Below are 55705 nucleotides of genomic sequence, written 5' to 3'. Positions count from 1 at the left end.
GCGAGAAGAGGAGAAGGGCCAAGTTTGATTGAGATAAAAGTTTATAGGCTCAGAGGTCATTTTGAAGGGGATCCACAGCACTATAGACCCAAAGAGGACTTAGAGCTTGCCAGGCAAAAGGATCCACTCATGAACTTCGAAAAGCTCCTTCTAGAAAAGGGCATTGCAACTGAAGATGAACTTAACAAGATCAAGGAAGAGAACATCAGAGAAGTGCAGGAGGCTATTGACTTTGCGGTAAACAGCCCGTATCCAGAGCCTGAAGAAGCATTAAAGGGCGTTTTTGCAGGGGGTGAATGAGATGGCAAGAAAACTCCCCATGTATAAAGCAATCTCGGAAGCAATAGCTCAGGAAATGGAGAGAGATGAAAACGTGTTTGTCATGGGTGAGGATATTGGGGCATATGGAGGCATATTTGGCGCAACAACTGGACTTTTAGAGAAATTTGGGCCTGAGAGAGTTAGAGACACCCCAATAAGCGAAGCGGCGTTTATAGGGGCTGCTTTGGGGGCGGCATCAAAGGGAATGAGACCAATAGTCGAGCTTATGTTTGTGGACTTCTTTGGAGTTGCCATGGATCAGATTTACAACCACATAGCCAAAGCCCACTACATGTCCGGCGGACAAGTGAAAATGCCAGTAGTGATAATGACCGCCATGGGTGGAGGATACAGCGACGCTGCTCAGCATTCCCAATGTCTCTACGGGCTCTTTGCACACGTTCCGGGTTTGAAGATAGTAATTCCCTCGAACTCATATGATGCGAAAGGCTTGATGATCTCGGCGATTAGAGATGACAACCCGGTTATGTACTTCTTCCACAAAGGTCTCATGGGACTTGGATGGATGCCCTCGCCACCGGAAGCAACGGTTGAGGTTCCGGAGGAGCCTTACACAGTACCTATCGGAGAGGCAAAAGTAGTCAAAGAGGGGAGCGATGTTACCATTGTAGGAGTTGCTAAAATGGTATACGAGGCATTATGGGCTGCAGAAGAGCTTGAAAAAGAAGGCATTGGTGCGGAGGTAATCGACCTAAGAACCTTGGTTCCCGTGGACAAGAAGACCCTCTTGAATTCCGTAAAGAAGACTGGGCGTTTAGTTGTAGTGGATGAGGACTACAGAAGCTACGGGATGAGTGGAGAAGTCATTGCTACGGTTGTTGAGAATGGAATATCTTTGGAAGCACCTCCCGTAAGAGTTGCCTATCCTGATGTTCCCGTTCCCTACAGTAGGGTTCTGGAGAGATATGTTCTTCCAGATAAGGAGAAGATAATCAACGCCGTAAAGAGTATAATGTGACATGGCGGAGGAGAGAGAATGGAAGTAGAGGTGAAAGTGCCAATAGTTAGTCAAGAAGATAAAAAAGGTGTAATAAACCAGTGGTACAAAAGCGATGGGGATGAAGTAAAGGAAGGTGAGGAGATAGCAGAGGTTATGATAGAGAAAGTTACCATTATCGTAAAGGCGCCAGTAAGTGGAAAGCTTAGAATACTCGTTCCTGAAAATGAAGAAATATCACAAGGACAGGTAATAGCAGTTGTAGAAACTGAATAGCTTTCAAAACCTTTAATTATTTTTCTTTCCAAATTTTTACATGCCATTGAGGGTTCTATTTCATGAGTACCGGGATCCTTATCTCAACATTGCCTTCGAAGAAAGCCTTGCAAGGAGCAGGAGTGTTGATCTTGTTGGAGATACCTTTAGGATATGGAGAAACGAAAATTCTCTGGTTTTGGGTCGTTTTAGAAAAGTTGGGGAGGATGTCAATTTAAGCAATGCTAGTAGATTTGGATTCCCAATAGTGAGGCGCTTCACCGGAGGAGGGACAGTGTACCATGACAGTGGATGCCTGAATTATTCTATTGCAATCAAGAAAAATGTAAAGTACCCACTGGACTATATGTATAGAGTCCTCCTAAAAGGCACTCTTCTTGCGCTGAAAAAACTTGGAGCACGGGCATACCTAAAGAATACCAACGATGTCGTGGTTAATGAGAGAAAAGTTTCGGGAACTGCTGCGGCTATGAGGTGGGGAGTTCTTTTTCTTCATGGTTCGATTTTAATAAACTCAAATCTGCAAATGCTCTATCTCCTTTTAAGAATTCCAAAGGTCCACAACTTTGATCCGGTTAAGTATCGGGTGGCAAACCTCTCTGCGTTTGTAGAGACTTCCACAGAAGAAGTTGCTGATGCCCTAATTTGGGGTTATTCAAGAGTGTTGTCTACCTCTCCTACTTTTGAAGAGCCTTTAAAAGAGGAACTAAAGGTGGCCAATCTTTTATATAAAGAGAAATATTCTAGGGAGGAATGGAACTTTAAAGGCCTTGTTGACAATGAGGGAGAACTTAATAAAAAGGTAAAAGACATCCTCAGCTAATCGTCAAAGAAGCCTCTCTCAGCAGCTATTTTCAGTGTCTTTCTATAGTCAATAACTCTCGGCCCATTCCGCGTTATTTTTGCAGTTATCTCCCCCCTCATTTCAGTCTCTCTTTCTCCATCAAGAGCCAAAAGTGAGGGAGATGTTTTCAGTTCGATTTCCTCGTTCAGATTCAAGATTTTTGTTTCTTTGACTTTTATTCTTCTAAATATTCCAGGAGCTATGGGCGCTTTTATGCCTTTTTCTCCTCCAAGCTCCACATATATTCCCAAGTCGTCTCTTTCAGTTATCTCCCTCAAAATTCCGGGAATTGAACTCAGCCCAATGTTGGATGGGGAAGAGATACTGGCTACAACCTCTTTCAAGTATTCAGGTTTCCAAACTGCTTTGGAGCCTTTAAAGGAATGGAGCGTTGCAACAGCATCTACGAGAGCAATATCTTTGAGTCTGCCATCTTCATAAAGTTCAATTCTTTTTGTTTTGTAAGTTCCTTCGGTGGGTTTAACAATGCCAGTGGCTATTGCTGAAACAGCAGCCCCGGCTATTGTGGCCTCTATCATGTATGGAAAGACGTTGTTGGTGCCTGTGGAGATGGGCATTATGGGGATTTCTCCAGAGGCTTTTGCGACAAGTCTGTTTGTCCCATCCCCTCCTATGACAATTATTGCCTTAACTTTGTCCTTCATGAGCTCAGTTGCCTTTAATGTGTCCCTCCAATCTCCAAAAACTTTCATTGGAAGCATTTCAACCTCCATAGATATATGCTCCCCCACGGCATGAAGTGCAGCGGGAACTATTCCAAAGGTTTCCGGCATTGCTAAAACTTTTTCAACTCCTAACTCCTGCATTATTAGAAGAAGTCTTTTTACGATGTTAACTTTCTCCATGTTGTCAAAAACACTTGCATGGGCAATTAAACGCCTTATATCTCTGCCAGATTCAGGGTTTGCTATTATCCCTACAGTTACTTTTCCCATAACTTTCATCTCCTTACATAGAGGGTAATAAACGCTATTGCCACCAATATTTCGTTTGTTTTATCTCCAAATTCTTTAAGAGCTATTCCAGGGCCTTTTAGACCGCCTTCGACAATTTTAACAACTTTTTCACACGGTAGGGGGATTACTTCTTTGACTTTCTCTATATTGACTCTTTGAGAATAGGGCACCCCTATGAGGATCTCTGCTTTTATATCTCTCTCAAGATCAAGCTCAAAGAGCTCCAAGAGTCCAACAGTGCAAACCCTTGTTATTGCATCTTTTATGGCCTTTATTGCAGCTTTAGTGGGATCTTGACCATGCTGGTCTATTCCCATTCCTATCTCGATGACATATCTTCTCCATTCACTCACTTTCAAAGACCTCCTCTGGGTGCTCCAGGTAATATTTAACTCTCTCCAAGAACCTCGCGGCTGGAGCTCCGTCTATTGCTCTGTGGTCAAATGTCAAAGAAAGCGTCATCACGCTGGCAATTTTTATCTCTCCATTTTCCACTATCGGCTTTTGGACTATTCTGTTCAAACCTAAAATCGCGATCTGGGGCGGATTAATTATTGGGGTGAAGGAATCAACTCCAAACATTCCAAGGTTCGTTACTGTGAATGTTCCCCCAACAAAGTCCTTCTCCTTAAGTCTGCCGCTTTTTGCTCTCTCAACTATGTCCGCATAGTCCTTTAGAAGTTCCCCAAGGGATTTTTTGTCAACGTCCCTAATTACTGGCGTAATAAGGCCTATTGGACTGTCAACAGCCACGTTTATGTTTATGCTGTCATAGATCACTATCTTTTCCTCTTCCATTGACGCATTGATCTCTATGAAGTCCCTTATGGCTTTTGCAATGCATTTTAACATGAGAACTGTGTAAGAGGGCTTTTCTCCAAGCTTTTCAGTGAGCTTCTTCCTCATTTCAATAAGGTTATCCATCTTTGTTTCCATATTAAGGGTTACGTGCACAGCTTCCCTGTAGCTCTTTGAAAGCCTCTCTGCTATAACCTTCCTGATCCCAAACACTTTTCTCTCTTCTCTCACCTTTGGAAAGAAGTGTTCTCGTATATATTTTTCGAGGTCTTCAAGCGTAACTTCGCCATTGGGACCAGAGCCTTCTATTTTTGAAAGATCGATATCGTATTGCTCGGCTATCGTTCTTATCTCTTCACTCACCAATTTAGCTCCCCTCAGTTTCTATTATTGCTATTGGCTCCCCTACGGGGACTTCATCTCCAACATCGTGGAGTTTCTCCACTAGAACTCCTGATGCTGGAGCTTTGACCTCTCCAGTTAGTTTCTCGGACTCGACTATAGCAATTACTTCATCTTTCTCCACCATCTCTCCAACATTTTTCTTCCACTCTACGATAGTGCCCTTTTTCATTGTCATACCTAATTTTGGCATAATGACATTTATTCTTGACATAATATCACCATATTGTTATTTTCATTTGATCTTAATAAACTTTTGGAGCGAGAAATGGAAAAGTATATATACCTCTTTAATGTGAAACCTTAAATGTTTAATCTGTGGTATACCTTTAATCATTGACATTTGCAAAATAACCTCTTTTTTAAATCTAAACCCAGCAGAGGCGAAAAATATGGCGGAGATACCTAAGGAAAAGTTGTTGTGGATGTACGAAACCATGGTTAAGATAAGAGAGCATGAAGAAAGGGTTGCAGAGCTTTTTGCCCAAGGAAAAATCCCGGGCTTTGTTCATCTCTACATTGGAGAAGAAGCTGTCGCAACAGGGGTAATGGCCCACCTAAGGAAAGAGGACTTCATAACGAGTACTCACAGGGGACATGGTCACTTTATTGCAAAAGGCGGTAACATCAAGGCATCAATGGCCGAACTCTTTGGTAAGGCTACAGGGATATGTAAAGGAAAAGGTGGCTCAATGCACATAGCCGATTTGGATGTAGGAGAATTGGGAGCAAACGGTATAGTGGGTGGAGGTATTCCCCACGCAGTCGGAGCCGCATTGGGCATAAAGCTAAATGGCTTGGATAACGTTGCAGTGGCTTTCTTTGGAGATGGTGCCTCTAATCAACAAAACTTCCATGAGGCAATAAATCTTGCCGCAATATGGAAGCTTCCAGTAGTTTTTGTATGTGAAAACAACCTCTACCAGATATCCCTTCCCTATTCAAAACAGCAAGCCATAAAGAGTGTCGCTGAGAGGGCTGCTGCTTACGGAATTCCGGGAGTTAGTGTAGACGGCCAAGATGTCTTTGCGGTTTATGAAGTCGCTAAAGAAGCGATAGAGAGGGCTAGGAATGGAGAGGGACCAACACTAATAGAAGCAAAGACCTATAGGTTCAGAGGACACTTTGAAGGCGATCCCCAAATATATAGGTCAAAGGAGGAAGTGGAATGGTGGAAGAAGAACAAGGATCCAATAGTTCTCTTTGAGAAAACAGTCCTTGAGAAAGGTCTTCTAACTGAAGAAGAGCTTGATACTATTAGGGAAAGAGTAAAGAGAGAGATAGAAGAATCTATCAAGTTTGCAGAGGAAAGCCCATGGCCCAAGCCGGAGGAAGTTCTTGAAGACGTGTTCTCGACCCCAACCAAGGGGGTGTTAGTATGGCAGTGGTGAGGGAGATTACTTTTGCAGAGGCGCTCAATGAGGCTTTGGACTACGAAATGTCAAAAGATCCAAAAGTTGTCGTGATGGGCGAAGATGTTGGAAGATATGGGGGAATTTTTGGTGTCACAAAAGGACTCATAGAAAAGTACGGAGAAGAAAGAGTAAGGGATACCCCAATAGCAGAGAGCGGTTTCATTGGAACTGGGGTAGGAGCTGCTGCATCAGGCTTGTTGAGACCTGTTGTAGAGTTAATGTTCATAGACTTCCTTGGCGTAGCTTATGACCAAATCTACAACCAAGCAGCGAAGATGAGATACATGTTTGGTGGAAAGGCCAAGATTCCAATAGTTATCAGAACGGTCTCTGGAGCGGGTGCAAGCGCCGCTGCCCAACACTCACAATCCCTACACGCTCTCTTTATCCACGTTCCAGGATTGAAGGTAGTGTACCCCTCCACGCCCTACGATGCCAAAGGGCTTTTGATATCTTCAATTGAAGACGATGATCCAGTTATTTTCATTGAACATAAGATGCTTTATGGAATTAAGGGCCCAGTTCCGGAAGATCCTTATTCAATACCTCTTGGAGAGGCTGATGTGAAGAAGGAAGGTAAGGATGTTACGGTTGTTGCGACAGCTTTGATGGTTCACAGGGCTTTAGAAGTTGCAAACAAGCTTGAAGAGGAAGGAATAAGCGTTGAAGTCATTGACCCAAGAACCCTCGTACCTCTGGATGAAGAGACAATACTTAACTCAATAAAGAAGACTGGAAGGCTCGTTGTTGTTGATGAGGCATATCCAAGATGCAGCTTTGCCACGGACATAGCAGCTTTGGCCGTTAACAAGGCCTTTGATAACCTAAAAGCTCCTGTTAAGCTTGTCACAGCCCCAGCAACTCCAGTTCCGTTCAGTCCGGCCTTAGAAAAGGAATGGATGCCTAGTACTGAGAAAATTGAAAAAGCCATTAGAGATGTTCTCTGATTTTTAACATTTTTTATGAAGGTGATATGATGGACAAGCTTAAAGCAGCATTTATATTTTTAGCCCCGGAGGCAGAGCCTGAAAGACATAGGGCAGTTATCTCAACGCCTGCTGTAGAGCTTCATGTAGTTGGAGTTAAAAACTACGATGAAGCCTGCAGAATTGCAAAAGAACTTGTAGATGAGGGCATAGCGGCAATTGAGCTCTGTGGAGGTTTTGGTCATAGGGGTGTTGCAAAAATTGTTGAAGCGGTAGAAGGAAAGGTTCCAGTGGGAGTTGTTAGATTCGATATCCATCCAGGGCTTGAAGGAAAAAGCGGTGATGAGATATTTTGAATAATTGGGAGTTGAGGAAGTTGGAAGAGGTTACAATCCAATTCTATGTCGAAGGAAAGACTGAATCTCCAACAAAAATGGTTGCGAAGGTTAGAGAGTTCACAATTGTGGTAGATGAACCCCCTGAGTTGGGTGGGACTAACGAGGGGCCGAATCCAGTGGAATATATTCTCGTTGCCCTAGCAGGGTGCTTGACTATTACCGGTCATTTGGTAGCGGAGGAGAAGGGGATAGGTATTAGGTCAATCAGGATTAAGGCCACTGGAATACTTGACCCGAGGAAATTTCAGGGACTCGATGGTGAACGCGCTGGGTATAAAGAGATTAAGGTGGAAATATTCCCTGAGGGCAACTTTACAGAATCCGAGCTCTTAGAATGGATAAAAGAAGTTGAAGAACGCTGTCCAGTTAGTGACAACCTCAAAAATCCAACTCCAATTAAAATTGAGGTAAAAACAAAAGATTAGTAAGGAAGATCGTAGTGCTTAACCACTATCTCGTCTATCCCCATCTTTTCTAAAGCACTCAGTGGGACTTGCATTGAAACCTGAACTATTCCCGGAAGCCTTCCAATTTCCACGGCACCGCTTATCGTTACCCTATTCCTAACTTCCTCCAAGCTCATTCCAAAGAGCTTTGCTGCCCTTTCAAAACCTCTCATTGCAGCTTCGTTTATAGTTGGTCCTGAACCAATAATCTGCACTGGAGCCACGGGCTCGGGCTCAATTCCAAACCTTCTTCCCAATGTCTGGACTTTCTCCCATTCGTCTTTTCTCCATGGCTTTGCGAGGGGAGGCAGGTCTTCCTCGGGAGGTAGCAAAATAGGGCCGTCTAGGTTTATGTTTTTAACAACCGAAACTTCAAGAACGCTCTCTGCAGTTACATCGATTGTATGCCCCGCTACTTCTCCGTCTCCCTGCATTCCATGAGCATCTCCGGCGTAAATTCCCCCTCCCTTAACTTTTACCGGCGCTATTAATACAGCCCCTTCTCTAACTGAATCAACATCTAAGTGACCATCGGTTAGCTTTGTCTCGTAGTCTTCCTTGGTTATCCCGTATGGATGGGGAGCGTTAATCAAGAAGGAGCCGAAGTCTCCGGCGTTATGGGAGTCCGGGATATCTACGGCTGGAACCGTTCCAAGCTGTCCCAAGAAAGGTCTTATCCTTGAAGGCACTCCAACGATGTCTGCCTTAGCGAAGATTAGTATCGGCACCTGCTTTGAATTCTTGGGAAGAGAGTGCCACTCCCATGCATCTTTGGCTATCATCTTGGCGGTTTCCTTGTTTACTGTAACCCCAACTCCAAGGTTGTGGTCAAAGACCATTGTGTACCCGTTGACCATTTTGAAGGGAGAAGCCGGTGAGCCACAGTGTTTGCATCTCACTGCATCTTCCCCTATACCAACAACCTCAAATTCGGGCCATGGTTCGTTACAGCTTGGACATTTCTTTGCAACATATGGATCTCCAACAAACGCTCCTTCTCTAACTGTATCAACACCTGAGGAAGCGGCTTTTGAGAGAACCTTAATGCTCTTTACCTTAATCACTATGCCATCTCCGACTTCCGCTCCTTCTACAGCAACTGGCACGTTGACCTCGTGTCCTCCCCTAATTGTGGGAGTAATCATTGGACCCCAGCATCCGGGGGCTGTGACAAAGACTATCTTCCCTCCATCCGCCACTGGACCGAGCATCTTTGAATGTGGGCCAATTATGCCGTTTGTTTGTACATCGTTAAAGATTTCGTCCTCAACTACCATGGAAATCACCAATTATCATTTGCGAAATAGAAAGATAAAAACGTTTTTATTTTGATAGATTTATAATCATCTGGAGACTTTTGAATGATGCCATAACTTCAATCGTTTTGAAACTCTCAATAAACGTATATACTTTGAAGTCAAATCCTATGTTGGTGAGATCATGAAGAAAGGGCTTGCCCTTATCCTTTTGCTGAGCTTTGTTCCATTGGCTAATGCGTGTTACAACCCAATGGATTCCTTGGCTGTGGAGGTTCGCCTTAACAGGCCCGGGATTTCATACGATCTAAGCCCTCTACTAAATGCGGAAAACATAATAATCGACAACGGAACCATAATCTACCGCTCCCACTACGACGAGAGAGTTGGAGTTATCTTGAGGGAGATTAACTCTTCCCTATGGATTAGGATTCAGATACCTGCGAAGAGCTTTGAATCCGCTTATGCTTACGCTTCATTTGAATCTCCCTTGCTGATTTCCAACGAAAGCTTTGAGCGGATTAAGGCTCTGGGCTGGGAAGTTAAGAACTACACCTTTAGAAAAGGGTCTCTCTACGTCCAGATAAGCCCAAGAAAAGGCAACGAGTGCAAGAGCGACTCGGACTGTTCTATAGGTGGATGTTCCGGAGAGGTCTGCACGACGAGAGAGCTCGCGAGGGAAATAGTTACGCCGTGCGTATATAAGGAGTGGTATAGTTGCTTGAGGCTCACAAGTTGTGGCTGTTACAATGGCCTCTGCACTTGGAAGCCCACTCTCGAATTTGAAAAGTGCTTGAAAGAGCACGGCGTTGATCCCTCAAAGGTCATTAAGCTTCCCCTAGCCGAGGTCTATATAGCAGTTTACGGAAAAGAAAAGCCGGGTGAAGAAGACGTTGTCGAGCTAAAGGCGCTTTTTGAAGAGCTCGGCATCTCATGTGTCCTTGACAACCTCCAGTTTAAAGCAGAGATCACTAACTCCCCAGAGGGAGTCATTGATCCCTATTCCTTCAACTTTAGCAAAGCCCTTGAGATTGAGCTCAAGTGGCTGAGGGAGAACGGAATAATAGAGATAAGCGATGAAGACATCTCGGCAATTGTAAATGTTGCGGAGAGAGGAAAAGCTGGCCAAAACTCCCATATAGGCTGGTACAAGAAAAATGGAATCTATACTTGGATCCCCTATGATGAGAGCGATAAGCCTCTTTTAGTTAAGTGTGCTTCACCACCATTTAACATCAGCATTCCAAAAGGAGAAATTGTGCTGAAGTCATCGAGCACTCCTTCCCAGAGTCGCGCTCAAGGCGAAGTTTGCGGTCCGGCACTCATTTTGGGACTTTTGCTTGTGCCTTTGCTCTTCAGAAAGTGAGCTTTTTGGCTTTTTAATCTTTGACAGAGTGACAAACTTGCCTATATTTTCCTTTAAGGACTTGTCATATCTACAACAATTTGAGCAAAGAACATTTAAGGGGTGAGTGCATCTAGTAGGGTTATGTCGATAAGGAGTGAGTGTTTTTGGAATTTGTGATACGTTTTCCTCGTTCTCTTGGTTAGCTTATAGGCGGGATTGCTTTTGGCAGGCTTTTTGATTGTCTAAACATCTTTACCTACTTGAAATACTTGGTTGCTTTTGGCCCGTTTACTCTCATTATTCCCTCGATTTTGGGATTTGCAAAGAGAAAGAGGTGGTTGAAATGAAAGCTGTTCTTCCAGATGAAAAAATACCAAAGTTTTGGTACAACATTTTGCCCGACCTTCCCGAACCTCTGGAGCCCCCGTTAGACCCGGAGACGGAAAAGCCCATAGAGCCAGAAAAGTTGCTTAGAATCTTTGCGGAGGAACTTGTAAAGCAGGAAATGAGCAGGGAACGCTACGTTGAAATTCCTAGAGAAGTTAGAGAGCTATACGCCAAGATTGGGCGCCCTACACCTCTGTTTAGGGCAACGAACCTTGAAAAAAGGCTTAGAACTCCAGCAAGGATTTACTTCAAATACGAGGGAGCGACCGTTACTGGCAGTCACAAGATAAACACCGCCTTGGCCCAAGCATATTATGCTAAAAAGCAAGGCATTGAGAGGCTTGTAACCGAAACAGGAGCGGGGCAATGGGGAACTGCTCTTTCTCTCGCCGGGGCTCTTATTGGCCTAAGGGTTAGGGTTTACATGGCTAGGGCGAGCTACCAGCAAAAGCCTTATCGGAGAGTTCTCATGAACATCTACGGGGCTGAGGTGTTTCCAAGCCCAAGTGATAGGACGGAAGTGGGGAGGAGATTTCTAGCTGAGGATCCAAGCCATCCCGGAGGTCTTGGCATAGCGATAAGTGAAGCCATTGAGGATGTTTTAAAAGATGAGAACGCCCGTTATTCCCTTGGCAGCGTCTTAAACCACGTCCTAATGCACCAAACGGTCATCGGGCTTGAGGCAAAGGAGCAGATAAGAGAATTTGAAGAGCCCGATGTGATAATCGGCTGCGTAGGCGGAGGGAGCAATTTCGCTGGTTTGGCATATCCATTTGTTAAAGACGTTTTGAAGGGAAAAGAAGAGTATGAGTTCATAGCTGTTGAACCCAAAGCCGCTCCAACAATGACTTCGGGGGTTTATGCCTACGACTACGGGGACTCAGGAAGGCTAACTCCGAAGATGAAGATGCACACCCTTGGCCATACATACTATGTGCCCCCAATTCACGCCGGAGGGCTGAGATACCACGGGCTAGCTCCAACGCTAAGCGTTCTCGTGAACCATGGCATTGTGAAGCCTGTAGCTTATCACCAGACGGAGGTCTTTGATGCAGCCACCCTCTTTGCAAAAGCCGAAGGGATAGTTCCAGCTCCAGAGAGTGCCCACGCGATAAAGGCGGCAATCGACATAGCACTTCGGGCAAAAGAGCAAGAGGAGGAGAAAGTTATACTGTTCAACCTGAGCGGCCATGGACTTCTTGACCTTAAGGGATACGAGGATTTTTTGGAGGGAAGACTGGAAGATTATGAGCCCAAGGAAATTCCAGTGTTGAACGGGCTTTTCTGATTTTTATTATTTTTGCAGTGTCTAGGAGAAAGATTAATATAGTAGAAATTTGAATCTACTATGGAGGTGAGTATAGTATGCCACTCACAAAAGTCACCCGGAACTACCAGATAACGATCCCCGCAGAGATCAGGAAGGCTCTTGGGATTAAGGAAGGTGAAGTGCTTGAAGTGAAGCTCGAAGACGGGAGGATTATTATAGAACGGCCCAAAAAAGAAAGGAAAACCCTCAAGCTCGGCAAAAAGATATCTCCTGAGGAAATTGAGAAATCCATAGAAGAGGGGATGAAAGAATGTCTGCAGTGATAGATACCAATGTTTTGATTTATGACACCTTTAGCGACTCTGGCTTCCATGAAAAGGCGAGAAGCCTTCTGAATTCTCTCGATAAATGGTACGTTCCATCGATAGTGCTTCAGGAGTATGTGTGGTTCTTTAAAAACCAAGGGTTTTCAGTTAAGGAAGCTAGGACGATGCTCTTAGAGTACACCTCTGACCCGAGGTTTAGAAGCCTCGTCGATGATTATAAGATAATCCTCCGCGCCCTTGAGCTCCTTGAAAGGGAGAAGCTCTCTCTATCGCGCTTCAATGACACGGTAATTCTCATTCACGCGCTGGAGAAAGGTTATTTGGCAACTTTTGACCAAAGGCTCAGAAAGCTTGCGACAAAGCTCGGAGTCAAAGTTTTGCCGAAGGAGTTTTGAGGTTTTAAGATAAAAATTGAAGTAGATTAAAGATCTCTAAATTATTCAGACTGAAGCCTCTCCACAAGCTCCCTCAACTTCTCCTTCCCGTCGTTTAAGATCGGCTTTCCATGACTTGGCAGTAAATGCACGAAATCAACCTCCAAAAGTCTTTTTATGGCTTCCCTGTTCTTCATTGGATCGAGGGAATAATGGTGCGGAATCTCTTCAAGCCTTCCGTTTTCCTCCATAACCAAATCCCCCACAAAGAGAGCTTTTGTCTCCAAGTCGAGCAAACAAATGCTCCCGGGAGTATGCCCCGGAGAGTGGATAACTCTCAGCCCCTCGATCTCATCTCCGTCGTTCAGCTCTATTTCAACATCAACTGGTTCTATTTCTCTCCTGTAGGTTTTCTCTCCCTTCAAATAGGGGACCTCGTCTTTATGGGCTGCAACATTTGCACTGGTTGCGTCTTTAAGGTTTTTTAAAGAGCCCACATGGTCGTAGTGGGCATGGGTTACTATTATTACCTCCACATCCTCTGGAACGTAGCCGAGCTTTTCTATGTACCTCAAAACCTTCTCATACTCCTCTGGAAGTCCGGCATCTATAAGGAGAAGCTTTTCTCCCCTTTCTATCAGATAGACGTTTGCAAAAGTTTCATCTACCAGGTGGATTCCTCCAACAACTCTCATAGGGGTCACCAAAAATATATTCTCCCTTAAACCTTAAAGTAATTTTGTGTAGTTAAAACCAAAAGATTTAAGTAGGATTTTTATTTACATTAAGTTAGATAAGAGGAAGATGTCACTCTCATCACGGGGTGAGACTATGGAGGAGCATGGAAGGTTACTTGATGTCCTTGGAAACGAGACGAGAAGGAGGATACTGCTCTTGCTTACCAAACGACCCTACTTTGTAAGCGAGCTCTCGAAGGAATTGGGAGTTGGGCAAAAGGCTATCCTTGAGCACCTTAGAATACTTGAGAGTGCTGGGCTGATTGAGGGCAGGATAGAGAAGATTCCGAGGGGCAGGCCTAGGAAGTACTACCAAATAAAGAGGGGCATTAGGTTGGAGGTTCTCCTCACGCCGTATTCCTTCGGCACCGAGATGTATGAGCCAAAAGCCCCAAGACAAACGAAGGAATATGAGGAGATAAAGCAGCTCATAAAGTCCCAAGAACCAATTGAAGAAAAAATCAGAGAACTTTCTTCCTTCTTAAGTGAGATAGAGCAAAAAATAGACGAGTATATGAGAATGAAGAGCGAGCTTGAAGAGGTCAGAATGCTCACTGAGACTTACATAAAGAGCCTTATGCGCAGAATTGCCAGAGAAAGCGAGGAGCAGTTTGATGAGCTTTTGAAGGAATTCGAGGATATACTCCCAAGAGAAATCCTTGAGGATTTAAAAAGGATAAAGAGAGAACTGATTTAGAGGATTTTTCCTTCTTCCTTAAGTCTTACAAGCCTTGTTATGTAGCCAGCTATTCTGTTCCTTATTGTTTTGCTTGTGACGTTTGTTAGCTCCTCAACCTTCTTTTTGTTGTGCTCAAAGTCCCTTGTGAACTCGTTTGGATACCTGTTGAAGAGCTCTCTCGCGGTTCTCTTAATGAAACCTTGCTTAATGTTTCCCATTCCTCATCCCTCCGATAATCTTAATTTCCACACCCAAATCAAGTGAGGCTGTTTTAAACTTTTCCCAGCCAAATTTATAAAGCTTCCCTTTAAAGGTTTTTACCACCTGAAAGCCTCGCCCCTTTAGGGCGGGGATGCAGAAATTCTGAGTTTGATCCTTTGAAATGTCGAAAGCCTTAAATACTTTTTCCTCTTAATAAGGCCTCGGGGAGGCCGTCTTAAAGGTGCTCTTTGAGAGGGCTTTCGTTGTGTCCTCCCTTTAGGGAGGATGACGCCGTAAGGCGTCCTTTGAGAACCGCCCCCTTAGGTGGTAAAAGCTCGTGGAGCAGCCTCTAAGGCGATAACCCCAATCCCGCTTGGGCGGGTAGGGGTAACGGGCCTAAGACCGGGCCTGTGGGCCAAACCGAAACTGGCGACGGGAGTAGGTGATGGACCCACAAACCGATGAAACTTCTGAAGGAGGGGATTCCTCTCGGGAGTCATAACCCCTCCTTCAGGGGCGGGGAGGAGGTCAGATGATTAAGGAAACCATCATCTGCTACGGGCATGAAAACGTAAAGGCAACCCACCGCTCAACGCTGGAAATAACGAAGGAGGATTACCTAACGCCAAGGGGAGACTGCATAATATGCATAAAAGCCAACAAAGCCCTTAAAGACCTAAGTGATGAGTTAAAAGAAGCCCTGAAAAAGGGCAAAAAAATAAAGATAAGGATAATTGTTGATGATATTGTTGATGAGCTTGAGGCATTTGGAGACGAGAGGCTGAGCTTTGAGAGCGATGTTTCTATGGTGATAAGAAAGAGCGACTACGTTGATGGGAGAACTTTGGCAGTAAAAGCAAACAAAGCCGCGAAGGACATTAAAAGGGAACTTGTGGAGAAGCTGAAAAATCCGGGGCAGAAAGTGATTGTTGAGATAATTGTGGAATGATGAGACTTTGAGGTAAGGTTCTTATCGAAAGATTTTTATTACATAGAACGTAATTTACATGGGGTGTAAATTACATGGTATGTAAAAACTTTTTCAGCACTAGACCTATTATGGAGGAGGAGTGCCTTTGGGGAGAAGGGCACAGAAATACGGCTGAAAAACTTTTTCAAGCAGTTCTTAGGGGAAATATTTCTGTTCTCTTAGGCCCGAGGCGTGTAGGAAAGACGAGCGTTGTTAATGTGGTCGCTGAAAAGTTCACGAAAAGAAGAAACCATCACTACATATACTTCAACTTTTCTCGCTTCATTGGTGCTAGGGCTATTTCGATATCCGATGTAGAGCCAAAAAGAACATCTCTAAGACTTATAACCATGAGTAAGAGCTACGCCCTTTCCCTTCGCGGGATTTCTGTCGAAGTCAGGAAGACAAGCATAGAGGAGTTTACTTCGGACTTTTCTACTCTTGTGAGAGTGCTATCTCAAAACTCAGCAAGAGGACTCCTTATTTTTGACGAGGCCCAGGTGCTTGCTAGATTGAAAAACTTGGATTTTCGTGGTTTACTTCAGGAGATAACGGACAGTTATCCGAACATATCCCTGATTTTTACAGGCTCAATGCCCGGTCTACTTATGGAGTATTTGAATCCCGATGCCAGTAAGCCAAACTTTATGCGCTCGGCCGAGATATTTACACTCCCGCGCTGGAGCGTGGTGGAGGGCGTAGAATTTTTGAGAAGAGGTTTTGAAAGCTATGGTATTAATGTAAAAAATGAACTCGAACTTGAAAGGGCTGTAAGGGAGCTTGGAGGCGTTCCAGGTTTTGTTTCTTATTATGGATTAACTGTAACAAACCTTGTAAGGAGGGGAGTTGCTGTAGAAAAAGCTCTTCCAAGGGCACTAGAAGAGAGCAGAAAATATGCCCTTGATGAGTGGAAAAAGGATTTGGAAGCTTTCTTGAACGTTTACAGCAGCCCCATTTATGTTGAAGTGCTTAGAGTCCTCGCTAATGTATATCCCAGCGCACTTAGGGGGGCGGAGGTTTACAGAGAGCTTGAGAAGGCAGAAAAGGCACCTAGGAGAATTCAGCATATCTACAAGTATCTAGACACTCTTGAAAAAGCAGGATTCATACGTTCGGAAGGAGGAAGATATTGGATAGAGGATCCCCTCCTTAGAGTCCTTCTGATGTCTCCCTAACCCTTATATCTTGCTCTGCTTTAATACCCTACGGTGATTTACATGGTGAATCGAGAGGAACTTCTCTCTTATGGAGATATAAAGGCTAAGGAAATCGCTTTAATTCTGATGGAAGAGGCGATAAAAAGCGCTGACCCCTATGAAGCGGTAAAAAGAGCACTAAAGGTTGAGGACGGCAAGCTTATTGTTAAAGGAAAAGAGTTCCTGATAAGGGGAAAAATCTATGTTTTGGCATTTGGAAAGGCAGCATGTTCGATGGCAAAAGCCGTTGAAGAGGTTCTGGGTGAGAAGATTGCCGGGGGAATAGCGGTGACTAAGTACGGCTATTCATTGCCTCTCAAAAAGATCAAGGTAATTGAAGCGGGGCATCCAGTGCCGGATGAAAATTCAGTAAAGGGTGCTCAGCTCGGGGTAGAGCTTGCAAAAAAAGTTAAGGAAAACGACACCCTCCTCGTCCTCATCTCCGGTGGTGGGAGCGCGCTTTTCACCCTTCCAGAGGACGGGATAAGCTTTGAGGACAAGATGAAAACGAATGAGCTCCTCCTTAAAAGCGGGGCGAAGATCTATGAGATCAACACCGTCAGAAAGCACATCTCAAAGGTTAAAGGGGGTAAGCTGGCGAAGCTCGTGAAGGGGACTCTGATAAGCCTTATCCTCTCAGATGTCGTTGGCGATCCCCTCGAAGCTATAGCCTCCGGACCAACTGTAAAAGACCCCACAACGTTTAAGGACGCCTACAGGATACTCAAGCTCTACAACCTCTGGGATAAGCTTCCTGAAAGCGTGAGAAGGCACATAGAGCTTGGCCTTGAGGGAAAAGTTGAGGAAACCCTAAAGGAAGACCTTCCCAACGTCCACAACTTCCTTATAGCGAGCAACGCCTTGGCATGTGAAGCAGCAGAGAGAAAAGCTAGAGAGCTCGGACTCAATGCGCATATTCTCACAACGACCCTTGAAGGAGAAGCCAAGGAAGTGGCAATAGCTTTTGGCTCAATAATAGAGGAGATTTACCATAGGAGTAGGCCCTTTAAAAGGCCCTGCATCTTAATAGCCGGTGGAGAAACAACGGTAACGATAGAGGGTGAAGCCGGTCTTGGAGGGCCGAACCAGGAGTTTGCCTTGAGCATAACGAGAAAAATAGCAAACCTTAGAGGAGTTGCGGTTTTGGCTATGGATACAGATGGAACTGACGGCCCAACGGATGCCGCCGGTGGATTGGTGGACGGCTATACTCTGGAAGCCCTTAAAAAAGAGGGCATAGATGTCGAGGAATACTTAAAGGGGCACAACGCTTATGAGGCTTTAAAGAAAGCAAAAGCCCTACTTGTAACAGGCCCAACGAGGACGAACGTTAACTCAATAATTATTGCTGTTATTCTTTAATAATTTGGAATTCTGTTCTGTTTTTTGCTTGATTTTTTGAATTTTATGGAGCCCTAATAGGGGAACTGAATGTAATTTTGACAAAATGGCAACTTTTTCTTCGAAAAAACTATATAGGTAATCTAAACTTTCGAGAGTAAGGTGAGCTAAAATGGGTGATTTACAAACTCTCCAGAATAGTGGTTAAATTTGGAGGAAGCTCGATTAGGAACTCTTTTGAAGATGCCTTAGAGCTTGTCCAGAAATTCTGGGAGGAAAAAAGTGAAGTTGTTGTCGTTTTGTCCGCACTTAAAGGAGTTACAGACCTTTTGTTGGAGCTTGCAGAAAGGAAAAGCCCGGAGCTTCTAGAGGAGTTTACGAACATACACTTGGCTACGGCTGAGAAATTTGGCGTCAATATAGACATCGAGGAGGAACTCAAGGAACTTAGGTTTGTGCTGAAAAATGAAAGAGCTTTCCCAAGTAAGAAGGCATACACAGATCATGTCTTCTCCTTCGGCGAAAGACTATCAGTTAAACTCTTTTCAAGCACACTAAACGAGAGGGGTATAGAGAGTGCTCCAATTGATGCCTTCTATTTGATAGAAACAAACGGAAACTTTGGGAATGCTGAAGTGAATCTGGAAAAAACAAAGAATAATCTCTGGATGCTCGAAGAGCTATTAAAAGCGGGCAAGGTACCTGTTGTGACAGGATTTCTAGGGAAGTTCAATAGCCTTAGGACAACACTTGGGAGAGGAGGAAGTGATTACACGGCCTCAGTTTTAGGGCGTCTCTTGAATGCCAGAGCAGTTTTGATCATGAGTGACGTGAAAGGAATCTATACGGCTAATCCAAGAATAGTCAAAAATGCTAAAGTTATCCCGTTTGTGTCGTATGATGAAGCTTTAATTGCTTCAAAACTTGGGTTAAAAGCTTTACACGAACGAGCCATCGAGCCTGTGAAAAATAGGGTCCCATTGATCTTTGGAAGGACAAACAAATGGAGATTAGGCACGCTAGTTTCAAATTTTACCCTTAAAATACCGTTAATTACCTACAAGATTATTGGGGAAAAAGCAAAGATTGGAGTGATTGGAGCTTCTTGTAGTGTGCCCTACCCAGTTGTTGAACAAAAAGAAGAATACACGTGTTTTATAGTGGATAGAGTTGAGCTTGAGGAGGTTTTGAATGAAATTCATGAGGTGATTTTTGGTGAAAGTTCTAGCTCCAGCAACAATAGCGAACTTTGGGCCGGGATTTGATGTCTTTGGTTTATGTCTTGCCAAGCCTGTGGATGTAATAATCTTCAAAGAAAGTGATGAGGTAACATTAGAGGTTGAAGGATTTGATGTGCCAAGTGATCCTGAGAAGAACGTTGCTTCAATATCTGCCTTTGCTCTCTTGAAGATGCTTAATATGGAAATGGGGTTTAACATGAAATTAAAAAAGGGGATAAGACCAAAAAGTGGACTTGGAAGCTCTGGGGCTTCAGCTATCGGCGGGGCACTGGCTGTGGCAAATGCCCTTGGGGTTCGAGATAAGAATCTCATAATAAAAGCTGCCCTTGAGGGAGAAAAAGCAGCATCTGGTAGTGTCCATGGGGATAACGTGATTCCAGCTCTGTTTGGTAGCTTTACAATTTTAAAATCTCTACACTATCTTGAGGTGTTTAAGCTTGATGTTGACTTTGAACTCGTCGTGGTTCTTCCAGAGGTTGAGGTTAGCACAAGGAAAGCAAGATCTGTTTTACCAAGAGATATTCCGCTAGGTGACGCTGTTAAGAACTTGGCCCTAGCAAGTGCTTTGATTTCAGCACTGAAGGAGGGAGATTTGGAGACAGTTGGAAAGCTCCTAGATGATTATTTGGTTATTCCATACAGAAAGCCCCTCATACCTTGGTTTGATAAAGTCAGAAAAGCAGCTTTGGATAGTGGAGCTTATGGGGTTTCTTTATCCGGTTCTGGACCGGCCATGTTTGCTTTGGGAGAAGATTTGCGCAACATTGGAAAGTCAATGGTTGAGGCCTTTGAGAGTGAAGGGATTAGGGCAGAGTATTTTATAACAAAAGTAGGAGGTGGGGCAAAATGCTCAGATGTATAGAATGTGGAAAAGAGTATGGAGAAAATGAAGTTAGGTATAGATGTGACTGTGGAGGTCTGCTGGAGGTATTCATTGATTTGGGCAAAGTTGAAAACGTCTTTGATGGGAGGAACATAACATTGTGGAAGTATGAGAGCTTTATTCCTGTTGAAAGGAGAGTTTCTCTCAATGAAGGGGGAACACCTCTGTATCGTCTGGAAAATCTTCAAAAAGAGCTGGGAATAGTAGAACTTTACGTCAAAAATGAAGGTGCAAATCCAACAGGCTCTTTTAAGGATAGGGGAATGACTGTTGGTGTTAGCAAAGCTTTGGAACTTGGCATGGATAAAGTCATTTGCGCCTCAACGGGCAACACTTCGGCTTCTTTAGCCGCTTATTCAGCAAAAGCAGGGATAAAAAGTTATGTCCTTGTTCCAAGTGGAAAAATTGCACTGGGAAAACTGGCCCAAGCGATAGTATATGGTGCAAAAGTTGTTCCGGTTAAAGGGAACTTTGATGATGCTTTGAGGGTTGTTGTTAAGGCCAGTAGAGAACTTGGAGTTTACATGCTTAACTCAATAAATCCCTTCCGGTTAGAAGGCCAAAAGACTATAGCTTTTGAGATTTTTGATCAGCTGGGGTTTGTTCCAGACAATATAATCCTACCCGTAGGAAACGCTGGTAACATTTCAGCCATCTGGAAAGGCTTTAAAGAATTATTCCAAGCAGGATTTATCGATGAATTGCCAAGGATGATTGGAATCCAAGCTGAAGGAGCATCACCCTTGGCAAAAGCTTGGAAAGAGAAAAAGGAATTTAAGCCCGAGGAAAAGCCAGATACAGTGGCTACAGCAATAAGGATTGGAAATCCTGCTAATTGGAGAAAGGCCTGGCTTGCTGCTGAAGAGTCAAAGGGGTTCTTTGAGAGTGTTAGTGATGAGGAGATTCTTAGGGCCCAAAAACTTCTCGCATCAAAAGAAGGAATTTTCGTTGAACCGGCATCGGCATCTTCCTTGGCTGGTTTAGTTAAGTTGAAAGAGCTTGACCTGATTAATTCAGATGAAAGCTATGTTTTAATTACAACAGGACATGGACTGAAAGACCCAAACATAATAATTGAGAACTTTTCCCTGCCAGAGCCTATAGAACCAACGTTGAGTGCTTTTAAGGAGGTTCTTTAATGGATGTTGCGATTTTGGGCGCTACAGGATTAGTTGGCCAGATGTTTGTGAGACTCTTAGAGAATCACCCTTGGTTTAAAATAGAGCGCTTAGTAGCTTCAGAAAGATCAAAAGGAAAGAAATACAGAGATATTGTAGAATGGCCTAGTGGTGATATTGGAGAGATGGAAGTGGAGGGGTTGGGAGATTTCTTAAAGGATCCAGATGTGGATTTGGTTTTTTCAGCCCTTCCATCTTCAATAGCGGGTGAAGTTGAAGAAAAGCTAGCTGAGAAGACCCCTGTGTTTAGCAACGCCTCATCCCATAGATATGAAGAGGATGTACCTATTATAGTTCCAGAAGTCAATGGAGATCAGCTAAAGCTTATTGAAGTTCAACAAGAGCAAAGGGGCTGGAAGAGGTTTATAGTCACAAACCCCAATTGCTCAACTGCAATACTGGTGCTCTCGCTTAAGGTTCTTTCAGAATTTGGGCTCAAAAAAGTGAATGTGGTAACAATGCAAGCAATAAGTGGGGCAGGGTTTAAAGGTTTATCAGCTCTGCAGATCTTTGATAACGTAATTCCATACATTGAAAAAGAGGAGTGGAAAATTGAGAACGAATCAAGGAAAATCCTCGGTCTTGATTTTGAAATATCCACTATTACAACAAGGGTTCCAGTATCTCACGGTCATACAGAAGCGGTTTTTGTCGAGCTTGGCCAAGACACAACCGTTGAAGAGCTTAGAAGAGTTTTTGAATCTTTTGATCCATTAAAAAACCTTAAGCTTCCTTCATATGCAAAGCCGATTGTCTATAGGGAAATCCCTCAGCCAAAGCTTCATCGAGAGTTGGGTAAAGGAATGAGTGTTATAGTTGGAAGATTGGGGAAAGTTAATGAAAAAACGTTTAAGTACGTTACTTTAGGCCATAATCTTATTAGAGGAGCCGCTGGAGGCTCGATCTTAAATGCTGAACTTGCTTATAATGAGAAAGTAATTTGAGGGGATTGAGGTGGAGGTAAAAACCCATACAGCTTTACATGTCCTCAAAGGTGCCGTTGTTAAAGTTTTGGGAGAAGAGGCTAAATGGACGGCAAGCGTCTACGTCAGTGGAAATCATGGAAGGCTAACTGTTAAGTTCAATAGAAAGCCAGCTGAGGAGGAAATTAAGGAAATAGAAAGTCGTGCAAATGAAAAAATCAAAGAAGATGTTCCCATATTTGTCTATGAACTTCCAAAGAAAGAAGCGGAGAAGAGGTTTGGCGAAGATATGTACGACCTCTTCCCAATTCCAGAGGAAGTTAGAACCCTTAGGGTTGTGGTTATTGAAGACTGGAACGTTAACGCATGCAACAAGGAGCATACGAAGACAACTGGAGAAATTGGGGAGATAAAAATTAGGAAAGTCAGGTTTAGGAAGGCTAAGGAACTTTTGGAGATAAGCTTTGATGTTGTTTAGCATTTGGAGGGATTGATATGAAAATAGCTGTTATTGGGGCTGGTACTATTGGAAGCGCAGTTGCAAAGGCTCTCGCAAAGAATTATGACGTGATAGCGACAAGAAGAAAGATAGAGAAAATAAAGTGGTTAGAGGAATATGGGATAGAAATAACCAGTGATAACAGGACTGCAGCAAAAGCTGCAGATGTTGTAATACTTGCTGTAAAACCAAATAAAATCAAGAAAGTTCTGGAAGAAATAAGAGAAGATATTGAAGGAAAGATCGTTATCTCTCTTGCCGCAGCGATTTCTTTAGAAGCCCTAAAGGGCTTAGCTAATGCCAAATTCGTGAGGGCTATGCCAAATATAGCAGTTCTTGTGGGAGAATCCTTCACAGCTTATGCTACAAGAGACTTAGATGAGAATGAAATAGAACTCGTAGAAGAGCTTTTCAAGACCTTTGGAATGTGTGCTAAGGTTGAAGAGGAGTACATGGATGCAATAACAGGGTTGAGTGGCTCGGGGCCTGCTTATGTCTCTGTATTCTTGGAAGCTCTCATGTATGGGGGGCTAAGAGTGGGGTTGCCAAGGGACCTTGCAATATTGGCAAGTGCACAGACCCTTTTGGGAACGGCAAAACTTCTATTGGAGCTGAATCTACACCCTGCTCAGGTTAGAGACATGGTGATAACCCCCGGAGGGACAACAATAGACGGTATTTTTGAACTTGAAGACAGCAGGATAAGAAATGCGCTCATGAAGGCTGTGGATGCTGCAACAAAGAAATCAATGATCTTGCGTCTCGAACTAGAGAAAAAGATGAAATAACCGCACTAAAGGAGGCTTAAGATTGCTTCTCAGTATTTCAAGGTACTATGTGATGTCTCCTGCACCGGGCTTCGTAGGCCTCCATTCCACCCACCAGTATCCTGGGGGAGTCTCTTGGGGCGGGTTTTCCATTTATGAGCCTCTGCGTCCTTGTGGCTTCCCTTCCACAGACGCTGCATATGGCGGTTAGGTAGACTATGTTGTCCGCTAGTGCTAATAATTCCTTGGTTACTTCAAAGGGTTCTCCCTTAAAATCTAAATTCAGACCGCTGGCTATGACGTAAACGCCTTCATCGGCGAGCTTGTTTAGGATTTCAACGATCGACATCGGGAAGAACTGAACTTCATCGATGCCTATAACCTCAAAATCCTCCTCCTTGGTTTTTTGGTATATAGTCCTTACACCTTCCTCTGTTGTAGGCACTACAAAGGCTTCATAGCTTAATCCGTTATGAGCAACGACTTTATCTTCGCTGTAGCGGTTGTCTATTGATGGCTTGAAAAGAGCGGCTTTTCTTTTTGCGAAAATCTGTCGTTCTATCCTTTTTATCAGTTCACTTGTCTTTCCTGCGAACATTGGTCCGGTAATGACTTCCAAGAACCCCTCTGGATGCATGCTTATCACCTTTTGTCTTTTGTTCTCTCATCTAAAAAGTTCTTTCCTTGGGATTTTTGGATTTCAAACAATCACTCACACGGTTTTTGCTTTAAATAACATGGCATTTAAAAATAAGATGGAAAAAATTACAAAAGAAACTCATTCTACCATGTCTTTCATTAATTCATCTACGTTCTCTGGAGGCTCTGTTACTAGACTAACAACTATTGTTGCTATGAGGGCAAAGATGAACGCTGGCACGAGCTCGTAGAGCCCTGTTATTGGCCTTATGTACAGCTTCCAAATTATTGTTGTTAGTGCCCCTACTATCATTCCACCAACTACTCCCCATTTGGTGGTTCTCTTCCAGTACAGAGAGACTATAAGGGTTGGACCAATAGCCGCTCCTAGTCCTCCCCAAGCAAAGAGGACTAACCAGAAGATAATGTCTTTTGCAAAGTATGCCAATAGCATTGCGAATATACCTGCCACAAAAACAACTATCCTACTTAAGAAAACCGCTCTCTCTTCGCTTAACTGCTCTCCTTTGTTTATGATTTCTTGGTAAAAGTCTCTTACTATGGTAGAAGCAACTACAAGTAGTTGTGAGTCAGCGGTAGAAAGTATTGCTGCAAAAACTCCACCCATAAGCAATCCATAGAGAAGTGGTCCAAAGAAGTCTGATGATAGAACAAGATATATCATTTCTGCACTTGCACCGGGAAGCATGTTGACATCTATGTACAAAGCCCTCCCTGCCAGGCCAACAAAGATTGCGCCCCAAGCTAAAACCACATTCCAGAAGGTACCTATAACGGTTGATGCTCTAAGTCTATCAGGATCGTCAATTGACATGTACCTAACAATGATGTGAGGCTGTCCGGGGGATCCTAAACCAATTCCTAAAAATCCTATAAGGCCACCTACTCCCAAGGAGAGGGGATCAACATACTTGGGATCGAGTGCCTTAAGAACTGAAAGCATTGCGTTTACTCCTCCTACCTTAGCCACAGCAACTGCAGGAAGCACTGTTAGCCCAAAGATCATTATTACCGCTCTTATAACATCGTTGTATGCAACGGCTATGAATCCACCCCAGAACCATGTAAATGAGAATCATGAGTGCCGCAATTAAAAGAGCCGTTAATGTGGACATTCCTAATGCAGTACTAAGCGACTTTGCTCCTGCATTAAACTGTGCTCCTACGTAAGCAGTTAGGAACAAGGCAATGATTATTGAAGCCACTAGCCTTATGATCTTGGATTCATCCTTAAATCTCTCCTCAAAATAATCGGGAACTGTTATACAGTTGTGTTTCTCCGAGAATTTTCTTAGTCTTATTCCCATGTAAACGAATTGGAACATCTCCGCAACGATATAACCTACTGCAGCCCAAACAGCACCCACTCCTCTTGCATAGGCCATTCCACTAAGACCAAGGACAAGCCATGATGATCTACCTGAAGAAACTGCTGAGAGGGCTACAACAATTTTGTTCATTGCCCTACCGCCTACAAAAAAGTCCTCTTCTGTTTTTGTTCTTCTCATTACTAAAAATCCTACGAATATTGGCAACAGGAGGGTAAACAAAAATGCTGCGAGTGCAACGGGGTTTTTTAGCATTTCATATGCATCCGCCACATTTTACACCTCCTACGCTTTCTTACCACTGGCGTAGTATATTACAACCGAGCACAAAACTATCAGTGTTGGTAGCACAAAAAGCACCAACTTTGCCCCAAGCATAGCACCTGTCACCTCCTATGGACATTATCGGTAAAATATGTGCCAGTGTTCATATATAAACGTTACGTTTTCAGCTAATTGTCGAAGAAAATTATGTCAAAATAATTTGGCAATAATATCAACATATGTTTCGTGTTTTTATTAATATATCACATCTTGATACTTGATAAACATAAAGAAAATCAGCAACTGTGGGGATTCCTTTATTTTTAAACTGTGGAAATTATACCCCTTAGAATTTCATACTCTCGATAAGTGCCCTTAAGATGTCTGACTTATGCCTTGTTATGAGACCACTCATCCCTTCTTGCTCTCAAAGGGGTTCTTTTCCGAAAGGTTTATATATAACTTCTTTCATAAAATAAAATGCAAATACCAATTTAGACAACTTTAGGAGGTGTGGGAAATGGCTGAGTTGCCAATTGCCCCAGTTGACAGATTGATTAGAAAGGCAGGTGCTCCAAGAGTTAGTGAGGAGGCAGCAAAGGTCCTCGCCGAGCACCTTGAGGAGAAGGCTATGGAGATCGCCAAGAAGGCAGTAGACCTTGCAAAGCACGCTGGAAGAAAGACCGTTAAGGCCGAGGACATTAAGCTTGCAATCAAGGCCTGATGGCCTTTCCCTTCTTTTGTTCTTTTTTGAGTAAACATTTAAAAATCTACTTCTGACTTTATACCATGCATGAGATAGCTGTTAGAATGACAAGGCGAAATCACAACGCTTTTGTGCATCTTTTGGGTGCACTTGAGTCTCAAGGCTTTGATATCGGTGAGCTCCTAATAACAAAGGATTTTAGCGAGATTCTGAGGGCAAAGCCTAGAGTTGTTCTATACTCTTTCTTCACCGAGGAGATTTGGGAAGTTGAGAAAGAAGTAAACATCCTAAAGGAAAAGACCAACGCCTTATTAGTGGCTGGGGGTTATCATGCAACCGCGATGCCAAGACATACTTTAAGGATGGGGTTTGATATAGCCGCTGTAGGAGAAGGGGAAGAGGTTCTATTCCAGCTTTTAACAGCCCTTAAAAAGAGCAACTTTAAAATAACAAGGGAACTCATGGAGATTAAGGGGCTTGCGTTTTACCTCGACGGTGAATTTGTCTTTACGGGTTTTGCGAAGGTTGAAGACTTTACTAAGTTTCCTCCTTTTGCGGAAAGCTCTTATCTGATAGCGCCCATAGAAATAAGCCGTGGCTGTCCCTTTGGTTGTTACTACTGCCAAACCCCCTATGCAAAGGGCTTTCGTATGAGGCACAGGCCGATAGATCAGATTGTGAGATATTCAAGAAGAATGAAGGACATGCGCTACATAACCCCAAACGCCTTCGCCTATGGCAGTCCGGGAGCAATATTAAGAGTCGACAAGCTTGAAGCCCTTTTAAAAGCTCTTCAACCCCTAAGGGAAGAGGGGAGGAGGCTTTTCTACGGTACTTTTCCGAGTGAAGTACGGCCAGAGTTCGTTAAGCCTGAAACACTTGAGCTTCTCTTGAAGTATGCCGACAACAGAAGGCTGGCGATAGGCGCTCAAAGCGGCGACGATGAGATGCTTAAGGCCATGCACCGCTTGCACACAACGGAGCATGTAAGGCAAGCGGTTGAGTATATGCTCGAATATGGGATAGAGCCTGTTGTTGACTTCATAGTTGGCTTGCCAAACGAAAATGAAGAAAGCCAGAGAAAGAGTATAGAATTTATGAAGTGGATAATGCGCAAAGGCGGAAAGGTTAGGGCTCATTATTTTATGCCTTTACCGGGAACTCCGTGGGCAAGATGCAAGCCTTCCCCACTTAGCGATGAGATGAAGAAGTTTCTTGGCAGGATGGCGGCTAAGGGCTACATTGAGGGTTCCTGGGGAGTTCAGATAGAACTCTCAAAGAAGCTCCAGAGGCTTATAGAGGAATTCTACGAAGAAAGCCCAAGCTATTTTGGAAGGGTTAATGAAGTCTGCTGAGAAAAGGATTTAATCTTTGATGTGTAATAGATAACATGCTGATAGCCCTCATAAGTGACATCCACTCAAACCTCGAAGCCTTGGAGGCTGTATGGAAAAGGGTAAAGAAAGCCGAGGTGGTATTCTGCATGGGTGATTTAGTAGGCTATGGAGCAAATCCCAACGAGGTCGTGGAATTTTTTAGAGAGGAAATGGAAAAGAGGGAAATTCTCTGCGTGAGGGGCAACCACGATAATGCTGTTGCCTTTGGGATTGCCTGGGGTTTTAATCCCTATGCAAGGGAAGCAATAAGATGGCATGAAAGGGTGATGAGCGGAGAAAACATCGAATTCCTTCGAAGGCTTCCTGTGAGGCAACTTTTTAGAACCGATGGAGAAGATTTTTTGATAATCCACGGCTCTCCGAGGGCACCTCTGGATGAGTACCTCTTTCCCTGGCTCCCCGATAGTGAATTTGTCGAGGTTTTGAAGTATTTCAGAGAAAAGAACCTTGTTGTGGGACATACACACATGCAGATGCTCAAGGAGATTGGAAACAGGAGAATAATAAACCCAGGCGGAGTTGGTCAGCCCAGAGACGGAGACTGGAGGGCAGCTTATGCATTCATAGATACGGATAGTGATGAGATAGTGTTTGAAAGGGTTGAATATGACGTTGATACGGCAGCGAGGAAGATAATAGAGGCCGGCCTGCCAAAGTTTTTGGCGTATAGGCTTTATGAGGGGTATTGATGAACCGTTCTGGTCAGCCGTAACTCGCATAAAGTTTGTAAACATCAGCACGGCTGACCTTCCCCACTCCAATCTTCATCGTGGGGCTTTCGGGGGGAACGGAGACTCCCCACATCTTCAGGCTCTCGACAGTCCCCATTCGGGCTTAAAACCCCACATATCGAGGACTGCCCATCACTACAAAACACTCCAAAAAATATTTAAAAATTTCGCCCTACAAACCCCAACAAACTTTACGATTTTAACTATTTACAAAACAGCCCCTTTATTTCTCTTTCCAAAAACTCCCAGCTTCAAACCTTTGGTTGAAAACTCTTCATTAGTTTTTAACTTTTGGTTTTGGAAAGATATAAATTCCTTTTTTCCAATTCTGAAACAGGTGAAGGTAGTGAAAGCTTATCATATTCACGTTGAGGGAATTGTCCAGGGGGTCGGTTTTAGACCCTTCGTTTACAGAATTGCTCATGAGCACGATCTAAGGGGATACGTTAAAAATCTTGGCGATGCTGGAGTGGAGATAGTGGTTGAGGGGAAAGAAGAAAAAGTAAAGGCCTTCTTGAGAGACCTTAGAGAAAAAGCACCTCCCCTTGCTAGGGTTGAGAGGATAAACGTGAAAGAAATCCCGTTTCAGGGATTTGACAGGTTTTACATAGAAAAGAGCTCCAACGGTGGGGGAGGTGGGGATTCTATAATTCCTCCAGACGTGAGCATATGCGATGACTGTCTTAGGGAGCTTTTCGATCCCACGGATAAGAGGTACATGTATCCTTTCATCGTGTGCACAAACTGCGGTCCGAGGTTTACGATAATAGAAGACCTTCCTTATGACAGGGTAAACACAACAATGAGAGAATTCGACATGTGCGATTATTGTGAGAGCGAGTACAGGGATCCTCTAAATAGAAGATACCACGCGGAACCGGTTTGCTGCCCTGTATGTGGACCGAGCTACAGGCTCTACACGAACGATGGAAAAGAAATAACGGGAGATCCGCTAAAGAAGGCTGCAGAGCTTATCGACAAGGGCTACATAGTGGCAATAAAAGGCATAGGTGGGATTCACATAGCCTGCGACGCTACCAATGAAGAAGTTGTGAAGGAGCTTAGGAGGAGAATTCTAAGACCTCAGCAGCCCTTTGCAATAATGGCTAAAGACCTAGAAACAGTAGAGAGCTTTGCAATAGTTAGTGATGTAGAGAGGGAAGAACTCACAAGCTACAGGAAGCCAATAGTGGCTTTAAGGAAGAAGGAACCATTCCCACTGCCAGAGGCTCTAGCCCCGGGCTTGCCCACTATAGGTGTCATGCTCCCCTATGCTGGAACCCACTACATACTCTTCCACTACTCAAAGAGCCCTGTTTACGTCATGACCTCTGCTAATTACCCGGGAATGCCAATGGTAATAGACAACGATAGAGCCTTTGAGGAGCTTAAGGACTTAGCCGATTACTTTTTGCTGCACAACAGGAAAATTCTCAACAGAACGGATGACAGCGTTATCAGGTTCGTTGATGGAAAAAGGGCTGTAATAAGAAGGAGCAGAGGGTTTGTTCCATTGCCAATAGATATACCTTTTGAGTATTCGGGCTTGGCAGTTGGGGCAGAGCTCATGAATGCTTTTGGAATGATAAAGGGCTCGAGGGTTTATCCGAGCCAGTACATAGGAAACACTTCAAAGGTTGAAGTTCTTGAATTCATGAGGAGTGCCATAGCCCACTTCAAGAAAATACTGAGGATTAAGGGGTTTGACCTTGTGGTTGCTGACCTTCACCCGCTTTACAACACCACAAAACTAGCAATGGAGATAGCGGAAGAGGAAAATGCAGAATTTATCCAAGTACAGCACCACTACGCTCACATTGCTTCTGTTATGGCTGAAAACAATCTTGACGAGATAGTAGGAATAGCAGTGGATGGAGTTGGCTACGGAAGCGATGGAAACACATGGGGGGGTGAAGTTTTATACTTAAGCTACGAAGACGTTGAGAGGTTAGCCCATATAAGTTATTACCCCCTCCCAGGTGGAGATTTGGCGAGCTATTATCCTCTTAGGGCTTTAGTGGGGATTTTGAGCAAGCTCTATGGGGTAGAGGAAGTAAAAGAGATAATCGAAAGGCACTGTCCAAAAGCTGTTGAAAACCTCAGATACGGGAAGGTTGAGTTCAACGTAATACTTAACCAGCTCGCAAGGGAAATAAACGTTGGTTATGCCTCCTCAACCGGCAGGGTTCTTGACGCGATGGCTGTTCTGCTCAACGTTGCATATAGGAGAACCTACGAAGGAGAACCCGCAATGAAGCTTGAGGGAATTGCCTTTAAGGGCAAAAACGATCTTGGCTTTAGCATTCCCATAGAGGGGGAAGAGCTGAAGGTTGAGGAATTATTTGAACAGGTTCTTGAAAGCAAGGCAAATCCGGCGGATATAGCGTATTCAGTTCACCTCGCTCTAGGGCGGGCTTTTGGGGAAGTTGCAGTTGAGAAGGCGAAGGAGTTTGGAGTTAAGAACATTGGCATAAGCGGAGGAGTTGCATACAACGAGCTCATAGTGAAAACGATAAGAAAAATCGTGGAAGGCAATGGTCTGAGGTTCTACTCAACGTACGAAGTACCAAGGGGGGACAATGGGACAAACGTCGGCCAGGCTTTCCTTGGAGGTCTCTATTTGGAGGGTTATCTGAGTAAAGAGGACTTGATACTTTGATTTCCTCTTTTTTTGCCTCCTTAGTAACATTTTAAAGGGTTCCCTTAGAGAAAAAAGCAGGTGGTGAATATGAGAATAAAGCTTGAACACGGAGCTGGTGGAGAGTTGATGGAGGAATTTATTAGAGATGTGATTCTCAAAAACCTTACATTGAAATCAGCCGGTGGGATAGGGCTAGATGCCTTAGACGATGCCGCAACAATTCCCTTCGGAGATAAGCATTTGGTTTTTACCATAGATGGGCATACAGTTAAGCCGCTCTTCTTTCCCGGAGGGGATATAGGCCGCTTGGCTGTGAGCGGAACGGTGAATGATTTAGCCGTAATGGGGGCAGAGCCTTTAGCGCTTGCAAACTCTATGATAATCCAAGAAGGGTTTAGCGGGGAGGACTTTGAGAGAATCCTAAAATCAATGGATGAAACTGCAAAGGAAGTTCCAGTTCCTATAGTTACCGGGGACACCAAAGTCGTCGAAGATAAGATAGGGATTTTCGTTATAACGGCTGGAATTGGAATTGCTGAAAGGCCGATAAGCGATGCTGGGGCAAAGGTGGGAGATATTGTTTTGGTCAGCGGAACTGTTGGTGATCATGGGATAGCTTTGATGAGCCATAGAGAAGGGATAGCCTTTGAGACGGAGCTTAAGAGTGACGTTTCCCCCGTATGGGAAGTAGTAAAAGCTGTCGCTGAAACAATTGGGTGGGAGAACATTCATGCAATGAAAGATCCCACAAGGGGCGGATTAAGCAACGCCCTGAACGAGATAGCAAGAAAGAGCAACATTGGGATTCTTGTTAGGGAGAGTGATATCCCAGTAAAGCCCGAGGTAAGGGCTGCTAGTGACATGCTTGGCATAAGCCCATATGAAGTTGCCAATGAAGGAAAGGTCGTGATGGTTGTCGCGAGAGAATACGCTGAGGAGGCTCTTCAAGCTATGAGAAAAACCAAACTCGGCAGAGATGCTGCGATTATAGGTGAGGTAATAGATCAATATCGTGGCAAGGTGCTTCTTGAGACTGGCATAGGTGGAAAGAGATTTATGGAGCCACCCGTTGGTGACCCCGTGCCGAGGGTCTGCTGAGCTATTCTCTTTTAATGTTCTTTTATGTACATTGTATCCTTATTTGAGTCACAAAAATTTATAAATCACTTCTTTTCTTCGCCACCGGTGGTGATACAATGGTGGAACTTAGAGAGCTCGTGAGAAAGAAACTTATTGAGGGAAAAATAGGCTTAGAGGACTTGCCACTGCTTTTGCTCTGCGGATTGGCATCTTGCAATGATAAGGAGTGAGACCTTTACTTTTCCCATTTTTGCTCTTCGAAACCAGCAAGGTTTATAAGCTGGTCTCTTTTACTAAAAATCGAGCGCCGGGGTAGCCTAGCCAGGGAAGGCGGTGGACTCGAGATCCACTGGGCGTTTGCCCGCCGGGGTTCAAATCCCCGCCCCGGCGCCATAGCCGAGCAAAAATTGGACTTCGCTTCTTTCCCATCTTCAAAAAACTGGAAACAAATTCACTCTTAAACAAAAGTAATAAAAAAGCATAACAAAACTACGTGGTTACCAATGCCCCGTCCTTTTCAACTATTACTGTATGTTCTGCCTGGGACACAAGTCCTCCCCGTATTTCCTTTAAGATTGGATACCCATACAATGCTCCGGCTTTTTCAAGCTGTATTAATGCCAGTCTTAGCTGTGCATCCGGCATGAGCTTTTGAACCCAGCGGTATGCAAAGGGTAAAGTGGAGAAGTTCTTTTTAACGTAGCTTAAGAGGTTTCTTGCCTGTGGTAACCTAACGGGTCGGTCTCTAAGGTACATATAGATCAGCGTGGGAGGCACCTCTATTACCTGCCCAGCACCCGTGGTTGCAAAGGGCTCTATCGCTACAACATCCCCTTCTTTGAGCTCATGGTTATCGTGTGGTCTGTAAATGTTTGGAATTGAAATGCCTGTATGGAGCTTATACCTCTCTATTACATGCCCGCTGAGATTAACTATTGGATTGAAGCCCTTTCCTCTTATGGTCTCTTCTATAACCTTCCCGATTTCGTTTATTCTTACTCCAGCTCTGATAACGTTTATCGCATTTTCAAGCGCTTCCCTTGAAGCCTCAATTAGCTTGTCATCCTCCATTCCCACTCTCACTGTAAAGGCTGTATCCGCTATGTAGCCATCAACGTGAACGCCTAGATCAACTTTTAGGTAATCCCCCTTCTGGAGAACCGTCTTATCCCCGATATAGGGGGTGTAGTGAGCGGCAATTTCGTTTATTGAAAGATTGCACGGAAAGGCCGGTTTTCCTCCAAGCTCCATTATTCTACTTTCAACAAACTCGGCTATCTCATAAAGTGATGCTCCAGGTTTTATTAGCTTTAAAACCTCTTCTTTAACCTTCTTTGCAATTTCACCTGCCTTGAGGAGATTCTCAATTTTGTCTTCCACTTCTACCACCTAAGTTCACTCTCTATTTTGTTTTTAAAAAAGTTGTCTGATTTCTCGAAAATTTTTTAACGCCCTATTCTCCTTAAACAATGTGGTGACTCAATGCTAGAGCTTCGTAAGTACATCAACATCGCCGATGACATCTTTGTCATAAGAAATCTCATAGGAGCGCTCCTTCAAGGTATAGGTGTTGCTTATCTAATCCCAGTCTTAATTACGTGGATTTACAGGGAAGAGATGCAGTACGTCTATTATTTTGTCATTCCTGGTTTGGCATGTATTCTTTTTGGCGCATGGCTTGCTAGACATTCTGAACATATAGAAGACGTAAACCTGAGGCAGGCCATGATTTCTGCCGCTTTCGTATGGCTTTTTGCCTCTTTTGTAAGTGTAGTTCCCTTCATTAGGATAGCGGGCATGAGCTTTGTTGACTCCTATTTTGAGAGCATGTCTGCTTGGACTGGAACCGGGTTAACCATGATGCACAATCTCGAAAGCTACCCCCATATAATTCTCTTCTGGAGAGCTTGGATGCAGTGGCTTGGTGGAATAGGCATAGTGCTGGTTGCCCTTACCATTTTGATTCGCCCAGGAGTTGCTGCGGCGAGACTTTACAGAGCGGAGGCGAGAAGCGAGAGAATTCTCCCAAACTTGGCAAATACTTCAAAGATAATCTTCCAGATATATGCCGTCTTGACGGTTGTAGGTGTTTACCTATACTACATAAACGGTATGGGGCTCTTCGATGCTGTGATACACTCAATGACCGGGCTTGGAACCGGTGGTATGAGCTCCCACGACTTGAGCATAGGGTTTTTCAACAGCCTCAGCATAGAGGCAGTTACGATTTTTCTTATGATAATGGGTGCAACAAACTTTACCGTCCACTATAAAATGTTTAAGGAGAAGTCCCTTGTGCCATTCTTTAGGGACATCCAGGTTAAGTACATGTTCTTCTTTTTAACCCCAGTTATAGCACTCATTGGATATGGGCTTATGGTTTACGATGGGCTGACAATTGGAGAATCTTTCAGGGAGGCCGTATTTCATGCGGTCTCTGCCATAACATGTACTGGCTTCTCTATCTCGGATTTATCCAAATATCCAGAGCTGGCAAAGCTCCTAATTGGTTTTCTGATGGTAGTTGGTGGTGGGGCTGGAAGCACGGCGGGAGGTATAAAGCTCATCCGCATCACTCTAACGTTCCAGACCTTGAAGTGGACTATCCAGCAGGCTATCCTTCCTAAGGGGGCAGTCATAAAAAGGAAAATTGGTGATTATATCTTCACGGAGGAAGATCTGCAGGAGGTTTTAGGATTTACGATGACTTACATTGCTTTCTTGTTAATTGGAACCGTATGGGTCATGCTTAGGGTTGGGGCTAGCTTGGCGGACGCTTTCTTTGAAGTTGCCTCAGCTCAGGGAAACGTTGGGTTAAGTGTGGGAATAACATCCCCGGGATTGCCGCTGGATGTTAAGGTTCTCCTTATCCTTCATATGTGGATTGGAAGGCTTGAGATATTCTCAACCCTTGTGTTCATATTTGGCGTTCTCCTAATGGTGCCCAGAATCGTGGAGAGGGAGTAAAGCATGATAAGAGTAGAGGATCTGAGTTTTAAATATACTGGAGCAAAGGAGTATTCTCTCAAGGACATCAACTTTAAAGTTAAGAAAGGAGAGTTTTTGGGCATTTTGGGAGCGAGTGGAAGCGGCAAATCTACCCTCTGCTTAACATTTAACGGGATAATTCCCCATTCGATAAGAGGAGATTTTAGGGGCAATGTCTTTGTAAAGGGATACAACACTAAAGAAGCTAGCGTAGCGGAACTTTCGAAGATTGTTGGATTAGTTCTCCAAAATCCTGACTCCCAGCTCTTCAACATGACCGTCGAGGAGGAAGTGGCATTTGCCCTTGAGAACCTTGGCCTGGATGTGGAGGAAATAAGGAGGAGGGTTTACTGGGCATTGAAAATTACTGGACTTGAAGGGCTTGAAAAAGAATTTCCTCCAAACCTAAGTGGTGGGCAGAAACAGAGGCTTGCGATAGCCAGTGTTTTAGCCCTTAAGCCAGAGGTTCTGGTGCTTGATGAGCCTACCTCTCAACTAGACCCCATTGGCAGGGAACAGGTTTTAAGTTTGATAACCCTTTTAAACAAGGAACAAGGTATTACAATAGTTCTGGTTGAGCATAATACCGAATATCTGTTTGATTTTGCCGATAGGATAATAGTTTTGGATAGGGGAGAGCTAGTGATGGAAGGAAAACCGAGAGAGATTTTTGAGGAAGCGGATTATCTAAGGGAGCTCGGCATCAGAATCCCTATTAGCGTAAAAATCGGGGCTGAATTAAAAAGAAAGGGACTTCTCAAAAAAGCCGCCCTAAATGATAAAGAACTCATAAAGGCTCTCAAAGCCCTGTTGAAGAGCTGAGCCTTTCCATCAGCAGCTCTAGATAGGATTTTCTTTCAAACTTTTCAATCCCAAGGGCCTTTAGGATTTCCATGAGCCGTGGAACTTCCTTTTGCACTTCTTTTTCGTCTTTTGCAAGTTTTTCTATCTCGACGAACTTTCCAAGCCCCTCTACATCATCTAACGTAATGGTGACGCCTTTCTCCACGTAATATTTCTCCCTAGTTTTTCTCACCGTGAGAACCTCTTTAAAGCCGAGAAGCCTTAAAAGTTCAAGATATGCATCAACATCCTCAATGCTTACTTCTATTTCCTTCCTTGTTTTTGAAAGCGTATCAATCTTGGGTCCTTTGTACGTGAGAAATGCCTCGAAATGACCATTAAAGCGTTTTATTCTTATCCTAAGTGCCTCATCCGTCTCTACAAAATCCCTGCATGGGTGGTTGAAGTAGATGTCCTCGTGTATTTCTTTCCTCATAAAGGTGAAGGTTTCCCTAACCCTTTCGAATACCCTATCATCTGCATATCCTTTGAGCTCAATCTCGATCATCTTATTCCCTCCAGGTTTCTTTTAGCTTATTCAAGCATCTTTTGCAGTAGTCTTTTCCTTTATAATCAGTGTCGATTATTGAATTTGAGAAGTGCATTACGCATCTGGGGTTTTCGCAATGGCCGAGCCCAAATACATGCCCGAGTTCGTGCATTGCCTCCTTTATGGCCCTTTCTTTTAAAACTTCTCTATCTTTTTCATTATAAAATTCTGGCCTCAGTCTCGCCAGTGATATTATAGCAGCTCTCAAGTAGGGATTAGCTAGTCCAAAAATGAAGTTCATGCCCTCCTCATAGAGGTCTGCATCAGTGATCCCTAAAACTGCTGAAAAATCCCCTCTATGTTCAGCAACCTTTGCAAGAAAGAATCTTCCGAGAAATTGCTCCCTAATTGGATTGTAGGAAAAGAAGAGATCGCTTGCAGTTAGGAAAGGCAAAATCTCCACTTTAAACCCAAATTTTGAGTAGAATTCTCTGATATAGTCAGCAACTCCCTTTAGAACATCTTCCTCAACCTCTTTCACTACCAACGGAAGGATTCCTATCTTCACCCTTCACCCTCCAGAAAAGAAGTTAAGAATTTTAAACCCTCTTCAAGGAACTGCAGGTATTCTTCCATGTTCTTAAAAGCTATCTCATCGTTAAGAATATCGTAGTTGTAAACTAACACATCTCTCAGCTGAACCAAGAAATCAAGCTTCTCCTTCAGCTCATCATCAATAATCTTCTCCTCATGCAGGTTCTCAATTATTCCTTGATAACTTACTGCTCCAAGCTCTAAGCTGGAGGAGATTTCGTTGAGAGCATCAAGAAGGTTCTGAATTGCAAATTCAAGCTGCTTGTATATTCCGTCTTTGGCAAGCCCCATCTTTGAAAATCTTTCTTGAGTTTTTGGAAACGATGTTCTTATAACCTGAATACTCTTTTCTATGAGCTTTATTCTATACCCAATCTCTTCTTTCTTCACACGTAACACCAAGAATAATTAGGGAATAAGAAAAGATAAGGTTTTTCATGGAGTTAAGTCCATTGGTTTGAGCTCTTCCAGCAGATGTTTTGCAAGTTTTATGGTATTATCAACGTCTCTCGCATCGGCAAGCTCTACCTGTGAGTGCATGTATTTTATTGGAATCGAAAGGACTGCTGTCGCTACTCCTTCACGGTTTATCTGCATGATGTTTGCATCAGTTCCAGTTGGTCTTGGGCTTGGCTCTACTTGGAGGGGTATCTCGTATTTCTTAGCAACTTCATCAGCAAATGCCCTAACCTTTGGATTTATGTTTGGTCCAACGTCCATTACAGGGCCTTTTCCGAGCTCTGGGACTATTTTACCTTTGTCTCCTGGCTGTTTGGCAAAGGTAACGTCCATTGCTATTCCAATCTCTGGGTCAATTGCATAGCTTGCCACCCTAGCACCTCTCAGTCCAACCTCTTCTTGGACGCTTGCCACGAAGTATATGTCTGCTTGATGCCCTTCCAATGATCTTGCCGCTTCTATCATTGCATATAGGCAGATTCTATCGTCTAAATATGGGGTCGCAAAGCGGTTTTCGTTAAGCCTTGTGAAAGCAGGGGCAAATTCCATTATGGTTCCTACCTTTACGCCCATTTTCTCCGCTTCTTCCTTGGAGTCTGCTCCGATGTCGATGACTATTGTGTCCCAATCGGCAGCTTTGTTTCTTTCTTCTGGCTTAGTTAGGTGGGGCGGAACATGTCCGACTATACCATATATTTCTCCCTTTTCTCCGAAGATTCTTACCCTTTGTGCCACAAGAGTTCTTGGATCAACCCCGCCAACTGGAACAACGTGTAGATAACCCTTTTCATCTATATGATTCACCATAAGACCTATTTTGTCCATGTGGGCAGCGATCATTACCTTTGGACTATCGCCCTTTTTGTGGGCTATAACGTTTCCAAGCTTGTCCACTTTGATCTCATCGACGTAACCTTCAAGAGCTTCGATTACAACATTCCTGATTCCCATGAACTCGTATCCAGAAACCCCTGGAGCTTCGATAACCTTCTGCATAAGCTCCCAGTTGACCATTTTATCACCCTCCATTTAGATGCTTATCTTAATGAAGCTTTGGACCTTAAAAATTTTTCCGAAGAAAAGAGAAGATTCAGAGAATAACCTGCAAAAAGGCCTCTTCCCCGGGTTCAAGTTTGTCTATCTCCCATATTACTTTACCGTCCTCTATTGCTACCTTTCCTTTTGTTGCCCTTGCATCGACAGCGTTTATTGCTTTTTCATATCTGAAGTTGCGAAGCTCCCTAAGCCTTGGAGCCCTCACCTTTACGAAGTAGTATTTATCGAGCTGCTCTTCGAATTTAAGGGGCTTGAAAAGGGCTAGATAAGAAGTGCTCCCAAAGATTATTGCGGAGAGAACTAGGATTAGGGGTAAGTTTCCATAATCTTTTGGTTTCACTGGAGGAATTGGTGTTGTCTGGTTTATTGGGGTGGGAGTTGTTTGAGTTGGGGTCTCAGTTTCTGGCTTTTTGGGTTCCTTGACAGTTACTATTGCCTCAGCACTCAAATACCTATCGCTCTCGGCTTTTAGAGAGATGCTACCGAAGCCAGTCTCGTTTAAGTTTATCACTGCCGTCCCATTTTCATCCGTTACGCTGTAGGTTTTTCCAATCGGCCCTATGGCCTCTATGGTAACGTTCCCTATTCCTTTTCCTGCCGAGTCCCTAACGTAGACTAAAAGAGTTTCATTTCTCTGTTCATATGCCATGAAGAGCTTTTTAACTTCAACAAACGTTTCAACTATTTTTCCATCAAGATTGAGGGTTATATGATAAGTTCCGGGCTCCTTTGCCTCAACGAAAGCTATTCCATAGGAATTAGTTTTCAGCTCAGTGCCCTCTATCGTTACTGGTATTCCTTCCACCCCGTTTCCTTCCTCGTCTAAAACTCTCACGTATATTATGCCCTTTTCGAATTTTGTCTCGTATCTCAGCTTCCTTTGATAAACCTCAAAGCTTTTTGTAATTGTTTTTGAGATTCCCCCAAACCTGCTTCTCATAACAACTGTGTATTTTCCCACGTCTGGCTTGGGAAGAAATATCACGTACTCCCACCTGTTTTTTGGATATTCGGGGTAAAGGAAGATGTTGTGGATGGACTTCTCTGCAATCGAAACGTTTTCTCTGTAGATTTCATAAGAAACATCCCCAAAAATTATCCCGTTGGATGAAGAGGAAACCTTCAGCGTTATTGCAACGTCTTCCCCAAAGAGATACCTGTCCTTCACATCGATGTCAATTGAATAGCTCACTTTTGTTAGGATTCTTAGGGATATTGGAACTTCAATAAGCACCGCTCCTACCCTTGCAACCACTTTTAGGTCATAAACCCCTGCTTTGGGGTTTTCAACATATATGGGCAGAGTTTTCTCTACTTTTTCTCCAGGTTCTAGCTTTTTTATGACATCTTGGCTGTAGAGAAGACCCTCGATGAGTGGCCCGGAGATGTAGATGGTTACGTTCTCTGCCGTTTCGTTACCAATATTGCTTAGTGTAACGGGAACTGAGATTGTTTCACCGGGCTTTGCTTCAAAGCTTTTTTGAGTGACTTCAAGTAACAGAGAAGGCTGGGCACTTGCCCCTGGGATAGGGAGCAAAAAGAGAATTGCTATCAAAACAATTGCCCTTTTATCCACCTTCAATCACCTCAATTAAAGATTTTTGCTTACCAACTACTTCATCAAAGGTTTTGGCTTTATGCTTTGCCGTTTGAAGGGTTATTCTATAATTTTTTCCGCTCTTTTTTAGCTTTTCAGCATCAAAAAAATACCAACCATTGTTTATGAATTTGATAGCAAAGATTCCTTCTCCTCCAAATCTGTTGGCAAAGCTTTTTACCTTCTCAACCTCTTCCTCGCTTAAATAGATTTTATCGCTCCTCGTGGTTTTAACCTCAATGCAGAGGTAAAGCTTACCATTCCCCGCAACTATATCAACTTTTTTGCTCCCCGCTGACCTAACAACGGCAAACCCCTCTTTTTCAAGCATTTTTATAAGCTCTCTCTCAGCACTGGCCCCTTTTCGATATCTCATTAGCGTCCCACCACATATCTTTTAGGGTGTTAAAGTTTATAAGTTGTTTTACCCAGCCATTACTGGTGGTAATCATGGTGGTTTACGAGCTAAATGGAAAGAAACCTAAAATTCACGAAACGGCTTTTGTGGATGAGAACGCTTACATAATTGGAGACGTCGTTTTGGAGGAGAAAACGAGCGTTTGGCCTTCAGCAGTTCTGAGGGGAGACATAGAACAGATATACGTTGGAAGGGGCTCCAACATTCAGGACAATGTTAGCATCCACACTTCCCATGGAACGCCCACAATAATAGGGGAGTACGTTACAATAGGGCACAACGCAGTTGTCCACGGGGCAAAGATTGGAAATTACGTTATTGTAGGAATGGGTGCTGTGGTGTTGGATGGTGCAAAGATTGGGAATCATGTTATCATAGGGGCTGGAGCTTTAATACCTCCAGGGAAGGAGATTCCAGATTACAGCCTTGTCGTAGGTGTTCCGGGCAAAGTTGTAAGGCAGCTCAGTGAAGAGGAAATAGAGATGACAAAGAAGAATGCTGAGATTTATATTGAGCTTGCCGAAATGCACATGGCAAAGAGAAAGAAGATTGAGTGAAGGAAGATGCTCTACAGGATTGTTTCCAAAATTCCTCATATTTTATTTAAACCCGCTTATGACTTGTATGAGTCTTACCTCTTTGAAAAAGTTAAGTCTCAGCCTGAAAAGATACCCAAGCATGTTGCAATCATAATGGATGGCAATAGAAGGTGGGCAAGACTTTTGGACAAGCCTCCTTGGTACGGTCACTTTTTTGGTTCCAGAAAGCTGGAAGAAATTCTTGAGTGGTGCAGGGAGCTGGGAATAAGGACGCTGACTGTTTACGCTTTCTCAACTGAGAACTTTAAGAGAAGCAAGGAAGAAGTGAAGATGCTCATGGATCTCTTCGAAAAGAAGTTCAAAGAACTTGTACATGATGAAAGAGTCCACAAGTATGGAATAAGGGTCAATGTCTTAGGTAGGAAAGAGCTGCTGCCAAAGAACGTGAGGGAAGCGGCGGAAGAGGCTGAAAAAGCTACGAGGAAATACAATAACTATACCCTAAACATTGCCGTTGCCTACGGGGGGAGAAGCGAGATTGTTGATGCCGTAAAGAGAATTGTTGAAGACGTTCAAGCTGGAAAGCTGAGCAAAAATGAAATAAACGAGGAGCTCTTGAAGAGGTATCTTTATGTGCCCAACATGTCTGACCCGGATATAGTTATAAGGACAGGTGGGGAGATAAGGATAAGCAATTTCCTTCTTTATCAGATTGCCTATAGCGAGCTTTTCTTCGTTGATGTGTATTTTCCCGAATTCAGGAAGATTGACTTTTTGAGGATAATAAGAGAATATCAAAAACGCCACAGAAGGTTCGGGAAATAGTTATGGAAAGATTTATAACTGGACTTTTGAAGTGAATGATGAACTGACGATCAATGTTTTAGGTGGTGCGATATGGGAAAAAGGGAAGAGATGATTAAGGAAATCAAGCAATTGATGACTCAACCAGAGAGAATTAGAAATATGGGTATTGCCGCTCACATTGACCACGGTAAGACGACACTTAGTGACAACCTGTTGGCTGGAGCGGGAATGATTAGCGAAGAGCTTGCAGGAAAGCAGCTTGTCCTTGACTTCGATGAGCAAGAACAGGCAAGAGGTATTACAATTAACGCCGCTAACGTTTCAATGATTCACGAGTATGAGGGGCAAAAGTACCTCATCAACCTCATTGACACTCCAGGTCACGTTGACTTCGGTGGTGACGTTACAAGAGCAATGAGAGCCATAGATGGAGCAATAATCGTTGTGGATGCCGTCGAGGGTGTAATGCCCCAGACGGAGACTGTTCTTAGGCAGGCTTTGAGAGAGTACGTCAAGCCAGTTCTCTTCATAAACAAGGTTGACAGACTCATTAAGGAGCTCAAGCTTACCCCGCAGCAGATGCAGGAGAGGTTTGTTAAGGTAATTACCGATGTAAACCGTTTGATTAGGAGGTACGCTCCTCCAGAGTTTAGGGACAAGTGGCTTGTTAAAGTTGAGGACGGTAGTGTTGCCTTTGGTTCAGCTTATTACAACTGGGCACTCAGCGTTCCCTACATGAGGAAGACCGGTGTCTCATTCAAGGACATTATTGACTTAACAAACGCTGGTGACCTAAAGACCCTTAGAAAGAAGGCTCCACTTCACGTGGTTGTTTTGGATATGGTAGTAAGGCACCTTCCAAATCCACTACAAGCACAGAAGTACAGAATTCCGCACCTTTGGAGAGGAGACATCGAGAGCGATGTTGGTCAAGCGATGCTTAACTGTGATCCAAATGGAAAGATGGCCATGGTTGTTACAAAGATCATTATTGACAAGCACGCCGGTGAAGTTGCAACCGGTAGAGTATGGAGCGGTACTGTAAGGACGGGTCAAGAGGTTTACCTCATCACCGCAAAGAGGAAAGCGAGAATCCAGCAAGTTGGTATCTATATGGGACCAGAGAGAATCAACATGGAAGCCGTCCCAGCAGGTAATATAGTTGCTGTGACAGGTTTGAGAGATGCAATGGCTGGTGAGACAGTTAGCGAGGAGCAAATCGAGCCATTCGAGGCACTTCACTACACAAGTGAGCCCGTCGTTACAGTGGCTATTGAGGCCAAGAACGTTAAAGACTTACCAAGGCTTATCGAAGCTCTCAGACAGCTCGCCAAGGAAGATCCAACACTCCACGTCAAGATTGACGAGGAAACAGGTCAGCACCTCCTCAGCGGTATGGGTGAGCTCCACCTTGAGGTCAAGCTCGTGCACCTTAAGGAGCAATGGGGCGTTGATGTCGATGTTTCAGAGCCAATCGTCGTTTACAGAGAAAGCATTACAAAGCAAAGCCCAATAGTCGAAGGAAAGTCACCAAACAAGCACAACAGGTTCTACATTGTTGTTGAGCCAATGCCAGATGAGATCTACCAAGCAATTAGAGAAGGCGAAATACCGGAAGGAAGACCAAAAGATCCAAAGGCTGTTGCAAAGAAGCTCGCAGAGCTTGGAATGGACTACGACATTGCAAGAGGCATTGTGGACATCTACAACGGAAACATGTTCCTTGACAACACCAAGGGTATTCAGTACCTCAACGAAGTTATGGATCTCCTTGTAGATGGTTTCCACCAGGCAATGGACGAGGGACCACTTGCCAGAGAGCCTGTAATGAAGGTAATAGTTAGACTCGTGGATGCAAAGATTCACGAGGACAACGTCCACAGAGGTCCAGCTCAGATTTACCCAGCAATTAGAACCGCTATCCACTGTGCAATGATGAAGGCGAACCCAGTGCTTTATGAGCCATACCAGAAGGTCATTATTAACGTTCCATACGAATACATGGGTGCAGTCAGCAGAGAGCTTAACCAGAGAAGAGGACAGCTTGTCGACATGAGGCAAGAAGGTGAAGTAATGATTATCATTGCAGAGGCTCCAGTGGCAGAGATGTTCGGATTCGCCGGGGCAATTAGGGGTGCAACAAGCGGTAGAGCGTTGTGGAGCACAGAGCACGCTGGCTTCAAGAGGGTTCCAAATGAACTTGCAATAAACATCATAAGACAGATAAGACAGAGAAAAGGCCTTGATCCAAACCCACCGACAGAGAAGGACGTCTGTCCACAGCAGTGAAGTCTTTTCCTTTCTTATCTTCTCTTCTTGTGACTTTTTGTTGTTGAGATTGAAAGTTCATAGCTGGGGTTTGTGATAATTGTGTCAATGTTTTTTATAAACCTATTGGATAAAATCTAAGATAATAGCCCTACTTCTTTGCAAATTTACCAATTTTTCAAAGTTTTTTGCACAAAGTACATATAGGACTTCGGTAATTCCTCATACTGGTGATGCTCATGAACGCAGTTCAACTTGTAAGCAGGGATATTGAAAAGGTGATAAGAGTACAGACGAAAGTTATAGACTATATGACAGACTTCTTTGTGAAGAAGGGCTTTAAGTGGCTCTTGCCGGTTATGCTTAGCTCGATAACCGATCCCTTGTGGCCAGATCCGGCGGCGAGTAAAATGAGAGCCCCAGAAATTGAAGCTTATGGGACAAGACTAAAGCTGATGCACAGCATGATTCTGCATAAGCAGTTTGCCATAGCGATGGGATTGGAAAAGATATTTGTTCTTTCACCAAACATCAGGCTTGAAGAGAGAGATAGAGACGATGGAAGGCATGCATATGAATTTACCCAGCTTGACTTTGAGATAGCCTATGCCACTATGGACGACGTCATGGGGTTGATTGAGGAGCTCATGGTTGGGCTCTTTAAGGAAGCGAGGAAATGGGATGAACTTGAAGGGAGAGAACTGCCCAAGGTTAAGTCACCGTTTAAGCGCTTCACAATGGCCGAAATAAGAGAAGAGTTTGGGGACGAAGAGAAAGCAAGTAAGGCAATGAGCGAGCCTTTCTGGATAACGGACATTTCGAGGGAATTCTACGACAGGGAAGATCCGGAGAGACCGGGGCACTTTAGAAACTACGATTTGATCTTGCCCGAAGGTTACGGGGAGGTTTCTAGCGGTGGAGAAAGGGAGTGGCAGTATGATGTGATAGTTAAAAAGCTTAAGGAAAGCGGGTTAAGCTTAGAGGCCTTTAGGCCTTACCTCGAGGTTGCAAAAGCTGGAAAACTTAAGCCCTCTGCTGGAGCCGGCATCGGAGTGGAGAGGCTTGTTAGGTATATAGTTGGCGCAAAGCACATAGCTGAGGTGCAACCCTTCCCAAGAGTTCCGGGGATTCCTGCTGTTATTTAGCTTTACTTCATTTTCCATAAGTTTCCAAACTTGTTCCGGTGAACCCTCTCCCACATTACTTCTTTTTCACTGTGGGGCGGCTTTTCTTCGGCGGGATAGCCTATGCCAATGACGCATAAAACTCTCACATGCTCTGGGATTCCTAAGAGCTCTCTTACGTAGTCTTCCGCACTCTTCTCTTCGTTGTGCATTCTGTCGAGTACATGTCCCCAACATGCACCTAATCCTAACGCCGTGGTAGCCAGCTGTATGTGTTCTGCCGCTATAGATGCATCAAACACCCAAGCGGAGCTTATTTCCTCATCTCCGCATACAACTATTGCTAAAGGTGCGCTGTTTCCAAAAACTCCAACGCTGGTCTTGTTTGAGCTAGCTTTTTAATGAGCTCTTCCTCGTCAACAACTACGAAGTGCCATGGCCTTCTGTTCCTTGAGCTTGGGGAATAAAATGCCGCCTCCAGAATCTTCTCCACGTACTCCTTTGGAACCTTTTTCTTCTGATACTTTCTAATGCTTCTCCTCTTTTTAACAACCTCAAAGAACTCCATACTATCACCAAAAATAGAGAGTAGAGAAATTTAGGCATTTCCACTTAAGTATTCGTGTATGCTCTTTGCGGCTTTTCTTCCGTCGCCCATTGCCAGAATTACCGTGGCTTCCCCCCTTATAGCATCCCCACCAGCAAAAACACCTGGAATGCTTGTCATTAGCTTATCGTCAACTACTATCCTTCCCCACCTGTCTACAAGAAGATCTGGTACGCTTTGTATAAACGTTTTATTTGGGGTCTGTCCTATTGCTATTACGGCATTGTCAAATTCCATGATGAAAGTTTCGCCCGTTGGGACTGGCCTTCTCCTTCCGGTTTCGTCGGGTTCTCCAAGCTTCATCTTCTCAAGCTCTATCGCCTTAAGATTTCCGTGCTCATCTCCGATAAATCTTTTTGGAGATACCAAGAACATGAACTTAACTCCTTCTTCCTCGGCATGGTGTATCTCCTCTATCCTCGCTGTCATCTCCTTTTTTGTTCTTCTGTAAAGAATCCACACTTCAGCGCCAAGTCTCAACGCAGAACGAGCCGCGTCCATTGCCGTATTTCCTCCCCCAATAACGGCCACTCTCTTGCCTACTTTAATCGGGGTATCATACTCGGGGAACTGGTATGCCTTCATGAGATTAACTCTCGTGAGAAACTCATTTGCCGAATAAATTCCGTTTAGATTTATTCCTTCCCACTTCACGAATTTTGGAGTTCCGGCACCGGTTCCTATGAAAACTGCATCGTACTCTTGTTTCAGCTCTTCAAATGTAATTGTTTTACCCACAAGCGTGTCGGTCTCAATCTTCACGCCAAGCTTTCTCAGGTTTTCAAGCTCTCTCCTAACTATCTCTTTAGGAAGCCTGAATTCGGGAATTCCGTAGATCGTAACTCCTCCTGGCTCGTGGAGGGCTTCAAATATCGTCACCTCATATCCCATTTTAGCCAGCTCAGCGGCACATGTCAGTCCAGCTGGTCCAGCTCCAATAACGGCAACTTTCTTTCCGTTTGGCTGTATTCCTTTTATTTGTTCCTGGAGAAGTTCTTCGTCTATGCCGTGTTTTCTTGCGTAATCTGCGACAAATCTTTCGAGCTTCCCTATGTTAATAGGATCGCCGATTTTACCCATTGTACATACTCCTTCACATTGATCCTCTTGGGGACAAACTCTACCGGTAATTGCAGGGAGTGAGTTGTTTCTCCATATGACCTCTAGGGCACCCTTTATGTCTTCTTCAATTATCTTTGCTATAAAAGCCGGTATATCTATGTAAACGGGGCATCCCTGTATACACGGAGCGGGCTTACATTGAAGGCATCTTTCAGCTTCTTTCTTTGCAAGCTCTAAAGTGTAACCCAAGTTTACCTCGTTAAAGTCCTTGTTTCTCTCTTCGGGAGGTCTTTCTGGAGTTGGAACTCTCTCTTTTATAATCTTTCTTGGCATTTAAACCATCCCCCTCTCGCGCTTCCATTTTTCAAATGAAAGTTTCTCCAAGTCTTTATAATAATCCAGTCTTCTCATAAGCTCATCAAAATCAACTTCATGCCCATCGAACTCTGGCCCATCTACACATGCAAACTTTATATCTCCCCCTACAGTAACCCTGCAGACACCGCACATGCCTGTTGCATCAACCATTATTGGATTTAGACTAACTATGGTTTTGATTCCATGGGGTTTCGTCAGCTCTGCAACGAATTTCATCATAATAGTTGGTCCTACAGCATGAACGAGGTCTATCTTCCTCCCTTCATCGATGAGCTTTTTAAGTGCATGAGTTGTAAATCCTTTCATCCCATAGCTTCCGTCGTTAGTTGTTACTATCACCTCATCACTTACCGATCTTAACTTATCCTCCCAAAAAACGAGTTCTTTGGTTCTAAAACCTAGAATGGATATTACATAATTCCCCGCTTTTTTCATGGCTCTTGCAACGGGATAAATTTCTGCTACTCCTACTCCACCCCCTATCATAACTACGGTTCCAAACTTGTCTATGTGACTTGGCTGTCCCAAGGGCCCCAGAACATCTAAAAGGTACTGTCCTGCCTCATATGTTCCTAACTCATAGGTCGTTTTCCCAACCTCTTGGGCAACTATCGTTATTGTACCTTTTTGGGGATTTGTATCCGCTATCGTTAGAGGGATTCTTTCTCCCCTCTCGTGAAGCCTTATGACAACAAACTGACCTGGTTTCGCATGTTTAGCTATTCTGGGTGCTTCTATTTCAAAAAGATTAATATGTGGAGCCAATCTCTCCTTGTGAACTATTTTGAACACAAGACATCACCACTATTAGTTTGTAGGTTTACTAATATAAACCTTTTCCAGATAGGGACATTGATGCTCATCGTTATACTCTTAGTTATAAAACATCATCAATCCCCATTAGTGTACTATAAAGTATATGTTTGTAACATTTGGTTGGGCACCTTCTGTTTAAAAAATCCTTAAATCCGTTCTTTACAAACATAAAATTGAATAATGGATTTGGGTGGTTGTCTTGCGATATGTAAAGCTACCTCAGGAAAATTTTGAGGAATTCTTCAACTCTTTGAAGAAGTGGGGCAAAGTGTATGCCCCGGTGAAAAAGGGAAACATCTATTCCTTCCAGCATGTCGAGAAACCTTCAGAGATAGCCTTTGATTACACCAGAACAATGCTTCCTCCGAAGAAGTTCTTTGTGAGGCCTAAGGATGAAATGCTCAGGCTTAAAGGAGGTAAGTGGGAAGAGAGCGATGGGGTTGAACCAATAGTTCTCTTTGGGGTTCATTCGTGTGATATCCACGGATTGGAGATACTCGACAAGGTTTACCTTGACGAGCCAGTAGATCCCTACTACAAGAAAAGAAGGGAGAATTCAATAATAATTGGCATGAGCTGTATGCCAGATGAATACTGCTTCTGCAAAAGCTTAGGAACAGATTTCGCCATGCACGGCTTTGATCTATTTTTGCATGAGCTCCCGGACGGCTGGTTAGTGAGGGTTGGTAGTGTAAAAGGACACGAGATTGCATGGGAAAATGAAGAGCTCTTTGAAGAACTTACAGAGGAGGATATGAGGAACTTCAGGGAGTTTGAAGAGAAAAGGGCCAATTCCTTTAAGAAGCACCTCAACAAGGAAGGTCTTGAAGACATGCTTGACTTAGCCTTTAACAGCCCGGTGTGGAAAAAGTACGAGAAGATATGTCTTGGATGCGGCAACTGTAACATGGTTTGTCCGACGTGTAGATGCTATGAAGTGTGCGACCTATGGATGAACGCCTATGAGGCAGTAAGGGTGAGGAGATACGATTCCTGTTTTATGGAAAGCCACGGTCTGGTTGCTGGAGGACATAACTTTAGACCAACTCGTTTGGATCGCTTCAGGCATCGCTATTACTGTAAGAGCTACTTTGATCCTTCAGCGGGCTTTAACTGCGTTGGATGCGGAAGATGTGACGAGTTCTGTCCAGCTAAGATAGAGCACGTTAAGGTTCTTGATGAGGTAAGGGAGGGATTACAATGACCTTCCAAACGCACGATGCGAGGATTTTGGAAGTTAAGGAGCTCACCTCAAGGGAAAAGCTTTTTACACTTCGTTTTGTCGATCCCGAAGTCAACAGAAGCTTCAAATACAAGCCCGGTCAGTTTGTTATAGTTGACATAAGGGGCTTTGGAGAGTTTCCGATAAGCCTGTGCTCAACTCCCACAAGAGAGGGTTACTTCCAGCTCTGCGTAAGAAGGGTAGGAAGAATGACTAAGTACATGCACACTCTAAAGGAAGGCGACATTGTTGGGATTAGAGGTCCTTATGGCAATGGCTTTCCAATGGAAAAGATGGAAGGTTCAACTTTAGTTCTCGTGGCTGGCGGTTTGGGAATGGCTCCCCTCCGCTCAGTGCTGTGGTATGCTCTGGATACAGGGAAATATGAGAAAATCTACCTCTTCTATGGCACAAAGGCCTATGAGGATATTCTCTTCAGGGATGAGGTGATACACCTCCTCAAACATGGGGAGGATATGAACTGTCATGTGAAGCTCGCCTACGAAGTGGAAACCCCCTCGTGCATATACTTAGAGAAGGGCTATTCACCGAGGGTATGCAAAGGAGTCGTTACAGACCTCTTTAGAGGAGAAACCTTTGACGTTGAAAACACCTATGCACTAATCTGCGGCCCACCGGTGATGTACAAATACGTTATCAAGGAGCTTTTAGATAGAAAACTCTCTCCGGGAAGGATTTACATGACCCTCGAAAGGAGAATGCGCTGCGGAGTTGGAAAATGTGGCCACTGCATCGTGGGAACGAGCACCTCTATTAAATACGTGTGCAAAGACGGTCCTGTATTCACTTATTGGGATGCTCTATCTACAAGGGGGCTGATATGATGCTTAAGCTTGGTGTTTTTGAGCTGACCGATTGTGGAGGATGCGCTCTCAACATTCTCTTCCTCTACGAAAAGCTCTTTGATCTGCTTGAATTCTACGAAATAAAGGAATTTCACATGGCTTCAAGTATTAAAGAACACGACACCCTTGACGTTGCAATAGTGACGGGAACGGTTTCAACTCAGCGAGACCTTAACCTCCTTCACTACGCAAGAAACCATTCAAACTACCTCATAGCCCTCGGAACCTGTGCCACCCATGGAGACGTTCAGGCGAGTGTTGAAGGAAAAATAAGGGAAAAGCTTGAGAAAGTTTATGGAACGAGAGCAAACCCAATGAAGGCTCTGGATTCAACTCCGATTGTGCAGCATGTGGCCGTTGATTACGCCTTGCCGGGCTGTCCCTATGATAAGGATGAAATTTATCAGGTGCTCATGAATTTGGCAAAAGGTGTTGAGCCACCTACAAAGGACTATCCGGTCTGTGTGGAGTGCAAGCTCAATGAATACGAGTGCGTTCTTATTAAGAGGGGGATTCCTTGTTTGGGTCCAATAACGCTCGGCGGGTGCAATGCAGTCTGTATAAAATCTCAGCTGGGATGCATTGGGTGCAGAGGGCCTCTGCCGAAGGAAGCAAACCCTGCAAGTGAGTTCGAGATTCTCAAGGAGCTTGGCTACGACGAGGAATACATTCGGAGAAAGTTCAAGACTTTTGCAAGGGGTGAGCTGAGATGGTGAGCATTGAGATCGAAGCTTTTACAAGGGTTGAAGGAAACGGAGGGGCAGAGGTAATCATCGAGAACGGGGAAGTGAAGGACGTTAAGGTAAAAATATTCGAAGGGCCAAGGTTCTTCGAGCTCCTCACCCTTGGAAGACACTACTGGGACGTGCCAGATTTAGAGGCTAGAATATGTGCCATATGCTATCTGTCGCATTCAGTCGCTTCGGTACTTGGCATTGAAAGAGCCTTTGGAGTTAAAGTCCCAGAGGAGATAATGCTCCTAAGAGAACTCGGCCTTCTAGGAGAACTCATCGAGAGTCACGCTCTGCACCTCTACCTCTTAGTTGCTCCGGACCTTTTCGGGTATGCTGACGCAATAAGAATGGCGAGCAAACACGGTGAGATCGTTAAGGAGGGTCTTGCACTTAAGGCGTTCGGCAACTATCTAAGGGAGGTTATTGGTGGAAGGGAGATACACGGCATAAATGTTAAGCCCGGTGGATTTGGGAGATATCCAACAATAGAAGAGCTTGAAAGAATGGAAAGGCAAAGCGAGGCATTATTAAAGCTTGCAAGGAGGGCAGTGGGCATATTTGCAGGTCAAGAGTATTTGGGTGCAAAAGCAGAGCATTACGTTGCAGTTAACGGCTACCTCTATGGGGATGGGCTGATTGCTGACGACGGAGAGCACTTTGATTATTTCAAGTGCATTGAGGAGAAAACCCTACCCTATAGCTTTGCAAAGCAGAGTAGATATAAGGGAGATGTATTCATGGTAGGAGCCCTTCCAAGGGTAATATTGAAGTACGAAATGCTTACCCCAATGGCAAGGCATCTCTACGAGGAATATAAAGAGAAGCTCGCTCAAGGATACGTCAGCTTAAATAACTTAGCTCAAGCCATAGAGCTTGTATATGCCCTCGAGAGGACGAAGGAAATAGCCAGAGCTCTTCTCGATAAGGGCTTTGAGGGAGAAAATGTGCCGATTGAACCCAAAGAAGGAGAAGGAATAGGTTACGTTGAGGCACCTAGGGGTGTTTTGGTGCACCACTACAAGATTGATGAAAAGGGCAACATAGCGTATTCCAACATTATAACCCCCACAGCTTTCAACCATGCCATTATGGAGCTCAGCCTTTACGAAGAGGCTAAAAAGAGGTATGGAAGCTCGGATGAAATGACTTTCCTTCAGAAGCTGGAAGAAACCGTGAGGGCATTTGATCCATGCATTTCCTGTTCTGTGCACGTTGTTAGGCTCTGATTCTTTTTTATTTTTAATGCAAAAAAGTTATATTCGTAGAGGGCATTAATTAATTGTGGAGGTGAGAACTTGGAATCCTTGGAGGAGGTTTTTAAGCTCGTCGATAAAATAAAGTTTGGCGAGATTGTTCTCGTTGAATACTACCGATCGTTCATACCTGAGCTTATGACCCTTGGTCTTCTGTATTATGGGAAATCGAGAGGCTTGCCGGTTATAATTGATGATAACTTCGATTCTCTCCACGTTATCCAGAAGCATCTTGAATTTGTTGGCATTGAGGAGGACTTTGGAGATGCCCTTGTTGTTAAAACCGGTGGAAAAAGGAACGTTGGAAACGTTGTCACAAGGGTAAAGTTTGTCAGCGAGCCGGTTATATACATAAGAAATTATGAAGAGGCAGGGAGAGCGGTCTTTTCAAAGGTTGAAAAATCCATAAACATTGTCCTCGGCCTTGAAAGGCTGTTTTCGTTTGTTTCATCGGTACCAGAATTCTACGCCTTTATCCTTGCACTTCAGTCTTTCCTTGGAAATGAGAAGCGGAAGGCCTTCTATTTAGTCAATAAAGAGATTGCATCTTCAATCCCATTTAACCCTCTACCAGAACTTGAAAGATTGGCAACTACGGTAATTGAAGCTGTCCCAACCCCTACGAGCGGTATTTTTACTTTCAAAAAATCCACAAGCTTGGATCTGCTTGGAAAGGAAATCGAAATTCCAACCGGGGTGATAGGATGGAAATGACGAAAGAGATGCTTTTTGATGTAATAGATAGAACGCCCTTCGGTGATTTAGTTTTTATCGAGGATGAGACCACTTACGGCTCGATTATGGCCACGTATGCTTTTGTGAGATACGCGCGAGAGAGGGGAATTAAAATAATGATTGACGACGTCTTAGACACTCTTTTTCTGATAAAAAAGCAGCTGGAGTTTCTTGGCGTTCAAGAGGACTTTTCAGATGCCCTTGTAATTAAAACTGGGGGGAAGATGGACGTTGGGAAGGTCGTGGGAAGGATTCCCTTGGAAACAGAGCCGGTGATATATTTGAGCAGATATGAGGGCATGGCAAACGAAGTTTTTTCTGAGGGGAAGTACATCAACATAGTCCTTGGCCTTGAGAGGCTTTTTGCTTTCATGCAGGAGCCCGTTGAATTTTATACGATAATAAACTCCATTCAGGGATTTTTGGGCAACAAGAGCAGAAAAGCGTTTTACATAATAGACAAAAACGTTGCTTCAAATTTCAAGTTCAACCCAATTCCGGAGCTAGAGGAAATAGCGACGACTGTGGCGTATATCAAAGGAGAATACGGAAAGGGAAAGGTTACCTTTGGAAAGAACCCATTTATAGAGTTTTTAAGCAATGAATACGAGGTCTCCCTTGAGAGAGTACTCCAGTGGTGAACATGGGGCTCTTTGACATTTTCAAAAAGAAAGAGGGTGGAGTTGAGATATTCTCAAAAAGACCCGTGGCTAAGTTTAAGGTGGAAAAGGTCTTTGAAATCTTTGGCAGGGAAGTTCTGGTTGGAGAAGTTGTTGAGGGAGTTATTTACCCAGGCTACAAAGTGAAGGGAAATGGGGCGGCACTCATAAGGGAGATACAGAAAGAGAGGCAAAAGGTCGATTTTGCGCTCGAATATGATAAAGTGACCCTTGTTTTGGAAGGGAAACTTAACACCAAAGCCGGGGAGATACTTGAGGTTTATCAATCCTAAGGGCTTTTAAACCTCTTCACTTATGCTTTCTTGGTGGTGGGAATGATAATATTTGACAACCATTTTCACGTTGACCCCTTTAAAGGGCTGTTCTTAGAGGCGGTTAAAGAATTCCATAAGGCTGGAGGGACGCATCTCAACGTGGTTTACAAGAGTGCCCACGATTACGGATTTAATGGAATTAGAGCTGAGGACTTCATGAAGGCCATGGACTTTCACATAAGCCTTGTGGAGAGGATAAATAAAGAAACCCCAGTTAAGGCATTTGCCGTGGTTGGGGTTCACCCGGCGGAGTTTGCCTACCTTGCGGAGAGGAAAGGTGTGGAATACGCTAAAAACGAGGTCATGAAGGCTTTAGAATATGCCCAAAAGCTCTGCCTTGAGGGAAAGGCCATAGCGATAGGTGAAATTGGAAGACCTCATTACGAAGTCAGCGAGGAGATATGGAATGCAAGCATAGAGCTCATGAAGTATGGAATGGAATTGGCCAAAGAAGCAGACTGTGCAGTTCAGCTCCACACGGAGAGCTTTAATGAAGAGAAGTTCAGAGAGCTCGGAGCGATCGTCAAAGAAGTGGGCATAAAGCCCTACAAAGTTGTTAAGCATTACTCCCCGCCGCTGGTCAAGGTTGCCGAAGAAGTTGGGGTTTTTCCCTCAATTCTAGCGAGCAAAAAATCCCTTATGGAAGCCCTAATGCAGGGAAGCAGGTTCTTGATGGAGACCGATTACATAGACGATAAAAGAAGACCTGGGGCAGTTTTAGGCCCCAAAACCGTGCCCAAGAGGACGAAAGCATTTCTCCAGCAGGGCTTAATGGACGAGGAAACAGCTTACAAAATCCACGTTGAGAATCCAAAAAAGGTGTATGGGGTAGAGATAGAGGAGTAAGGGCGATTAAACTCTTATCCCTTCTTCTTTAATAGTTTGTATGAACGAATCATTTCTCCTTCTGAATTCCTCTGGAGAAATAATAATCGGGCTTATGAGCTCCCCATACTCAAGAAGTACTTCAGTAGAAATATCTATGACATCTTCAAGTGGAACGTTACCAACAATCATCACGTCTATATCGCTTTCTTCTTCACTCTCTCCCCTTGCATAGGAGCCAAATACAATGATCTCCTGTATTTCGTCTCCAAATTTTTCTTTTATTCTTTTTAAAAATACTTCAAGGGCTTTTTTCTTCATCTTTGATCATCTCCAGAGCCTTTTTAACCCTGTCCAAGAATGCTTCAGCGCTTTCAACAAGTTCTTCAGCTTCTTCATGTGTTGGCTGGTAATAAATATCATAATCTGCCCGAGATCTCAGAACAAAGGCTTTGTTAAGTGCTTTAGCATATAACTCTTCAATAAATCCTTCCGTCACAAAATACAGCCCAAACATTTTGACAACTCCAGAGTGTTTTCTTGGCTTTATGCCTTTTGTTAAGAGTAATGCTTTAGCGGCATGGAACATTGGATAGTATGCTCTACTTATTGCATCTCTAAGCTTGTTGTTTTTCAGAAGTATATGCGCTGAGGAAAGCTCCTCTTCTGCAAGTCTTAAGTGGCGCTCTATCTCTTCCCACATGATGTTCCCCAAGGAAAAATTATGGTTAGCCAATATATTAACCCTTCGGGAGAAGGGAAATATATAAATATCCGGAGGGAGAAGGGAAATATATAAATATCCGGAGGGAGAAGGGAAATATATAAATATCCGGAGGGAGAAGGGAAATATATAAATATCCGGAGGGAGAAGGGAAATATATAA

The 55705-nt window shown here is 43.9% G+C and carries 62 protein-coding genes, 1 tRNA gene and 1 pseudogene (1 of these 64 cut by a window edge); 42 read left to right on the top strand and 22 right to left on the bottom strand.

The window, feature by feature from the left end:
* The 4 genes in view from NF859_RS02040 to NF859_RS02025 are tightly spaced (at most 40 nt apart) and all read left to right on the top strand, a layout consistent with a single transcriptional unit that may run on beyond the window.
* Positions 1 to 300 carry the 3' end of a thiamine pyrophosphate-dependent dehydrogenase E1 component subunit alpha gene (locus tag NF859_RS02040; RefSeq protein WP_252742766.1) on the top strand. It extends 708 nt beyond the left edge of the window, so only the last 300 of its 1008 coding nucleotides appear in the window; the start codon falls outside the window, past its left edge; its stop codon occupies positions 298 to 300.
* A 1-nt stretch (position 301) separates the two neighbouring features.
* Positions 302 to 1300: an alpha-ketoacid dehydrogenase subunit beta gene (locus NF859_RS02035; protein ID WP_252742765.1), complete on the top strand. Its 999-nt coding sequence runs from the start codon at positions 302 to 304 to the stop codon at positions 1298 to 1300.
* Positions 1301 to 1318: 18 nt separating this feature from the next.
* Positions 1319 to 1555, top strand: a complete 237-nt coding sequence (locus NF859_RS02030) for a biotin/lipoyl-containing protein (protein WP_252742764.1) — start codon at positions 1319 to 1321, stop codon at positions 1553 to 1555.
* A 40-nt stretch (positions 1556 to 1595) separates the two neighbouring features.
* Positions 1596 to 2378: a lipoate--protein ligase family protein gene (locus NF859_RS02025; RefSeq protein ID WP_252742763.1), complete on the top strand. Its 783-nt coding sequence runs from the start codon at positions 1596 to 1598 to the stop codon at positions 2376 to 2378.
* On the opposite strand, the gene NF859_RS02020 is transcribed toward NF859_RS02025, so the two are convergent.
* Genes NF859_RS02020 through NF859_RS02005 form a run of 4 tightly spaced genes read right to left on the bottom strand, consistent with a single transcriptional unit; the run spans position 2375 to position 4790 of the window.
* Positions 2375 to 3355, bottom strand: coding sequence for an NAD(+)/NADH kinase (locus NF859_RS02020; protein ID WP_252742762.1), 981 nt, complete (start codon positions 3353 to 3355; stop codon positions 2375 to 2377). The genes NF859_RS02025 and NF859_RS02020 overlap by 4 nt on opposite strands.
* A gap of 5 nt (positions 3356 to 3360) precedes the next feature.
* Positions 3361 to 3729, bottom strand: coding sequence for a Lin0512 family protein (locus NF859_RS02015; protein WP_004069543.1), 369 nt, complete (start codon positions 3727 to 3729; stop codon positions 3361 to 3363).
* On the bottom strand, positions 3722 to 4537 hold the full coding sequence (locus NF859_RS02010) for a dihydrolipoamide acetyltransferase family protein (protein WP_252742885.1): 816 nt from the start codon (positions 4535 to 4537) through the stop codon (positions 3722 to 3724). Before NF859_RS02010 ends, NF859_RS02015 begins: the two co-directional genes overlap by 8 nt.
* A gap of 4 nt (positions 4538 to 4541) precedes the next feature.
* A complete protein-coding gene (locus NF859_RS02005; protein ID WP_004069552.1) occupies positions 4542 to 4790 on the bottom strand; it encodes a biotin/lipoyl-containing protein in 249 nt (82 codons plus the stop codon).
* A gap of 178 nt (positions 4791 to 4968) precedes the next feature.
* On the opposite strand from NF859_RS02005, the gene NF859_RS02000 reads away from it, so the two are divergent.
* From NF859_RS02000 to NF859_RS01985, 4 genes are read left to right on the top strand one after another with little or no spacing between them, the layout of a single operon-like run.
* Positions 4969 to 5967, top strand: a complete 999-nt coding sequence (locus NF859_RS02000) for a thiamine pyrophosphate-dependent dehydrogenase E1 component subunit alpha (protein ID WP_252742761.1) — start codon at positions 4969 to 4971, stop codon at positions 5965 to 5967.
* Positions 5955 to 6938, top strand: coding sequence for an alpha-ketoacid dehydrogenase subunit beta (locus tag NF859_RS01995; protein WP_289846380.1), 984 nt, complete (start codon positions 5955 to 5957; stop codon positions 6936 to 6938). The genes NF859_RS02000 and NF859_RS01995 overlap by 13 nt, the downstream gene beginning before the upstream one ends.
* 29 nt (positions 6939 to 6967) lie before the next feature.
* Complete coding sequence (locus NF859_RS01990) at positions 6968 to 7273, top strand: DUF6506 family protein (protein WP_004069558.1); 306 nt, start codon at positions 6968 to 6970, stop codon at positions 7271 to 7273.
* A gap of 11 nt (positions 7274 to 7284) precedes the next feature.
* Positions 7285 to 7740: an OsmC family protein gene (locus NF859_RS01985; protein WP_252742760.1), complete on the top strand. Its 456-nt coding sequence runs from the start codon at positions 7285 to 7287 to the stop codon at positions 7738 to 7740.
* Here the strand turns inward: NF859_RS01985 and NF859_RS01980 are convergent.
* Complete coding sequence (locus NF859_RS01980) at positions 7737 to 9038, bottom strand: acetamidase/formamidase family protein (protein ID WP_004069562.1); 1302 nt, start codon at positions 9036 to 9038, stop codon at positions 7737 to 7739. The genes NF859_RS01985 and NF859_RS01980 overlap by 4 nt on opposite strands.
* 163 nt (positions 9039 to 9201) lie before the next feature.
* Between NF859_RS01980 and NF859_RS01975 the strand changes: the two genes are divergently transcribed.
* The 4 genes from NF859_RS01975 to NF859_RS01960 all read left to right on the top strand — a co-directional run bounded on the left by NF859_RS01975 (position 9202) and on the right by NF859_RS01960 (position 12743).
* The gene (locus NF859_RS01975; RefSeq protein WP_004069564.1) at positions 9202 to 10383 is read left to right on the top strand and encodes a CGP-CTERM-anchored Cys-rich protein; all 1182 of its coding nucleotides are present in this window, start codon (positions 9202 to 9204) and stop codon (positions 10381 to 10383) included.
* A 325-nt stretch (positions 10384 to 10708) separates the two neighbouring features.
* Positions 10709 to 12040 (top strand): TrpB-like pyridoxal phosphate-dependent enzyme, encoded by a 1332-nt coding sequence (locus NF859_RS01970; RefSeq protein ID WP_004069566.1) that lies wholly within the window; start codon positions 10709 to 10711, stop codon positions 12038 to 12040.
* Between the two features lie 77 nt (positions 12041 to 12117).
* Positions 12118 to 12345, top strand: coding sequence for an AbrB/MazE/SpoVT family DNA-binding domain-containing protein (locus NF859_RS01965; RefSeq protein WP_004069568.1), 228 nt, complete (start codon positions 12118 to 12120; stop codon positions 12343 to 12345).
* The gene (locus NF859_RS01960) at positions 12333 to 12743 is read left to right on the top strand and encodes a PIN domain-containing protein (protein ID WP_004069570.1); all 411 of its coding nucleotides are present in this window, start codon (positions 12333 to 12335) and stop codon (positions 12741 to 12743) included. The genes NF859_RS01965 and NF859_RS01960 overlap by 13 nt, the downstream gene beginning before the upstream one ends.
* A 41-nt stretch (positions 12744 to 12784) precedes the next feature.
* Here NF859_RS01960 and NF859_RS01955 read toward each other — a convergent pair whose 3' ends face one another.
* Positions 12785 to 13417 carry an MBL fold metallo-hydrolase gene (locus NF859_RS01955; protein WP_004069572.1) on the bottom strand — a complete coding sequence of 211 codons (633 nt, stop codon included), beginning with the start codon at positions 13415 to 13417 and terminating at the stop codon, positions 12785 to 12787.
* A gap of 136 nt (positions 13418 to 13553) precedes the next feature.
* Between NF859_RS01955 and phr the strand changes: the two genes are divergently transcribed.
* Entirely contained in the window at positions 13554 to 14156 is a 603-nt protein-coding gene (phr, locus tag NF859_RS01950; protein WP_252742759.1) for a heat shock transcription regulator, read from the top strand.
* Here the strand turns inward: phr and NF859_RS01945 are convergent.
* The gene (locus tag NF859_RS01945; RefSeq protein ID WP_004069582.1) at positions 14153 to 14356 is read right to left on the bottom strand and encodes a 30S ribosomal protein S17e; all 204 of its coding nucleotides are present in this window, start codon (positions 14354 to 14356) and stop codon (positions 14153 to 14155) included. The genes phr and NF859_RS01945 overlap by 4 nt on opposite strands.
* 515 nt (positions 14357 to 14871) lie before the next feature.
* On the opposite strand from NF859_RS01945, the gene NF859_RS01940 reads away from it, so the two are divergent.
* The 9 genes from NF859_RS01940 to proC all read left to right on the top strand — a co-directional run bounded on the left by NF859_RS01940 (position 14872) and on the right by proC (position 23358).
* Positions 14872 to 15288 (top strand): DUF371 domain-containing protein, encoded by a 417-nt coding sequence (locus NF859_RS01940; RefSeq protein ID WP_004069584.1) that lies wholly within the window; start codon positions 14872 to 14874, stop codon positions 15286 to 15288.
* Positions 15289 to 15398: 110 nt separating this feature from the next.
* Positions 15399 to 16484 carry an AAA family ATPase gene (locus NF859_RS01935; protein WP_252742758.1) on the top strand — a complete coding sequence of 362 codons (1086 nt, stop codon included), beginning with the start codon at positions 15399 to 15401 and terminating at the stop codon, positions 16482 to 16484.
* 42 nt (positions 16485 to 16526) lie between these two features.
* Positions 16527 to 17867, top strand: a complete 1341-nt coding sequence (locus tag NF859_RS01930; protein ID WP_252742883.1) for a glycerate kinase type-2 family protein — start codon at positions 16527 to 16529, stop codon at positions 17865 to 17867.
* 155 nt (positions 17868 to 18022) lie between these two features.
* Positions 18023 to 19111 (top strand): aspartate kinase, encoded by a 1089-nt coding sequence (locus NF859_RS01925; RefSeq protein WP_252742757.1) that lies wholly within the window; start codon positions 18023 to 18025, stop codon positions 19109 to 19111.
* Positions 19062 to 19949, top strand: a complete 888-nt coding sequence (locus tag NF859_RS01920) for a homoserine kinase (protein ID WP_252742756.1) — start codon at positions 19062 to 19064, stop codon at positions 19947 to 19949. Before NF859_RS01925 ends, NF859_RS01920 begins: the two co-directional genes overlap by 50 nt.
* Positions 19934 to 21109, top strand: a complete 1176-nt coding sequence (gene thrC, locus NF859_RS01915) for a threonine synthase (RefSeq protein ID WP_087037184.1) — start codon at positions 19934 to 19936, stop codon at positions 21107 to 21109. Before NF859_RS01920 ends, thrC begins: the two co-directional genes overlap by 16 nt.
* Positions 21109 to 22092, top strand: coding sequence for an aspartate-semialdehyde dehydrogenase (asd, locus tag NF859_RS01910; protein ID WP_252742755.1), 984 nt, complete (start codon positions 21109 to 21111; stop codon positions 22090 to 22092). Before thrC ends, asd begins: the two co-directional genes overlap by 1 nt.
* A gap of 10 nt (positions 22093 to 22102) precedes the next feature.
* Positions 22103 to 22549 carry an alanyl-tRNA editing protein gene (locus tag NF859_RS01905; RefSeq protein ID WP_353936089.1) on the top strand — a complete coding sequence of 149 codons (447 nt, stop codon included), beginning with the start codon at positions 22103 to 22105 and terminating at the stop codon, positions 22547 to 22549.
* A gap of 17 nt (positions 22550 to 22566) precedes the next feature.
* Positions 22567 to 23358 carry a pyrroline-5-carboxylate reductase gene (proC, locus tag NF859_RS01900; protein ID WP_252742754.1) on the top strand — a complete coding sequence of 264 codons (792 nt, stop codon included), beginning with the start codon at positions 22567 to 22569 and terminating at the stop codon, positions 23356 to 23358.
* A gap of 37 nt (positions 23359 to 23395) precedes the next feature.
* Here the strand turns inward: proC and NF859_RS01895 are convergent, their stop codons facing one another.
* From NF859_RS01895 to NF859_RS01885, 3 genes are all read right to left on the bottom strand, one after another.
* Positions 23396 to 23974 carry a thymidine kinase gene (locus tag NF859_RS01895; RefSeq protein ID WP_087037191.1) on the bottom strand — a complete coding sequence of 193 codons (579 nt, stop codon included), beginning with the start codon at positions 23972 to 23974 and terminating at the stop codon, positions 23396 to 23398.
* Positions 23975 to 24115: 141 nt separating this feature from the next.
* Positions 24116 to 25003 carry a sodium:solute symporter family transporter gene (locus NF859_RS01890; protein ID WP_252742753.1) on the bottom strand — a complete coding sequence of 296 codons (888 nt, stop codon included), beginning with the start codon at positions 25001 to 25003 and terminating at the stop codon, positions 24116 to 24118.
* Positions 24960 to 25598, bottom strand: a complete 639-nt coding sequence (locus NF859_RS01885) for a sodium:solute symporter family transporter (RefSeq protein WP_252742752.1) — start codon at positions 25596 to 25598, stop codon at positions 24960 to 24962. Before NF859_RS01885 ends, NF859_RS01890 begins: the two co-directional genes overlap by 44 nt.
* Positions 25599 to 26109: 511 nt before the next feature.
* On the opposite strand from NF859_RS01885, the gene hpkB reads away from it, so the two are divergent.
* The 6 genes from hpkB to NF859_RS01855 all read left to right on the top strand — a co-directional run bounded on the left by hpkB (position 26110) and on the right by NF859_RS01855 (position 32537).
* Entirely contained in the window at positions 26110 to 26313 is a 204-nt protein-coding gene (gene hpkB, locus NF859_RS01880; protein WP_004069603.1) for an archaeal histone HpkB, read from the top strand.
* Between the two features lie 65 nt (positions 26314 to 26378).
* Positions 26379 to 27650, top strand: a complete 1272-nt coding sequence (locus tag NF859_RS01875; RefSeq protein ID WP_252742751.1) for a TIGR04013 family B12-binding domain/radical SAM domain-containing protein — start codon at positions 26379 to 26381, stop codon at positions 27648 to 27650.
* Positions 27651 to 27685: 35 nt separating this feature from the next.
* Positions 27686 to 28381, top strand: a complete 696-nt coding sequence (locus NF859_RS01870; protein ID WP_252742750.1) for a metallophosphoesterase family protein — start codon at positions 27686 to 27688, stop codon at positions 28379 to 28381.
* A gap of 388 nt (positions 28382 to 28769) precedes the next feature.
* Positions 28770 to 31082, top strand: a complete 2313-nt coding sequence (hypF, locus tag NF859_RS01865) for a carbamoyltransferase HypF (protein ID WP_252742881.1) — start codon at positions 28770 to 28772, stop codon at positions 31080 to 31082.
* Between the two features lie 69 nt (positions 31083 to 31151).
* The gene (hypE, locus tag NF859_RS01860) at positions 31152 to 32162 is read left to right on the top strand and encodes a hydrogenase expression/formation protein HypE (protein ID WP_252742880.1); all 1011 of its coding nucleotides are present in this window, start codon (positions 31152 to 31154) and stop codon (positions 32160 to 32162) included.
* Positions 32163 to 32450: 288 nt separating this feature from the next.
* A tRNA-Ser gene (locus NF859_RS01855) sits at positions 32451 to 32537 on the top strand.
* Between the two features lie 96 nt (positions 32538 to 32633).
* On the opposite strand, the gene map is transcribed toward NF859_RS01855, so the two are convergent.
* Positions 32634 to 33524, bottom strand: a complete 891-nt coding sequence (gene map, locus NF859_RS01850; RefSeq protein ID WP_252742879.1) for a type II methionyl aminopeptidase — start codon at positions 33522 to 33524, stop codon at positions 32634 to 32636.
* A 102-nt stretch (positions 33525 to 33626) separates the two neighbouring features.
* Between map and NF859_RS01845 the strand changes: the two genes are divergently transcribed.
* Together NF859_RS01845 and NF859_RS01840 are read left to right on the top strand one after the other, a co-directional pair.
* A complete protein-coding gene (locus tag NF859_RS01845; RefSeq protein WP_252742749.1) occupies positions 33627 to 35111 on the top strand; it encodes a TrkH family potassium uptake protein in 1485 nt (494 codons plus the stop codon).
* 3 nt (positions 35112 to 35114) lie between these two features.
* Positions 35115 to 35954 (top strand): ATP-binding cassette domain-containing protein, encoded by an 840-nt coding sequence (locus NF859_RS01840; protein WP_252742748.1) that lies wholly within the window; start codon positions 35115 to 35117, stop codon positions 35952 to 35954.
* On the opposite strand, the gene cyaB is transcribed toward NF859_RS01840, so the two are convergent.
* From cyaB to hjc, 6 genes are all read right to left on the bottom strand, one after another.
* Positions 35932 to 36483: a class IV adenylate cyclase gene (cyaB, locus tag NF859_RS01835; RefSeq protein WP_252742747.1), complete on the bottom strand. Its 552-nt coding sequence runs from the start codon at positions 36481 to 36483 to the stop codon at positions 35932 to 35934. The genes NF859_RS01840 and cyaB overlap by 23 nt on opposite strands.
* Position 36484: 1 nt before the next feature.
* The gene (locus tag NF859_RS01830; protein ID WP_252742746.1) at positions 36485 to 37033 is read right to left on the bottom strand and encodes an archaemetzincin family Zn-dependent metalloprotease; all 549 of its coding nucleotides are present in this window, start codon (positions 37031 to 37033) and stop codon (positions 36485 to 36487) included.
* Complete coding sequence (gene hepT, locus NF859_RS01825) at positions 37030 to 37449, bottom strand: type VII toxin-antitoxin system HepT family RNase toxin (RefSeq protein WP_252742745.1); 420 nt, start codon at positions 37447 to 37449, stop codon at positions 37030 to 37032. The genes NF859_RS01830 and hepT overlap by 4 nt, the downstream gene beginning before the upstream one ends.
* A gap of 45 nt (positions 37450 to 37494) precedes the next feature.
* Positions 37495 to 38532: a lysyl aminopeptidase gene (locus NF859_RS01820; RefSeq protein WP_252742744.1), complete on the bottom strand. Its 1038-nt coding sequence runs from the start codon at positions 38530 to 38532 to the stop codon at positions 37495 to 37497.
* Positions 38533 to 38608: 76 nt separating this feature from the next.
* Positions 38609 to 40150, bottom strand: coding sequence for a CARDB domain-containing protein (locus NF859_RS01815; protein ID WP_252742743.1), 1542 nt, complete (start codon positions 40148 to 40150; stop codon positions 38609 to 38611).
* Entirely contained in the window at positions 40143 to 40547 is a 405-nt protein-coding gene (hjc, locus tag NF859_RS01810) for a Holliday junction resolvase Hjc (RefSeq protein WP_252742742.1), read from the bottom strand. The genes NF859_RS01815 and hjc overlap by 8 nt, the downstream gene beginning before the upstream one ends.
* A gap of 74 nt (positions 40548 to 40621) precedes the next feature.
* Here hjc and NF859_RS01805 point away from each other — a divergent pair, with 74 nt between their 5' ends.
* The 4 genes from NF859_RS01805 to NF859_RS01790 all read left to right on the top strand — a co-directional run bounded on the left by NF859_RS01805 (position 40622) and on the right by NF859_RS01790 (position 45348).
* A complete protein-coding gene (locus NF859_RS01805) occupies positions 40622 to 41146 on the top strand; it encodes a gamma carbonic anhydrase family protein (RefSeq protein WP_252742878.1) in 525 nt (174 codons plus the stop codon).
* Positions 41147 to 41152: 6 nt separating this feature from the next.
* Positions 41153 to 41953, top strand: a complete 801-nt coding sequence (gene uppS, locus NF859_RS01800; protein ID WP_252742741.1) for a polyprenyl diphosphate synthase — start codon at positions 41153 to 41155, stop codon at positions 41951 to 41953.
* Positions 41954 to 42025: 72 nt separating this feature from the next.
* Positions 42026 to 44224 carry an elongation factor EF-2 gene (locus NF859_RS01795; protein WP_252742740.1) on the top strand — a complete coding sequence of 733 codons (2199 nt, stop codon included), beginning with the start codon at positions 42026 to 42028 and terminating at the stop codon, positions 44222 to 44224.
* 218 nt (positions 44225 to 44442) lie between these two features.
* Positions 44443 to 45348 (top strand): asparagine synthetase A, encoded by a 906-nt coding sequence (locus tag NF859_RS01790; protein WP_252742877.1) that lies wholly within the window; start codon positions 44443 to 44445, stop codon positions 45346 to 45348.
* A gap of 2 nt (positions 45349 to 45350) precedes the next feature.
* Here NF859_RS01790 and NF859_RS01785 read toward each other — a convergent pair.
* From NF859_RS01785 to NF859_RS01775, 3 genes and pseudogenes are all read right to left on the bottom strand, one after another.
* Positions 45351 to 45895: pseudogene (locus tag NF859_RS01785) on the bottom strand (nitroreductase family protein).
* Positions 45896 to 45925: 30 nt separating this feature from the next.
* Complete coding sequence (gene gltA / locus NF859_RS01780; protein WP_252742739.1) at positions 45926 to 47329, bottom strand: NADPH-dependent glutamate synthase; 1404 nt, start codon at positions 47327 to 47329, stop codon at positions 45926 to 45928.
* Complete coding sequence (locus NF859_RS01775; RefSeq protein ID WP_252742738.1) at positions 47330 to 48166, bottom strand: sulfide/dihydroorotate dehydrogenase-like FAD/NAD-binding protein; 837 nt, start codon at positions 48164 to 48166, stop codon at positions 47330 to 47332.
* Between the two features lie 223 nt (positions 48167 to 48389).
* On the opposite strand from NF859_RS01775, the gene shyB reads away from it, so the two are divergent.
* The 8 genes from shyB to NF859_RS01735 all read left to right on the top strand — a co-directional run bounded on the left by shyB (position 48390) and on the right by NF859_RS01735 (position 54840).
* Positions 48390 to 49394, top strand: coding sequence for an NAD(P)-dependent hydrogenase/sulfhydrogenase 2 subunit beta (shyB, locus tag NF859_RS01770; RefSeq protein ID WP_252742737.1), 1005 nt, complete (start codon positions 48390 to 48392; stop codon positions 49392 to 49394).
* Entirely contained in the window at positions 49391 to 50257 is an 867-nt protein-coding gene (gene shyC, locus NF859_RS01765; RefSeq protein ID WP_252742736.1) for an NAD(P)-dependent hydrogenase/sulfhydrogenase 2 subunit gamma, read from the top strand. Before shyB ends, shyC begins: the two co-directional genes overlap by 4 nt.
* Positions 50254 to 50994 (top strand): NAD(P)-dependent hydrogenase/sulfhydrogenase 2 subunit delta, encoded by a 741-nt coding sequence (shyD, locus tag NF859_RS01760; RefSeq protein ID WP_252742735.1) that lies wholly within the window; start codon positions 50254 to 50256, stop codon positions 50992 to 50994. Before shyC ends, shyD begins: the two co-directional genes overlap by 4 nt.
* Complete coding sequence (shyA, locus tag NF859_RS01755) at positions 50991 to 52238, top strand: NAD(P)-dependent hydrogenase/sulfhydrogenase 2 subunit alpha (protein WP_252742876.1); 1248 nt, start codon at positions 50991 to 50993, stop codon at positions 52236 to 52238. The genes shyD and shyA overlap by 4 nt, the downstream gene beginning before the upstream one ends.
* Before the next feature lie 69 nt (positions 52239 to 52307).
* Complete coding sequence (locus tag NF859_RS01750; RefSeq protein ID WP_252742734.1) at positions 52308 to 52979, top strand: DUF257 family protein; 672 nt, start codon at positions 52308 to 52310, stop codon at positions 52977 to 52979.
* Positions 52970 to 53641 carry a DUF257 family protein gene (locus NF859_RS01745; protein WP_252742733.1) on the top strand — a complete coding sequence of 224 codons (672 nt, stop codon included), beginning with the start codon at positions 52970 to 52972 and terminating at the stop codon, positions 53639 to 53641. Before NF859_RS01750 ends, NF859_RS01745 begins: the two co-directional genes overlap by 10 nt.
* Positions 53642 to 53643: 2 nt before the next feature.
* Positions 53644 to 53952, top strand: a complete 309-nt coding sequence (gene pbp11 / locus NF859_RS01740; RefSeq protein ID WP_252742732.1) for a tRNA-binding protein Pbp11 — start codon at positions 53644 to 53646, stop codon at positions 53950 to 53952.
* A 42-nt stretch (positions 53953 to 53994) separates the two neighbouring features.
* Positions 53995 to 54840: a TatD family hydrolase gene (locus tag NF859_RS01735; RefSeq protein ID WP_252742875.1), complete on the top strand. Its 846-nt coding sequence runs from the start codon at positions 53995 to 53997 to the stop codon at positions 54838 to 54840.
* Between the two features lie 6 nt (positions 54841 to 54846).
* Here the strand turns inward: NF859_RS01735 and NF859_RS01730 are convergent, their stop codons facing one another.
* Positions 54847 to 55140 carry a nucleotidyltransferase domain-containing protein gene (locus tag NF859_RS01730; protein ID WP_252742731.1) on the bottom strand — a complete coding sequence of 98 codons (294 nt, stop codon included), beginning with the start codon at positions 55138 to 55140 and terminating at the stop codon, positions 54847 to 54849.
* Positions 55121 to 55705: HEPN domain-containing protein (locus NF859_RS01725; RefSeq protein WP_353936088.1), on the bottom strand; the 585-nt coding region annotated here is incomplete at its 5' end. The genes NF859_RS01730 and NF859_RS01725, both read right to left, overlap by 20 nt.

Source organism: Thermococcus alcaliphilus (assembly GCF_024054535.1).
Classification (GTDB): domain Archaea; phylum Methanobacteriota_B; class Thermococci; order Thermococcales; family Thermococcaceae; genus Thermococcus_A; species Thermococcus_A alcaliphilus.
The sequence above is the reverse complement of the archived record's forward strand: the minus strand, read 5'-3'. Positions and strand labels throughout refer to the sequence as shown.

Excerpts from the sequence above, each read along its gene's own strand:
- NF859_RS02035 (WP_252742765.1), top strand. The coding sequence starts at position 302 with ATGGCAAGAAAACTCCCCATGTATAAAGCAATCTCGGAAGCAATAGCT.
- NF859_RS02030 (WP_252742764.1), top strand. The coding sequence starts at position 1,319 with ATGGAAGTAGAGGTGAAAGTGCCAATAGTTAGTCAAGAAGATAAAAAA.
- NF859_RS02025 (WP_252742763.1), top strand. The coding sequence starts at position 1,596 with ATGCCATTGAGGGTTCTATTTCATGAGTACCGGGATCCTTATCTCAAC.
- NF859_RS02020 (WP_252742762.1), bottom strand. The coding sequence starts at position 3,355 with ATGGGAAAAGTAACTGTAGGGATAATAGCAAACCCTGAATCTGGCAGA.
- NF859_RS02005 (WP_004069552.1), bottom strand. The coding sequence starts at position 4,790 with ATGTCAAGAATAAATGTCATTATGCCAAAATTAGGTATGACAATGAAA.
- NF859_RS02000 (WP_252742761.1), top strand. The coding sequence starts at position 4,969 with ATGGCGGAGATACCTAAGGAAAAGTTGTTGTGGATGTACGAAACCATG.
- NF859_RS01995 (WP_289846380.1), top strand. The coding sequence starts at position 5,955 with ATGGCAGTGGTGAGGGAGATTACTTTTGCAGAGGCGCTCAATGAGGCT.
- NF859_RS01990 (WP_004069558.1), top strand. The coding sequence starts at position 6,968 with ATGGACAAGCTTAAAGCAGCATTTATATTTTTAGCCCCGGAGGCAGAG.
- NF859_RS01980 (WP_004069562.1), bottom strand. The coding sequence starts at position 9,038 with ATGGTAGTTGAGGACGAAATCTTTAACGATGTACAAACAAACGGCATA.
- NF859_RS01975 (WP_004069564.1), top strand. The coding sequence starts at position 9,202 with ATGAAGAAAGGGCTTGCCCTTATCCTTTTGCTGAGCTTTGTTCCATTG.
- NF859_RS01970 (WP_004069566.1), top strand. The coding sequence starts at position 10,709 with ATGAAAGCTGTTCTTCCAGATGAAAAAATACCAAAGTTTTGGTACAAC.
- NF859_RS01965 (WP_004069568.1), top strand. The coding sequence starts at position 12,118 with ATGCCACTCACAAAAGTCACCCGGAACTACCAGATAACGATCCCCGCA.
- NF859_RS01960 (WP_004069570.1), top strand. The coding sequence starts at position 12,333 with ATGTCTGCAGTGATAGATACCAATGTTTTGATTTATGACACCTTTAGC.
- NF859_RS01955 (WP_004069572.1), bottom strand. The coding sequence starts at position 13,417 with ATGAGAGTTGTTGGAGGAATCCACCTGGTAGATGAAACTTTTGCAAAC.
- phr (WP_252742759.1), top strand. The coding sequence starts at position 13,554 with ATGGAGGAGCATGGAAGGTTACTTGATGTCCTTGGAAACGAGACGAGA.
- NF859_RS01945 (WP_004069582.1), bottom strand. The coding sequence starts at position 14,356 with ATGGGAAACATTAAGCAAGGTTTCATTAAGAGAACCGCGAGAGAGCTC.
- NF859_RS01940 (WP_004069584.1), top strand. The coding sequence starts at position 14,872 with ATGATTAAGGAAACCATCATCTGCTACGGGCATGAAAACGTAAAGGCA.
- NF859_RS01935 (WP_252742758.1), top strand. The coding sequence starts at position 15,399 with ATGGAGGAGGAGTGCCTTTGGGGAGAAGGGCACAGAAATACGGCTGAA.
- NF859_RS01930 (WP_252742883.1), top strand. The coding sequence starts at position 16,527 with ATGGTGAATCGAGAGGAACTTCTCTCTTATGGAGATATAAAGGCTAAG.
- thrC (WP_087037184.1), top strand. The coding sequence starts at position 19,934 with ATGCTCAGATGTATAGAATGTGGAAAAGAGTATGGAGAAAATGAAGTT.
- asd (WP_252742755.1), top strand. The coding sequence starts at position 21,109 with ATGGATGTTGCGATTTTGGGCGCTACAGGATTAGTTGGCCAGATGTTT.
- proC (WP_252742754.1), top strand. The coding sequence starts at position 22,567 with ATGAAAATAGCTGTTATTGGGGCTGGTACTATTGGAAGCGCAGTTGCA.
- NF859_RS01895 (WP_087037191.1), bottom strand. The coding sequence starts at position 23,974 with ATGCATCCAGAGGGGTTCTTGGAAGTCATTACCGGACCAATGTTCGCA.
- NF859_RS01890 (WP_252742753.1), bottom strand. The coding sequence starts at position 25,003 with ATGATCTTTGGGCTAACAGTGCTTCCTGCAGTTGCTGTGGCTAAGGTA.
- hpkB (WP_004069603.1), top strand. The coding sequence starts at position 26,110 with ATGGCTGAGTTGCCAATTGCCCCAGTTGACAGATTGATTAGAAAGGCA.
- NF859_RS01875 (WP_252742751.1), top strand. The coding sequence starts at position 26,379 with ATGCATGAGATAGCTGTTAGAATGACAAGGCGAAATCACAACGCTTTT.
- NF859_RS01870 (WP_252742750.1), top strand. The coding sequence starts at position 27,686 with ATGCTGATAGCCCTCATAAGTGACATCCACTCAAACCTCGAAGCCTTG.
- hypE (WP_252742880.1), top strand. The coding sequence starts at position 31,152 with ATGAGAATAAAGCTTGAACACGGAGCTGGTGGAGAGTTGATGGAGGAA.
- NF859_RS01845 (WP_252742749.1), top strand. The coding sequence starts at position 33,627 with ATGCTAGAGCTTCGTAAGTACATCAACATCGCCGATGACATCTTTGTC.
- NF859_RS01840 (WP_252742748.1), top strand. The coding sequence starts at position 35,115 with ATGATAAGAGTAGAGGATCTGAGTTTTAAATATACTGGAGCAAAGGAG.
- cyaB (WP_252742747.1), bottom strand. The coding sequence starts at position 36,483 with ATGATCGAGATTGAGCTCAAAGGATATGCAGATGATAGGGTATTCGAA.
- NF859_RS01820 (WP_252742744.1), bottom strand. The coding sequence starts at position 38,532 with ATGGTCAACTGGGAGCTTATGCAGAAGGTTATCGAAGCTCCAGGGGTT.
- hjc (WP_252742742.1), bottom strand. The coding sequence starts at position 40,547 with ATGAGATATCGAAAAGGGGCCAGTGCTGAGAGAGAGCTTATAAAAATG.
- NF859_RS01805 (WP_252742878.1), top strand. The coding sequence starts at position 40,622 with ATGGTGGTTTACGAGCTAAATGGAAAGAAACCTAAAATTCACGAAACG.
- uppS (WP_252742741.1), top strand. The coding sequence starts at position 41,153 with ATGCTCTACAGGATTGTTTCCAAAATTCCTCATATTTTATTTAAACCC.
- NF859_RS01795 (WP_252742740.1), top strand. The coding sequence starts at position 42,026 with ATGGGAAAAAGGGAAGAGATGATTAAGGAAATCAAGCAATTGATGACT.
- NF859_RS01790 (WP_252742877.1), top strand. The coding sequence starts at position 44,443 with ATGAACGCAGTTCAACTTGTAAGCAGGGATATTGAAAAGGTGATAAGA.
- gltA (WP_252742739.1), bottom strand. The coding sequence starts at position 47,329 with ATGCCAAGAAAGATTATAAAAGAGAGAGTTCCAACTCCAGAAAGACCT.
- shyC (WP_252742736.1), top strand. The coding sequence starts at position 49,391 with ATGACCTTCCAAACGCACGATGCGAGGATTTTGGAAGTTAAGGAGCTC.
- shyD (WP_252742735.1), top strand. The coding sequence starts at position 50,254 with ATGATGCTTAAGCTTGGTGTTTTTGAGCTGACCGATTGTGGAGGATGC.
- NF859_RS01745 (WP_252742733.1), top strand. The coding sequence starts at position 52,970 with ATGGAAATGACGAAAGAGATGCTTTTTGATGTAATAGATAGAACGCCC.
- pbp11 (WP_252742732.1), top strand. The coding sequence starts at position 53,644 with ATGGGGCTCTTTGACATTTTCAAAAAGAAAGAGGGTGGAGTTGAGATA.
- NF859_RS01735 (WP_252742875.1), top strand. The coding sequence starts at position 53,995 with ATGATAATATTTGACAACCATTTTCACGTTGACCCCTTTAAAGGGCTG.
- NF859_RS01730 (WP_252742731.1), bottom strand. The coding sequence starts at position 55,140 with ATGAAGAAAAAAGCCCTTGAAGTATTTTTAAAAAGAATAAAAGAAAAA.